The organism is Actinosynnema sp. NPDC091369, from assembly GCF_044757065.1.
GTDB lineage: Bacteria > Actinomycetota > Actinomycetes > Mycobacteriales > Pseudonocardiaceae > Actinosynnema.
In genome coordinates this window covers 96,512-152,231 of record NZ_JBIVUG010000013.1, presented here as the reverse complement: position 1 = coordinate 152,231, position 55,720 = coordinate 96,512, and the positions used below count along the sequence as shown (strand labels likewise).

Sequence of the window (55,720 nt, the reverse complement as noted above, 5' to 3'; positions counted from 1 at the left end):
CGACGCGGCGGCGCGCCGCTACGCCGAACTGGGCGTGACGCGCCTGACGCTGTACCCGCTGCCGCTGGAGAATCCGGACGACGTCGAGGAGTTCCTGCGTCGGCACGCGGGACTGCTGCGGGCGTGAACGGATGGCGGGGTGGGTCGACGCGCCTCGACCCACCCCGTCCTCTTCGCGTCGGGTGACGTCACGGGGTGGTGTACCGGACCTCCGCCAGGCCGAAGTACTCCGCCGCGATGATCGGGTCGAAGTACTCCCAGTAGGCGTGGATCTGACCGTCGTCGGTGAACTTGAAGATCGACAGGTAGTTGTTGCGGTAGTGCCGGCCGCTGTCCGTCAGCACGCAGTCCCCCTCGAACCGGGCGATGACGGTGTCGCCGTCGGCCCAGGTGTCGGTGATGGGGAACCTCCAGCTCTCGAACATGTCCGGCGTGTTCGACCACCGCGAGTAGACAGCGGTCTTGCCGACGATGTGCGCCGGGAACATCCGGGTGCCGAACGGGTAGTAGTGGTCCGCGCCCTCCGCCCACAGCTCGATCCAGCTGTCGATGTCCTTCTCCTCCAGCAGGCGGAGGAACGTGTGCACCGTCTCGACGTTGCGGGCGATCGCGTCCGGCGTTTGTGGCCTGCCAGCCATCGTTCTCCTTATGGGCAGCGGGTGGTGCGCCCGGCGGCCGCGGTCGACGTGCCGAACTCCGCACGGCGGCCACCGGGCGCTCGGGGTCACGGGCGGGCGTCGGGACCGATCACCCAGTGCTCGGCGGTCACCAGGCGGTGGACGTAGCGCGTGTTGACGAACGCCTGGTAGTCCTCCACGACCTGCTTGAACTCCGGGGAGTCCAGGGCGTCGCGCAGCGCGTCCACGTCGTCGAACCACAGCTGGTAGGCGGCGTCCAGGGTGGGCTCGCCGATGCCGTACCAGCCGTCGCGGGTGTGGCCCTGGAGGTAGCGGCGCAGGCCGGGCACCTTCAGGGTCAACTCGCCGTGCGTGCCCAGGCTGTACTCGCGGAAGTCCGCCAGCGGCATGCCCTCGCGGCGCTTGACCAGGATGATCAGCTTCACCCAGCCCTGGTCCTTGACCAGCTCGGGCCCGGCCTTCAGCTCGTGGGCGTCGGTGTCCAGCACCAGCGTCTGCCAGAAGGCGGCCCACTTCGGCTCGTCCAGGCGCGCGCCCTGGAGGAACTCCTCGGTCTGGAGCGAGGCCAACTGCTCCTCGTCGTTGTTGAGCCAGATCTCCGCGACACCGCTCCACTTCGGGTCCCCGTTGCCGAGGTCGAAGGGGATCGTCGTGTCGATCATGTACTTCTTGATCTGGGGGATCTTGCTCGCGTACCGCACCGCGTGCACGTTGAGCCAGTAGTCCTGGAACTCCTCGACGGTCATCCCGGGCTTCGGCGCGGCGAAGATCAACTGGTGGATCATCTCTACCTCGTTCTCGTGGGGGCGTCCGGGGGTGGAGGGTCAGACCTTGTAGCGCTTGATGACGTCTTCCGCGAAGCCGAGGTAATCGCGCAGGGGCCACACCTCCTCGAACTCCAGGTACTCGCGCATCGGCAGCCTGCCCAGCGCGGTGCGGTCGAGCTCCTCGGCGCTCGGGGCGTCGATGATGCCGATGACGCGCTTCTGCGCGGCGACCTTCCACAGGCCGACGGCGAACCCGGAGTCGAGCGTCTCCTGCGCGTGGACGGCCTCCTCCTGCTCGATCTCCCACAGCTCGTCGAGCGTGATGCGGCCCTCGTGGACCCACTTCATCTGGACGTAGAACAGCATCGGAACCGGCTCCTCGGTCAGCCGCGCTTCGCGCGGATCAGCTGGGTCAGGTCGTGGTCGGCACCGAACTCGTCGGTGGCCAGTGCCAGGGGGGTCTTGCCGTCGTGGCCGACCAGGTCGAGGTTCGCGCCGGCGTCGATGACGATCCGGGAGCACTCCTCGTAGCCGTGCCACAGGGCGTCGTGCAGCGGGGTGTAGCCGTTGGTGGAGCCCTGGAAGTCCAGGTCGACGCCGGGCCAGTTCGCGATCAGGCGCGTCAGCTCGACGTGGCCGTTGTAGACCGCCTTGTGCAGCGGGACCGCGCCGAACGTCGGCTCCGTGGCGTTGACGTCGGCACCGGCCTCCAGCAGCAGCCGGGCGATCTCGGTGTGGCCGTCGCGGGAGGCGACCAGCAGCGCGGTGTGGGCGTCGTTGAAGCCGTTGACGATCGGGAACCGCTCGTCGACGTCGACGCCCTCGGTGATGAGCCGCCGCACGGCCTCGACGTCGCCCGCGTTCACCGCGGCCATCAGCCGGTGGTTCTCGGCGCGGGCCCGGTCGGAGGACTCCCGCTCCTGGATGTGCCGGTGGGCCTCCAGGATCTTCTCCTTGCCCAGGGTGTTGACGTTCAGCTCGTATTCGAAGTGCTGCTGGAGCGAGAACCCGTAGTGCGTGGTCATGTTCAGGCCCGCGCCGCGGTCGAGCAGGTACTTCGCGATGTCGGGGTACTTGAACCACACGGCGTCCATCAGCGGCGTGTGCCCCGTGGTGGGCACGACGGCGTCGATGAACGCGCCCGCCTCGACCAGCGCGCGCGCGACCTCGAGGCTGCCGCCCTGGCACGCCTTGTGCAGCGCGGTCGCGCCCGCGCGGCTGTCGGTGACGAACACGTCGGCACCGGAGGCGAGCAGCAGCTCCACCATCGGGGCGTCGGCCCGGCCGGCGGCGATCAGCAGCGGCGTCAGGCCGCTGGCCGGGTCGCGGTGGTCGACGTCGGCGCCGAACCCGATGAGCTCGGCGACCTGGTCGCGGTCGCCCTCCCAGGTGGCCGCCACGAGCCGGGCCTCGCGATCGGCGTTGAACGCGGCGATCTCGCCGTTCGGGTCGAAGTAGACCTTCCAGGTGACGATCTTGCCGGAGTCGTCGACCACCAGCTTGTGGGAGTCCTCGATCTCGAACTCCTGGCCGGTGCGGGTGTGCGCGGCCCTGGTGTAGATCACCGCGAACGCGGTGTCGCCGTCGACCCGCAGCTCGCGCAGCGCGTAGTCGAGGACCTCGGTGGTCTCGCCGCGCACCTGGAACGCCCGGGTGACCGCCTCGACGCCGACGTGCCGCCCCAGGTAGGGGATGACCTCGTTCCACCGGTCCAGGGGCAGCTCGAAGTCGATGTCGTCGGACAACGCCGACAGCGCCTCCGGCAGATCACCCCGCTCCAGGTCGGTGAAGTACTTCTCCACCACCCGACGGGTCAGGTCAGTGCTCATCGCGCTTCCTCCTGGTAGTGTTCGCGCCTCGCCGCGGTGTCATGCAGAATCCGCATGGCGGTGGAATGCGACCGATCTGCGAGTGGCATCCGGTCCTCATTCAGTAGGTCATGCGGCACCATTCGGCACAAGGCGTCGAAGTGGACGGCGCAATGACTGCGTGACGTTCGCGCAGCAGCTCACGAAGTACCGGCGGCCGGTCCGTCACGCCTTGTCGACGACCCGCTGACTGGCCCAGCATTGCTTCGACGGCAGCCGGAATCGTTTCGGCGGGGGCCAACCTCGCTTTCGCGTCGAGCGCTGTCCGACCTTCGTCCGCAACCAATTCGGGAGTGTGTTGACTTTGACGGCCGATGGAACCAATTCCCGAACTGTCCGGGAAGCCGCGCTGGACGTTTTCCGGCAGCTGGGGATGACCACGATCTTCAGCAATCCGAGCCACACCGAGATGAAGCTGTTCGACGCGTGGCCCGACGACTTCCGGTTCATCATGGGCCTGCACGAGGCCACGGTCGTCGGCATGGCCGACGGGTACGCGCAGGCCACCGGCGAACCCTCGCTGGTGATCATCAACGGCGGTCCCGGCCTCGGCAACGCGATGGGCTCGATCTACACGGCGGCCAGCGCCCACACCCCGATGGTGATCATCGGCGGCATCCAGGCCCGCAAGCTGGTGCAGGGCGAGCCGTTCCTCAACGCGCCCGAGGCCACGTCCCTGCCCCGGCCCTACATCAAGTGGGCGGGTGAGGTGTCTCGCCCGCAAGACGTACCGGCGCTGATCGAAAAGGCTTACCACATCGCGAACCAGGCCCCGAAGGGTCCGGTGTACGTCGCTATCCCCGAGGACGACTGGGTCCGCCCGGCCGCCTCGACCCCGCACAAGGTGCGCACCGTGGCCCCGGCCGTGGTGCCCGACCCCGCGGTGCTGGCCACCGTCGCCGAAGCCTTGAACTCCGCCTCGCGGCCCGCGCTGGTGGCCGGCCCCGGCGTGGAGATCGGCGGCGCCCGCCGCGACCTCGTCAAGCTGGCCGAGCGGCTCAACGCCCGCGTCTACGGCAGCCCGGTGTGGCCGCGGGGCAGCTTCCCCGAGACGCACCCGCTGTTCGGAGGGGTGCTGGCGCCGATGCCCGAGCTGATCAACCAGGTGCTGGGCGAGCACGACGTCGTGGTGGTGCTGGGCAGCCCGACGTTCACGCTCTTCACCACGTTCGACCTGTTCTCCACCGCCCCCGCGCCGCTCGACGGCAGCGACGCGCCCGCGCTGCCCAGCGGGACCCGGTTCATCCAGGTGACCGACGACCCGCAGGCCGCGGCGTGGTCGATGGCGGACACCTCGTACGTGACCCCGCCCGCGCAGTTCGTGCGTGACCTGGTGCCGCTGCTGCCGCAGCGCCAGCGGGTCCCGCTGCCCGCCCTGCGCGAGCCGATCCCCACCCCGGTGGAGTCGGAGCCGCTGTCCCAGGCGTACCTGTTCCACCTGCTCGCGCAGCACCTGCCCGCGGACGCCCAGCTGTTCGAGGAGCTGCCGATCGCGCGTGCGGACTTCCACGAGCAGATCCCGCTGGGACCCGACAACGGCTACTTCGCCACCGCCAGCGGCGCGCTCGGCTTCCCGTTCGCGGGCGCCGTGGGTTACTCGCTCGCACGGCCCGACCAGCGGGTCGTGGTGGTGATGGGCGAGGGCTCGGCGCAGTACACGCTGCACGCGCTGTGGACCGCGGCGAAGCAGAACCTGCCGATCACGTTCGTCATCCCGAACAACTCCGGCTACCTGTCGCTGAAGTACTACCTGGACGAGGCGGGCCAGAACGCCTGGCGCGTGGGCTGGGACCTCAGCGACGTCGACATGGCGCAGCTGGCCCGGGGCTTCGGCGTGGCGGGTGAGCGCATCGAGACCCCCGATCAGTTGCGGGGAGCGCTCAAGAACGCCTTCGAGTCCGAGGGGCCGGTCCTGCTCGACGTCGTCGTGGCCGACCCCGGCCTGTTCCGGCTCTGAGCGGCGGGCGGTCCGGGATGGAGCAGACGGGCATCCGCGTCTTCCGCAAGGACGGTCTGCCGACGGTGCGGATCGGCGGCGAGGTGGCGGCGCACATCTTCGACGGCGGCCTGCACGGCGGACTGGGCGCCTCGGCGTTCATCGTCGACCTCGCCGACGTCGGGACCGGCCCGCCCGTCCACACCCACCCCTACGCGGAGATCTTCATCGTGCTGGAGGGTGCGGTGCGGTTGGTGGCGGGCGACCGGGCCGTCGACGCGACGCCCGACGAGGTCTGCGTCGTCGACGCCGGCGTGCCGCACTCGTTCACCAACGCCGGTCCCGGCCGGGCCCGGTTGGTGAACGTCCACGCCGCGTCGACGGTCGTGACGGAATTCGTGCGCGACACGCCGACCGATGGCTCCTACGACTACAACCACACCGGTTAGGAGGCGCGAGGCGACAACCGCTGTTACGCGTCGGCCGGCGGAGCCCCCGCAGCGCGCGCATCCCCTCGGGGACGCCCGCCGCGGGGGCTTTCGGCGCCGCAGGGGCATTCGCCCGGTTCGGTTTTCCGCCCCCTCGGGGCACGGTGCTTCGGTTTTCCGGACAGCAGATAATCACGGGTCGGGCGGTCCGCATACGACTCGACGCCGCACGTTGCCCACGGTGTAGGGTCGGCCGCCTGGGGGGCGGTGTCCGCGGCGGACGGGAATGGGGAGTCCGTGCGCGAGTGCCGTGGTGCGGGAGAGGATCCATGCGGGTGGACGGCGCCAACAGGGAGCAACTCGGCCGATTCCTGCGCAGTCGCCGCGAACGGCTCAAATCGGCGGACGCGGGGTTTCCGAGCAATCCGCGACGGCGTTCGATGGGGTTGCGCCGCGAGGAGGTCGCGGTGCTCGCGGGGCTCAGCCCAACCTGGTACACCTACCTCGAGCAAGGCCGGGACATCCGTCCCTCCCCCCAGGTCATGGACAGCCTGGCCCGCGTGCTGCTGCTCACCGAGGACGAGCGCCGCTACATCCACACGCTGGCCTACGGCCAGGTGATCGGGCCGGTGCCGCTCGAAACCGACCTCGGCGCCGACGACCTGATGCGCCAGGTCGTCGCGGCCGCGGACGCCAGCCCGTACCCGGCCTACGCGGTGAACCACTGCCGCGACCTGATCGCCTGGAACCGGGCCGCCGTCGAGTGGTACGACGACTGGAGCACGTACCCGGACGAGGAGCGCAACATCGTCCGCTGGATGCTGACCTCGCCGCAGGCCAAGGTGCGGCTGCTCAACTGGGAGCGCGACGCCCGCGACACCGTGGCCCAGTGGCGCGCCGAATCGGCGAAGTGGCCGGAGGATCAGGACCTGACCCGCCGCATCGACGAGATGATCGGGCTGAGCCCGCTGTTCGCCGAGTGGTGGGACGAACAACTGGTCCAGGAGAACCGGTCGCGGACGCGCAGGTTCCGGCAACCGCGACTGGGCGTGCAGACGCTGCGCGTGCTGCCCCTGCAATCACCGGAATTCGCGTCGGCCGGGATCGTTCTGCACCTGCCGGTGGAAACAGCTTAGCGGTTCGCGCCCTTTCCCGGACCTGCTGCCGCTTCCCGGCTTCGGCCGGGCTGCCCGGCGTGCGGTTCGCCCTCCGGCACTTCGGTCGTCCGCATCTCCACCCATTTCCGGCACGGGGCGTTCGGCCTGCCGTAGTCCCGACGCGGTCGTGCCGCGCCGGGCGGTCCGCCGAATCCCGTGCCCGCGGTGGCGTAAAGGCCCGCCGGCTGCCGGTGTTCCCTTAGCGAATAATTTTCGCATACTTCGTGCAGTCGGCCGTCTACGCATCCGAACGGCCCTCTCCGCGCCTTTCCGGGATGCGCCGTTCGTCCCAGCGGCCCGGTGTGAACAGCCGAGGCTGCCGGCTGCGGTCCGCTCCGGTGCTAGAACTGGGAATGCCACCACAAGCCCGATCTAGACAGCAGCACGCGAAACTTGGAAACCTGTTTTCAGCAGGGGCGGCGAGTTGGTGTCCTGACCACGGGCGCACCGCCGGCCCTGCTCGAAGTGAGCTTGAGCTGGGGTTCCGCGGTCGTGCCGTGACACGACCGCGGATGTGTGTTGGGCACCGTCGCTGTGCGCGTGCTGCCGTGAATCGTTCACCACTGTCGCTGGTCGGTTCACCCGTGAACACCAAGACTTGGGTAGATCATTTGTTTATCCAGGATTTCGGAGGAACCGTGGGTATGCACCGCTTCACTTCTTCGGAGGACAACTTATCGGTGTCGTCGACCTTGACGGAGTTCTGCGAAGAGGTGTTCTCCTCACTCGGCCGCTCCGACCAGAGGAAATGGGCCGAGACGTACGTGCGCGGGTTGCTGTCGGTGCCGGGTCGCAAGTCGATCAGACGCATCTCCGAGCTGGTCGTCGGCAGGGACGCCGACCAGTCCCTCCAGCAGTTCGTGAACCAGAGCCCTTGGCTGTGGGCGCCGGTCCGCCGAGCGCTCGCCGAGCGGGTCGGCCTGACCATGCGGACGACCGCGTGGGTGGTGCACGAGGTCGTCTTCCCGAAGAACGGGGACAGCTCGGTCGGCGTGGCCAGGCAGTTCGCCCCCTCGGTCGGGCGGATGCTGAACTGCCAGCGGTCCATGGGCCTGTTCCTGGCCGGCGAGGACGGCGGCAGCGCGGTGAACTGGCGCCTGGTCATGCCGCGGAGCTGGGACGACGACGCAGAACGGCGGGCCAAGGCGCGAGTGCCGGACGGGGAGCTCGCCCAACCCGCCTGGCAGTACGTGCTCGACGCGGTCGACGAGATGGTGGGGGACTGGGGGTTGACCGCCGCGCCGATCGTGGTGGACCTCAGCAGCGAGCCCGAGGGCGGGCGCCTGCTGGAGAAGCTGGAGGAGCGCGGGCTGCACTACCTGGCCCGGGTGCCCGCCGGCACGCCGGCGCTGCCCAAGAGCCTCGTCGGCGCGAACAGCCGGCCGCCGACCGTCGGCGCGCTCGTGATCGCGGCGGCGAAGCGGGGTCGGCGCGTGCTGTCGTGGCTCGACCAGGCGACGGGCACGATGGTGGCCTCGAACTTCGTGATGGCGACCGTGCCGGGCATCCCGGCGCCGGGGCTCCCCGCGGTGGACGACCCACGACGCGGACGGGTGTTCCCGCGGCTGCGCCACGTGGTGGCGGAGTGGCCGACCACGCACCCGCAGCCGCGCGCGGTGTGGCTGACCAACCTGGGCGGCACCGGGATCGCCGAGCTGGTGGGCCTGTTGAAGGTGCGCGAACGCGTGGAGTCCGACGTCGCCGAGCTGGCGGAGGGGTACGGCCTGCGGCACTTCGAGGGCCGGTCGTTCCAGGGTTGGCACCACCACGCGACGCTGTCGTCCGTGGCCCAGGCTTATGCGCTGGTCCAGCGGCTGGAACGCAGGAGAGCCGAGCTGGAGCGGCTGCGCCCGTACGCCTAGGCGGAACCTCCGCCGGTCCGCGGAACGCCGCTTGCATCACGCCTGGTCGACCGCCATTCTGTTAGGGAGCGCCCCCGTGCGGGCGGGAAATGGTGGTCGGGATGCGGCGGTCGTCCGCGCAGACGCGTGAACACGTGCTGGGGGTCGTGCACGAGCTGTTCTACTGGCAGGGCATCCGCGCCGTCGGCGTCGACCGGGTCGCGGCCGAGGCCGGCATCGCGCCGACCACCCTGTACCGGCTGTTCAGCTCGAAGGACGACATGATCGGGGCCTACGTCGAGCAGGCGGACGAGCGTTATCGGGAGTGGTTCCTCGATGCGGTCGAGTCCGGAGGGGACGACCCGCGGGCGCGGATCCTGGCGCTGTTCGACGCGTTGGCCGCGCAGGTGCGGCCGGAGCTGTGCCGGGGTTGCCCGTTCCTGATGGCGCTGGCCGAGTTCCCCGACCAGACCCTGCCCGCCCATCGCAACGCGGTGACCACCAAGAGGTGGGTCCACGACCGCCTCCGCGAGCTCGCCGACGCGTACGCGGAGACCCGGGCGGACGTGGACCCGTCCGGGTTGGCGGACGAGCTGTTCCTGGTCATGGACGGCGTCTACGGCTCGGTGATGGCGTTGGGCGCGGACGGTCCCGCCGCCCGGGCGCGCAAGCTGGTCGAACGCCTGCTCGCGTCCGACTGAGATCTTCCGCGCCACCCGGCCTGACGACCCCCGACCACGCCGACCCGACGTCCTCTCCACCTGTCGGGCCGGTGCCGGCCGTCCGAAGTGGACCGTCGCCACCCGGTGCGGGTCGGTCAACCCGTGCGCGTGATCGTTCAGCTCGGGTCTCCCGGTGCCGGGTCGGTGGGGCGGTCCCAGGAGACGGTGGTGAGCTGGGCCAGGGTGGAGCTGGTCAACTCGGTGACGTAGAGGCTGCGGGAGAGGGGGAGCAGGCGGTGGGCCTTGCAGTGCTGGGTGGGCAGCACGGTGACCTCCTCGCCCAGCACCTCGTTGTAGCCCGCGTCGAAGGTGACCCGCACGACCACGTCGTACACGTCGTCGCAGATGATCGACGAGCCCAGCAGCCAGGCGCTGGGGCGGCTGCCGCCCTCCGGCTCGAACGCGATGTGCAGCAGGCCGGCGTCGGCGACCTCTGAGGACCGGAGGCGGAACCACGTGGTGTCGCCGTTGGCGTCGATGCGGCCGAACGTGCCGGTGCCCTGCTCCTGGGTGCCCAGCAACGCGACCCAGAGCGCGGTCGGGCCGGCGATGAGACCGACCGGCGTGCCTCCGTGCTCCGGCGGGATGTCGAGCTGGCCCGCCTGCTGCGTGTGCGCGTTGATGCGCAGGATCTGGCTCGAGTCGTCCTGGCTCGCGTAGAACTCACCGGACACCGGGTGCTGCGCCACGAAGATCGGGTTCGGGTGCGCCTCGTAGAGGTGGAAGGAGGACGGGTCGGTGTGGTCGATCTCCAGCACGTGGTTGCTCTCCTTGAGACTCACCCACAGCTGGTCGCCGTACTCGCCGATGTAGTGCGGCCCCCTTCCCGGTGCCGGGACGTCGATCGTGCTCAGCACCTGGGGCGGCGAGTCGACGTCGGCGCCGTTGGGGTCGATCAGCAGGAGCCGGTTGTCGCCCTGCTGGGTCGCCCACACCAGGCCCGGGTAGCGGTGCGAGAGCGCGAGGCCGTGCAACATGGCCTGCTCGCCGCCCACCGGGTGGGCCCGGGTCGCGACGACCTGCTCGGTGGCCGGGTCGAGCCGGGCCTTGACCAGGTGGCTGTTGGACATCTGCGACACCAGGAGCAAGGACAACCCCGGTACCTTGACCAGCTCGTGCGTCTGCTCGGCCGGCGGCAGGCCGAACTCGAACACCGACCGGCGGGGCACGCCCCGCACCGGGCGGGCCTGCGCCGAACCGGCGGAGACCAGCGGCGCGGCGATCGTGGTGAACAGCAGGGATCGGTGGAAGGTGCGCCGGTCCATCGTGGCCTCCTAGTACCGGGCGTCCGGATTGGACTCACGGTAGGTACGGCCGGCGGTGGACACCGCGCGGTCAACCGGATGATGCCGCGTCGGGTGAACGGATTGCCCTTAAAGGGAACGCGGGTGGGCGCGGCCGTGACCGCCGCGCCCACCGATCGGGTCAGCCGGTTCCCCGGACGAACGCCCACGCCGTGCGGGCGGCGGTGTCCTCGACGCCGGTGAAGCCCTCGGCCGGGCTCAGCTCGTCGGTGGTGAGGTCGAGGTCCGGGTCGTCGGCCGTGCCGCCGACGCCGTCCGGGCCCACCGCGAACATCACGGCCGGGTCGCCGCCGGGGTCCATCAAGCTCGGGACGTCGTCGAGCGCGTCGGTGTGCCAACTGCCCGACATGTGGCCGACCTCGTGGCCGACGATATTGCCGACCGCGCGGCCGAGGAACGCGATCCGGTCGCTGCCCGGTCCGAGGTAGGTGTTCAGCGACCACACCGGCCCGGCCGGCGCGCTGATCTCGTCCAGCAGCACCAGCGCGGTCTCCTCGCGGCCGAAGTTGCCCGCGTCGATGGACTGGGCGATGCCGACGGTCGAGATGCCCGACTCCGCGGTGGTGCCGCCGATGACGACGCGGCTGACGTTCGGCCGGCCCCACGGATCGGCGTGGTCGCGGCTGGTGAGCACGCGCAGCGCGAACCGCGGGTTGAGGCCGTTCGCGATCATGTCCCGTTCGAGGTTCTCCCGCACGGTCGCGGTGATCGAGGTGATCAGCGCGCGTTCGTCGGCCGCGCCGAGCCCCCACCGGGGCAGGAAGGCCGACAGCGGGGAGAGGTCGCGCAGACCGCCGCCCCCGCCGTAGATCGACGTGTTCACCCGTGCGCCGTCGAAGTCGAGGAAGAGGGTGTGCACCGAGCCGCGCGGCGCGGTTTCCGTGCCGGGGCGGAACGCTTCGAGCTTGATGTCGTAGGGACCTTCGCCCGCCTCGACGCCCAGCCGGTACCGGCCGTCGGTCGGGGCGACGAAGTCGATGACGGCGTTGCCGCCGCCGGGCATCGGCGAGTCGACGGCGAAGGTGTTGGTGAGGTCCTGCGAGGAGCCGAACACCTCGCGACCGGCCGGGTCGTGGACGGCGAGCCGCGTGCCGCCGCCGGCCAGGGACGCCCCGAGCACGTCGCCGGCGCGCAGGTCGAAGGCGTAGTAGTCCAGGTCGCCGCCGTTCTTGCCGCTGGTGACGAGCAGGTCGTACGGCCCTTCGGTGCCGACGCCCGGGCCCGTGCCCGGCGTCGTGGGGTCGCGCGGGAAGGCGACCGGGTCGGAGCCCACCATCAGGTAGAAGGTCCGGTCGGGTCGGACGGTGAACGTGATGGTGGAGTCGTCCGAGCCGCCGCTGTCGCCGTTGACGGCCCACAGGCCGCCGTCGGAGTCCCACAGCGCGAGCATCGGATCGAGGTCACCGGTCGGCGTCACCGTGCGCGCGGTGAACGTCGTGCCGGAAGGGCCGCCGTCGATCCGGTAGAAGTCGAAGTCGCCGGTGCCGTCACCCGCGCTGCCGTGCTGGCCGTCGCCGATGACGCCGCTGGTGCGCAGCGCGCGGCGGGTGGTGGGGATGCCGGTGTCGCCGGCGAGGCCGGTGGCGTCGTTCGCCTCCGGGAACGGCGGCAGCGTCGGGATCGTGTCGTCGGGCCTGATGTCGCCGGTCAGCGCGATCTTCGAGGTGGCGGTGCGGCCCGTGCCGAAGCCCTCGACGTGCTCGGCGGTGGCCGGGGTGTCGTTGGCGCCGCTCGTACCGGCCGGCTCCTTCTCCTGGTACGGCGTCGCGGCTCGGGTGCTCGCGCGCTGCTGCCGCGTCCGGGCTTTCGCCTCGCGGTCGCGGACGACGGCGGACCAGTCGGTTCCCGCCGGGTTCGACGGGAACATCAGCAGCGGGTCGGGGTGGAGCCGCGCGACGGCTCGGGGTTCGGCGGTGACGGCGGTCTGGCCGCCCAGCAGCAGTGCCGCGGCGACCCCGGCCGCGAGCACGCCGAGTGAACGTTTCTCCATGGTGGTTCCCCCTGGTTCCCGGTGTTCCGGAAGGTCCAGGGAACCGCCCGGGGCGGCGGCGGGGTCGGGGTTCGGCCGAGGTTGGCCCGTTCACACCGGCGGTCCGGCGGCCGTTCGGGCAAGGCGGCCGGCCCGTTCGGGCCGTCTGGACGATGTTCGGACTCCGGAGGCGCCCGATCGGAGCATTGCTCGGCATCGGACGCCTGCGGGAGTCCCCGAAACGGTCGGCGGACCGGTCGCGACGTTCATCCGTCGAGTGGAATTCGCAGCGGGAACGTGCACGTCAAGCCGGATCTCGGGCTCGCGGAAGGCCGTACGGCCCGGACCCGGTGAACGCCGCGGGCGCTAGTCGACCTGGTGCGCGTGCCGCGTCGACGCGACCCAGGCCAGCGCCTCGTCCACGGACGGGAACACGCTCAACAGCGGCGCGATGGAGGTCAGCTGGATCGGCCTCAGCACGGCCCGGCGAGTCGCCACGACGGCCAGCACGGCGACGCGGCGGCGCGTCTCCAGCAGCAGCGACAGGCCGGCGGAGCTGAAGAACCCGACCTCCGACAGGTCGAGGACCAGGGCGGACGTCGGTTCCGACAGGCCCGCCGCGAGGGCGGCGCGGACCTCGGGCACGGTGTCCAGGTCGAGCTCGCCCGTCACACCGACGGTCAGGACATCACCCGCACGAGTGACACGGATGTCGAGGATCGGTGAGGGTTGCCCCATCGGCTCGGCCACGACGACTCCCCGGTGCACTGTGTTGTCGAACCACAGTTGTACCAGCTCGGCAGGACGCCCAGGGGCGCGGTCAGCCGCGCCCCGGTCGTCCCAACCGGCGGATCGCCGCCACGATGTCGCTGTTCGACGCGCCCTTGACCAGGTGCTCGCCCACACCGGCCGACCGGATCTCGTGGTAGGTCTCCCGGTCGGCGAACGCCGACAGCGCGAGGATGCCGGTGTTCGGCGAGCGCAGCCTGATCTCCCGCGCGGCACGGCCGCCGCCACCGCCGGGCATGCGGACGTCGAGCACGACGACGGCGGGCGAGTGGCGTTCGACCAGCTCGATCGCCTCGTCCGCGTCCCGGGCCACCGCGACGACCTCGAAGTCCGGCTCGGCGTCGAGGACCTCGCGCAGCGCGTCGCGGATCATCGGGTCGTCGTCCGAGATCACCACCCTGAGCTTGGCGTCGGTCACGGTTCACCCCCGTGCGACGTGGGGACCCAGAACCGCACCAGCGCACCACCGCTCGGGCGCTCGCTCACCGACCACCACCCGCCCGCCGTCTCCGCGCGCTCCCGCATCTCGATCATGCCGAAGTGGTCCGACGTCGGGCCGTCGGACGGTGCGCCCGCACCGGACCCGACCCCCACTCCGTCGTCCGCGATCTCGACGAGCGTGCCGCCGTCGACCGAGGTCAGCGCCACCTCCACGGCCGAAGCCCGCGCGTGCTTGCGGATGTTGGTCAGGGCTTCCTGGCAGATGCGGAAGATCGTGACGGCGGACTCGGCGGGCGGTTCCCGGTCCAGCTCGTGCCGCAGCCGGTAGGTCATGCCCGAAGTACCGGCGACGTCGCCGAGGTAGTGGTCCAGGGCCTGCATAAGGCTGTGCCGGTCGAGTTCCGGCGGGCGCAGCCGGAACACCAGGTTGCGCAACCGCCCGATGCACGCGCGCACGGCCTCGTCCAGTCGCCGCACGACCGCGGCGTCCTCCGGCGGCAGCCGGTTGGCCAGCAGTTGCAGCCGCATGCCGACCGCGACCATGGACTGGATCGAGTCGTCGTGCACGTCCCAGGCGATGCGGCGGCGTTCCAGCTCCTGCGCCTCCACCAGGTGGCCGACCAGCCTGCGCTGCTCGGCCACGGTCTGCTCGACCCGTCGGTGCTCGGTCATGTCGCGGGTGACCTTGGCGAACCCGCGCAGCTCGCCCGACTGGCCGAACAGGGCGGTGATGACGACGTTGGCCCAGAACCGGGTGCCGTCCTTGCGCAGCCGCCAGCCCTCGTCCTCGAACCGGCCCGCGTCGACGGCCACCTCCAGCTCGCGCCACGGCTTGCGCGCCACCAGGTCCTCGGGCGGGTAGAAGATCGAGAAGTGCTCGCCGAGGATGTCGTCGGCGGTGTAGCCCTTGATCCGCTCCGCGCCCGCGTTCCAGCTCACGATCCGGCCGGTCGGGTCCAGCATGAAGATGGCGTAGTCCAGCACGCTGTCCACCAGCAGGCGGTACGCGTCCTCGGTCGGGTGGTCGAAGTCGCGTTCGGCAGGGTGATCGGCCGGCATGGCGACACTGTGCACCATGGTCCGCGCGGGTGCCACGGGCCCGGTGTCAGGTCGTGCCGGGGAGCGCTTCGGCGCTCATCTCGCACCAGACGACCTTGCCGCCGAGATCGGGGTCGGCGCCCCACGCGGTGGTCAGCCGCGCGACGAGCTGAAGGCCCCACCCGCCGACGGTCGCCGACAGCCGCGGCCGCGGGAGCACCGGGCTGCCGTCCGCGACCTCGATCCGGAGCCGGCGCACGTCGCCCACCAACCGGATGACCGGGATGGTCGCGGTGTGCCGCAGCGCGTTGGACACCAGCTCGGAGACGACGAGCACGACATCGCTGTGATCGCCGAGGTAGCCCAGGTCGGCGAGGGTCTTGCGGACGAAGTCACGGGCCAGGCCGGCGGCGCCCCGGTCGATCGGCGCGCTGAACTCGGCGACCGGGCCAGACACCGAGAGGTCCACGGTCACACACTGCGGTATCCGACCGGTTCGCGCCCAGACGCACCGACACCGTCGTGACTAGTGCGCCTGCACTAGTCGCGGTGACCACGAGCGTCCACCGCCCGCCCCTGAGCGGGTCGCCTCGACATTCGTCCGAAGATCACGGAAGATCGGGCTCACTCGCCGTTGGGGGGCGCTCGTGGTCTTCGACTTCCTGGAATCCGTGTTCGACGCGCTGACGAAGTGGTCCGACGCGCCCAACCCGCCAGTGCCCGAGGGGCCGCTCGCGTCGGTCGACGAGCGGAAGGACCGGGAAGGGGAGCCCGAGGACCAGGACTGACCGCGGCCGGGTCCGGTGAACGCCCCGGCCACCCACCGCACTAGTCGAGCAGGCCGTCGCGGCGGGCGATGGCCACGGCCTCGAGCTTGGACCGGGCACCGAGCTTCTCCAGCACCCGCTGCACGTGGTTGCGCACGGTGTTGCGGGCCACGCCCATGCGCTCGCCGATCTCCTCCGTGCTCGCGCCCCCGGCCATGAGGACCAGCGTCTCGCGCTCGCGGACCGTGAGCGGCACACCACCGACCTTGGACCGCCCGGTGAGCTGGTCCAGCACGCCGCCCAGCAGACCGCCGTCGAACACGACCTCGCCGGCCGCCACCCGCAGCACCGCGTCGGTCAGCTCCTCCAGCCGGGCAGACTTGAGCACCAGGCCCGCCGCACCCGCCTCGGCGGCCCGCGCGGCGACGGACACGGTCGCCTCGCCGGTCAGCACCAGCACCCGCGCGCCCCACTCGTCGAACCGCCCGATCGCGTCCAGGCCGTCGCCGTCGGGCAGCCGGCGGTCCAGCAGCACGACGTCGGGCCGGTGCCGCCGGACCTCGGTCACGGCGGCGGCCACCGAGCCGACCGTGGCGACGACCTCGACCTCACCCGAGTCCGCCCACGCCAACCGGATCGCCTCGGCCACCATGTGGTGGTCCTCCACCAGGACCGCGCGGACGACAGGACGGGACGGGTGGGGTGGGTGCGCCATGCTGTGCAGTCCTCGTCGCTGGTCCGGGCACCCACCCTAGACCTCCGAGGCCGTCAGGACCGGTCAGCGGGCTCGAAGATCGCCGCTGCGGGGGAGGTCCAGCCCGGACAGGTCGAGCCGGCCCACCCGCTCCGGGTCGGCCAGCACGTCGATCGCGACGATCCGGCCGCCGCTGACCGTGAAGCCCATGACCGAGACGGGCACGCCGCCGGGCGCGGTGAGGATGCCCATCCCGCCGTTGACCAGGACGAGCCGGCTGACCGCCTCGGGTTGGCGGAACATCAGCGCCCGGCGGGCGACCTCCTCCGCGCCGCGCACGGCGGCCGTCAGGTCCGGGTTGAGCGCGCCGAAGTCGACGCGCAGCACGACGTCCGGGTCGAGGACGGCGAGCAGCGCCTCGAAATCGCCGTTCCGGGCGGCGGCGGTGAACGCGGTCACCACCTCGCGCTGGCGGGGCAGGTCGTCGGGGACCGGCACGTCGCCCCGGACCCGCCTGCGCGCCCGGCTGGCCAGCTGGCGCACGGCGACCGGGGTGCGGCCGACGATCGGGGCGATGTCGTCGAACGGGACGGCGAACAGGTCGTGCAGCACGAACGCCAGCCGTTCCGCGGGGGTCAACGTCTCCAGCACCACGAGCAGGGCCAGGCCGACGGAGTCCGCCAGCACCGCCTCGTGCTCGGGGTCGCCGCCGTCGTCCGGGTCCACCACCGGGTCGGGCACCCGCACGTCCAGCGGGTCCTCGCGCCGCGACGCGCGGGAGCGCAGCATGTCCAGGCACACCCGGCCGACGACGGTGGTCAGCCAGCCGGTGAGGTTGGCGACCGCGCCGGTGTCCGAGCGCTGGAGCCGCACCCACGCCTCCTGCACCGCGTCCTCGGCCTCGCTCATCGAGCCGAGCACCCGGTAGGCGACCGCCCTGAGGTGGCCGCGGTCGGCCTCGAAGCGGGCCGCGAGAAGTTCGTCGTCGATCACTGTCACATCCTCCGTGCTCGGTCCGTCAAGGGGGTGACGGACCGGACGAGCACGATGTGACAGGAACGAGGACGACCATGCGAGCACGGATGAACCACCCCGCCACGACCCTGCCCGGCACGATGGAGGCGCTGATCGCGCTGGGCGGGACGGCCCAGCAGGCCGGGTTGCCGCAGTCGCTGGTGGAGCTGGTCAACCTGCGGGCGTCGCAGATCAACGGGTGCGGCGTGTGCGTGGACATGCACGGCAAGGCGCTGCGGAAGGCAGGCGAGTCCGACGAGCGGATCGTCTCGGTCGGCGCGTGGCGGGACACCCCTTACTACACGGATGCGGAACGCGCGGCGCTGGCGCTGGCCGAAGCCGTGACGCGGCTCTCCGACCGCCCCGACCCCGTGCCGGACGCGGTGTGGCAGGACGCCGCGGAGCACTACGACGAGCGGCAGCTCTCGGCGTTGCTGGTCGCGGTCGCCACGGTCAACGTCTGGAACCGCCTCAACGCGGCCACCAAGCAGGTGGCGGGCGCCTGGGGCTGACGCGCCGGGCGGTACGGCTCTTCACACCGCACCGGAACGGGTGCACGGGCCGTCCCCTGCCGGGGTCGTGACCGCACTTGTGCGTTGCCACCGGAACCGGCGTGGGTTCTGGTGTGGTCAGCCGGGCATGACTGGCGTACCCGGGGTGCGGACGGGCGGGGCGCGGATGGACGGCGACGAGGGGCGGCCGGCGCAGTCGGCCGCGGCGTCGGATCGGTCGGTGGTGATGCAGGCCGGCCGGGACGTCACGGTTCACGGTGATGTGGTGGTCGGCGATCGCGGCTCGCCGGAGATGGAGTCGGTGTCGGCGCCGTCGGGGCTGGGCCGGGTCCACGCGTCCTCGGGGGTGTTCGTCGGCCGAAGCGGTGAGCTGGCGCGGCTCGACGCGGCGTTGACCCGCACGGGGCGGGCGGTCGTCGTGGCGGTGCACGGACTGGGCGGGGTGGGCAAGAGCACGGTGGCGGCGCGGTGCGTCGAGCGGCAGGCGGACCGGTTCCGGCCGGTGTGGTGGATCACGGCGGACTCCCCGGCCGCCATCGACACCGGCTTGGCGGAGCTGGCCGTGGCGTTGGCCCCGGAGCTGGCCGGGGCGCCGCTGGAGCAGCGGACCGAGGCGGCGGTGCGGTGGCTGGCGACCCACGACGGCTGGCTGGTCGTGCTGGACAACCTCACCGCCCCGGCCGACGCGGCGCGATTGCTGGCCCGGGTGCGGACGGGCACCGTGCTGATCACCAGCCGGCGGCGTTCCGGCTGGAACGGGGTGGCCGAGGCGGTGCCGCTGGACGTGCTGCCGGCCGAGCAGGCCGCGGACCTGCTGACCCGGCTCGTGCGCGCGGAGTGGCCGGAGGCGGATCTGACGGGCGCCGACCGGCTGTGCGCGGAGCTGGGGTGGTTGCCGCTGGCGGTCGAGCAGGCGGGCGCGTACCTCGCCCAGGCCCGCAGGACCCCGGCCGCCTACCTGGACCTGCTGGCGGAGTTCCCGGCGCGGATGTTCACCGCGACGGCGGAGGGCGGCGACCCGCAGCGCACCATGGCCCGGGTCTGGCACGTCACCCTCGACCGGCTCTCGGACACCCCGCTCGCGGGACGGGTGCTGCACCACCTGGCCTGGCACGCGCCCGAGGCCATCCCCCGAGCGCTGCTCACGAGCGTGTTCGACGAACCGGACCTGTCGGAGGCGCTGGGCCGGTTGGCCGCCTACAACATGATCACCCTGACCGGTGACACCATCGCCGTGCACCGCCTGGCGCAGGCCGTCACCCGCACCCCCGACCCGGACGACCCGCACCGCCAACCCGCCGACGTCACCCGCGCCCGCCACGCCACCACCACCGCTCTCTCCCGGGCACTGGCCGACACCGATCCCGGGCGGCCCGCGGACTGGCCGACGTTCCACGCGGTGCTGCCCCACGTGAGGGCGCTGCTGGACCACGCGGACCCCGACGTCGACACGACCCAGCTCTGCGACCTCGCCGACCACGTCGCCCTCTACTTCGACAGCCAGGGTGACACCGCCACCGCCATCGCCCTCTACACCCGCACCACCCGCAGCCGCGAGCGCCTCCACGGCCCCGACCACCCGTACACGCTGGCCTCGCGCGGCAACCTGGCCAACGCCCACTGGGCGGCCGGTGACGTCGAGCAGGCGATCCCGCTGCAGGAAGCGACACTCGTCGACTCCGAGCGGGTGCTGGGTCCCGACCACCCCAACACGCTCGCGACGCGCAACAACCTGGCCAACGCCTACTCGACGGCGGGTGACCCGGAGCAGGCGCTCTCGCTGTACGAGGCGACGTTGGCCGATCGCCGGCGGGTGTTGGGTGCCGACCACCCCGACACCCTGGTGTCGCTCGGCAACCTCGCGCACGCGTACCAGGCGGCGGGTGACAATGCGCGGGCGCTCTCGCTGTACGAAGCCACGTTGGCCGATCGGCAACGGGTGCTGGGCCCCGACCACCCCGACACCCTGACCTCGCTCGGCAACCTCGCCCACGCCTATCAGGCGGCGGGTGACCCGGAGCGGGCGATCCCGCTGCACGAGGCGGCGGTGGCCGGCACCGAACGGGTGTTCGGCCCCGACCACCCCAGGACGCTGAAGTCGCGCAACAACCTGGCACACCAGTACGCGATCGTGGGTGACCTGGCACGCGCCATCCCGTTGCTCGAAACCACGCTGGCCCGGTCCGAGCAGGTGCTGGGCCCCGACCACCCGAGAACGCTGATCTCGCTCGGCAACCTGGGCAACGCCTACGAAACGGTGCGCGACCCGGCGCGCGCCATCCCGCTGTACGAGGCGGCCTTGGCCGGGCGGCAGCGGGTGTTGGGCCCCGACCACCCCGACACGCTGGCCTCGCGCCTCGACCTGGCCCGCGCCTACCAGGCGGCGGGTGACCTGGAGCGCGCCATCCCGTTGCACGAGGCGACGCTGGCCGACGCCGAGCGCATCCTGGGTCCCGACCACCCCGACACGCTGGCGTGCCGCGACAACCTCGCCTTCACCTACGGGGCGGCGGGTCGCGTGGAGCAAGCCATCCCGCTGTACGAGGCGACATGGGCCGATCGGCGGCGAACGCTGGGGCCGGACCACCCGAAGAGGCTGGCCGCACTGCACAAACTGGCGTACGCGTACGACGCGGCCGGTGATCCGCGGGCGGTCCCGCGGTACGAGGAAGCCCTGGCCGACTCCGAGCGGCTGTGGGGGCCGGACCACCCGAAGACGCTGACCCTGCGCAACAACCTCGCCATCGCCCACCACACGACCGGTGATCCTGCGCGCGCGATCCGGCTGCTCGAGGCGACGCTGGCCGATCGGCGGCGGCTGCTGGGTCCGGACCACCCCGACACGCTGGCCTCGTGCAGCAACCTCGCCCACGCGTACGAGTCGACGGGTGACCTGGAGCGCGCCGCCCAGTTGTACGAGGAGACCCTGGCCGGCTGCGAGCGCGTCCTGGGCCCCGACCACCCCCTGACCGAGGTGACGCGCGCGAAGGTCTCGCGGGCACGGCCGTAGCGCCAGGTCGTCCGGCGGGCACTCCGTCCGGCAATTCGCCGGAAGAAAGTTCCGGCCTTGGTGTCGGATCGGGGTCGTGGTGTTCGTAGCAGTGGTGAGGCCGCCCGCACGGGGGCCGGCACCACGGGAGGAAGCGCGGACATGAAGCTGACGACCATGACCCAGGTCACGCTCGACGGGGTGATGCAAGGCAACGGTCACGTCTCGGACGACCGCAGGAACGGGTTCGAGCGCGGTGGGTGGGCGCGGGGGAAGGGCGACGACCGGACCCGCGCGTTCATCAACCGGACCTACCAGCGCGCCGACGCGTTCCTGTTCGGCCGGCGGACCTACGAGCTGTTCGCCGGCTCCTGGGGGTCCTTGGCCGAACGGGACGTCCCCGGCTGGGAGCCCGTCATGCGGGCGTTGCACGCACGGCCCAAGTACGTGGTCTCGTCCACGCTCGCGGACCCGGAGTGGTCGGGCACCACCGTGTTGTCCGGGGACGTCGTGGCCGCCGTCCGGGAGCTGAAGGGCGAGGCCGCGGGTGACCTGCAGGTGCACGGCAGCGGCGCGCTGGTCCGGTGCCTGCTGGAGCACGACCTGGTCGACGAGGTGATCCTGGTCGTCATCCCGGTGGTCCTCGGCCAGGGCACGCGGTTGTTCCCGGAGACGGGCCCGGACCTCGCGCTCGACCTGGTCGAGTCGCGGGTCGATTCGAAGGGCGTGACCATCCAGGTCCACCGCCCGGCGGGGCGTCCGCGGTACGCGGCAGCCTGAGGTCCCCGACCACCCCCGAATCGTTTTCTCGACACCACAGGAGAGGATTTCCCCATGCGGTACCTGGTTTCCGTCATCGACGACAAGGTCAACCCCGGCAGCACGGACCGGCAGCCCGCCATCAGCGAGTTCAACGAACGGCTGATCGCCGAGGGCCACTGGGTCTTCGCGGGCGGGCTCGCGGACACCGACGCGGCCACGGTGGTCGACAACCGGGGCGAGCAGGCCGTGTTCAGCGACGGTCCGTTCGTGGAGTCGAAGGAGTACCTCGCGGGCGTCTGGGTGTGGGAGGCCCCCGACCTGGACGTGGCGCTCGAGCTCGCCGCCGAGGCGTCGAAGGTCTGCGACCGCAAGATCGAGGTCCGGCCGTTCCTGTGAGCCACGCGGAGGAAGCGGTCACGCGGGCCCACCGCGAGGAGTGGGCCCGCGTGGTTGCCGCCCTGACCAGGCGCTTCGGTGACCTCGACCTCGCCGAGGAGTCGGCCGCCGAGGCGTTCGCGGTCGCCGTGGAGCGGTGGCCCGCCGACGGCGTGCCGCCCAACCCCGGCGCCTGGCTGACCACCACCGCCAACCACAAGGCCATCGACCGGATCCGGCGCGAGAGCAAGCGCGACGAGAAGCAGGAGGAGGCTCGGGTGGTGCACGACGACAGCCCGCCCGAGCCCTCCGGCGCCATCGACGACGACCGGCTCCGGCTGATCTTCACCTGCTGCCACCCGGCGCTGGCGGTGGAAGCCCGCCTCGCGCTGACGTTGCGCATGGTCGGCGGGTTGACCGTGGCGGAGATCGCCCGCGCGTTCCTGGTGGCCGAGAGCGCCGTGGGGCAGCGGATCACCCGGGCGAAGGCCAAGATCAAGGCGGCGCGCATCCCGTACCGCGTGCCGTCCGCCGAAGACCTCCCGGCCCGCGTGTCGGGGGTGCTGACCGTGCTGTTCCTCGTGTTCAACGAGGGCTACCTGGCGTCCGGACCCGACACCGATCCGGTGCGCAAGGACCTGACCGCCGAGGCGATCCGGCTCACCCGTCTCATCCGCGCCCTGCTGCCGGACGACGGCGAGGTGGCCGGCCTGCTGGCGCTGATGCTGCTCATCGAGGCGCGCCGCCCGTCCCGGGTCTCGGCCGGCGGCGAACTGGTCCCGCTGGCCGAGCAGGACCGAGGGGCGTGGGACGCGGAGTTGATCGCGGAGGGCCACCGGCTGGTCCGCGAACGCCTCGTCGCCGCCGCTGCCGGGGTCGCTCCCGGGCGCTACCAGATCCTCGCCGCGATCAACGCCGTGCACACCTCCGCCCGCGACATCCGCGACACCGACTGGTCGCAGGTCCTCGCCCTGTACGACCAGCTCGTCCGGGTGGACCCCTCCCCGATGGTCGCGCTCAACCGGGCCGTCGCGGTCGCCGAACTCGACGGCCCGGAGGTGGCGCTGGCGGCCGTGGACCGCCTCGAACCCCGGCTGTCGGGCTATCACGCCTTCCACGCCACGCGTGCCGACCTGCTGCGGCGGCTGGGCCGCAGCCGGGAGTCGCGCGCGGCGTACGACCGGGCCGTCGAGCTGGCGGGCAACACCGCCGAGACCGCCTACCTGACCCGCCGCCGCGACCAACTGGGGTAGCGGCCGGTTCCACCGGGCGCACTGGTCAGTGACGTCTAGAGGGGTTCGTACTCGTCGCCCTCGTCGTTGAGCAGGCGGTACCGGGGTGAGAGGTCGGTGAGGGCGGCGCGCAGGCGGGTCAGCAGCTCGTCGAGCGGGACGCGGTCGAGGCCCAGTGCGGCGCAGATCTCCGCTTGGTGGCGGTCGATGTCCGGCTCGTCCTCCAGCAGCTCGGCGTGGGTCGATTCCCGGGCGGCGCGCATGGCGGCCGGGTCCGGGGCGGCGGCGACCACGTCGTGCCAGGTCGGCACTCCGATGATCAGTTCGATCGCGGCGGTCGGGTCGGCGGCCAGGACCCCGGCCTGGCCTTCCGAGCTCGCGTACAGCACCGGTCCGCCGCACGCGAAGAAGGTGCCACCCGAGGCGTCGCCGGCGATCGGGCGGAGTTCGCCGTCCCACGACGGGCGCACGGGCTCGCCGTGGTCGGCGCGTTCGAGGTCGAAGTCGAAGACGGTCGCCAAAAGCTCGGCGGCGCGGGCGTTGCCCCTGATGCGATCAAGCACGGCGTCACGATACGGGGACGTGACGTGCGACTCCTCGTGAGCACGGCACCGCGTCCGGCCGGTGTGCGTTCAAGGTGGCGTGAACGCTGAGGAGCCGCAGCCGCCGCGCTGGGCGGTGTGGGTGGCGCGTGCCGTCGCCGTGGTGGTCGTGGTGCCGGTGCGGGTGGTGTGGGAGTGGGTCAAGGTCGTCGGGCGGGCGGTGCGGCGGCCGTTGGTGGCGGTCGCGCGGCGGGTCCGGGACGGCGTTCGCACGGTGGGCCGGTTCGCGTGGCGGTGGGTCTTCGCGCCGGTCGGGCGCGGCCTGCGGCGGGTGGCCGGGCTGGTCGGCGACGGGCTGCGGTGGTCCGGCGGGGTGGTGTGGCGGTACCTCGTTCGGCCCCTCGGAACGGTCGTGGGGCGCGGGTTCGGGGCGTTGGGCGCGGGGGTGCGGTGGGGGTTCCGGGCGCTGGCGCGGTTCGTGCTGCGGCCGGCGGGGCGTGGGCTGCGGTGGGTGTTCACGCCGGTCGGGCGGTGGTTGCGGGCGGTGGACGTGGTCCTCGCGGACGTCCTGCGCTGGGTGGGGCGGGCGTTGCGGCTGGTGATCGTGGAGCCGCTGGCGTGGGGTTGGCGGGCGCTCGTCGTGCTGCCGGCGCGGTGGCTGTGGCGGGAGGTGGTCGTGCGGTGCGCGCGGGCGGTCCGGTGGGTGGTGCGGCTGTTCCTCGGCGCGCTGGTCTGGGCGTTCCGGCTGGTGGGGCGCGGGTTGGCGTGGGTCGGCCTGCTGGTCCGGGACGCCCTGGTGTGGGCGTGGCGGCTGCTGTCGCGAGTGGTGCGGGCGCTGGTCGTGGGGCCGGTCCGGTGGGTGTACCGGGTGGTGCTGGCGCCGGTCGGCCGGGTGGTCGGCCGGGTGTGGCGGGCGGCCGTGGTGGCTCCGGCGCGGTGGGTGCGCGCGTCCGTGGTCGAGCCGGTGCGGGTGGCCGGTCGGCGGGTCCGGGCGCAGCTGCGCGGCGCGTTCGGACGTCGTGACTAGCGGTTCAGGACGGCGGCGGCGATCGCCTCGTGGCCTTCGGGGGTGGGGTGGACGTCGGTGTGCTCGCAGAAGTAGGTCAGGGCGCACACCTGCGCCACCGGCGTCGGGATCGGGCCGTAGGCGGGGTCCTGGGTGGTCTCCGTCAACGGCCCGTAGCCGCCGGTGGCGGCGGTGACGTCGACGAACCGCGCGCCCACCTTGTCGTACTCGGCCTTGAGGGCGGCGTTGAAGAAGTCGCGGAACAGCGACACCGACAGCCGGGCGAGGTCACGGCCGTTCGGGAACGCGGGGGAGACCCAGGCGCCGAGGAACACGTCCGGGTAGGTCAGGCCGACGATCGGCGCGTCACCGGCGGCCTCCCGCAGGGCGGGCAGGGCGGCGGCCAGGTTGGCCCGGGTGGCGGCCACGGCCTCGGAGGCGCACGTCAACGGGTCGCCGGCCCGGGCGCACGGCGCCAGGTCGTTGCCGCCGATCACCACGGTCACCAGGCCGACCCGGCCCCGGTGCTCGCGCAGGGCCTGCACGGCCGCGTCGACCTGGGTGCGCCCGGTGAGGTCGGGCGCGTCCGGGCCGCGGTCGGCGGGCGCGCAGCCGGGCTCGGTCCGCAGCTGGGCGGACGTCGCGCCGCTGCACGCCAGGTTGATCAACCTCAGGTCCGACCGCGCGGCGACGAGGTAGGCGAACCCGTCCCGACTGCCGCCCGCGGGCGCGCTCCCGGTCGCCGGTCGGTAGCCCGTCGCGTAGGAGTCGCCCAGTGACACGTAGACGCGCTCGGCGGGCGGCTCGCTCGTGGCGGACTCCGTCATCGGTGGCGCCACGCCGGGCGTCGCGGTGCACGCCGTGACCGCCGCCAGGACCGCCCCGATCAGCGCGGCTCGCCGAAGTCCCGGCACGTCGACCCCTTCCGGTGAAGCCCGTATCGATTCCCCAGGCTACCCGCCGGCGAGGGTGTCAACCTCTGGTCCACTGTGGACAGTTGACTTCGGAACGGTGGCCACCCACGCCCGGATGTCCTCCAGGTGCTCCGGGCGCAGGCCGTGACGCGGGTCGACGTGGCACAGGTTGGTCGGCACGTCCGCCCGGTGCCGGTCGAACCACGCCCGCGCCTCGCCGTGCCCCGCGGAGTGCTCGTCGTCCAGCCAGGCCAACGGCCGGCCGCCGGCGTACGCGGCCACGGCGCGCCACTTCCAGTTCCCGTCGGGCAGCCACCCCGCGCCGGGTTCGAAGTCGGTGGCCGGGAACTCGATCACCGGTAGCTCGGGCAGACCGATCGCGGGGGCGACGAGGGTGTTCGCCAGGTGCATCCACGTCGTCGCCCACACCAGTTCCAGGCCGGTGTCCTCGGCCAGGTCCCGGAGCAGCGCCCCGTGGTCCGGGTTCAGCCAGACCAGCAGCCCCTTGTGCCGCCGGGCGTCACGCCCGGAGTGCCACGTCCCGTGCCGGGTGTGCCGGAACGTGCGGTAGCCCTCGGGGCGGCGGTGGCGGTTCGCGGCGTAGGGGTTGAGCGGTCCGTCGACGGCCGGCAGCAGCAAGCCGCGCGTGGTCATGACGTGACCGGTTTGGTCAGGTGGGTGATCAGGAAGTCGGCGGTGTCGCCCAGGGCTCGGACCTCGTTCGCGCGATTGGTGAAGCCGTGGCCCTCGTCTTCGTAGACGTCGTAGCGCACGTCGACGCCGCGCTCACGCAGGGCGGCCACGATCTGGTCGCTCTCCGCCTTCACCACGCGCGGGTCGTTAGCGCCCTGGATCACGAACAGCGGCGCGGTGATGTCGTCGGCGTAGGTGATCGGGGAGCGGGCCAGCAGGAAGTCCGCCTCGGTGTCCGGGTCGCCGATCCACTCGGCCATCTCGGCGCGCCACGTCTCCGGCACCGACCGCGCCATCGTGAGCAGGTTCGACATGCCCACCATCGACACGCCCGCGGCCCACAGCGAAGGCAGCCGCGACAGGCACGACAGGGTGGCGAAACCGCCGAAGGACGCGCCCCACACGCCGATCCGGCGCGGATCGACCCAGTCCAGGCCGTGCAGGTACTTCACCGCGTGCTCCAGGTCGCCCAGCTCGTCGCCGCCGAAGTCGCGCAGGATCAGCCGCTGGTAGGTCTTGCCGTACCCGGTCGAGCCGCGCACGTTCGGCGCGAGGACCGCGACCCCCTGTGAGACCAGGTACTGGTACAGCCCGGAGTAGTTGTACTGCGGCCGTTCCTGCGCCTCCGGTCCACCGTGGACGGAGATGGCGACGGCGTGCACGCCCGCGCCGCGCGGCCGGTACAGCCACGCGGGCACCTCGCGGCCGTCGTGGGTCGGGTAGCGGACCAGCTCCGGTTCGACGAACGCGACGTCGACCGACGGCGCGCTGGACGTGAGGTGGCGCAGCTCGTTCGCGGCCAGGTCGAGCGCCACGACGTCGAACGGCCGGGTGCCGGTGGCGAGCAGGAACGTCACCACGTCGCCCACCACCGACAGCGAGGTGATCACACCGGCGGGCAGGTCGGGCACGGTCACCGGCTCCCCGTCGCGCAGCACGAACAGCCGCGACACGCCGTCCTCGTTGACCGTCCACGCCCGCACCGCGCCGGAGACCGCGACCTCCTCGACGTCCCACGGCGGCGTCACCAGGTCCGTGATCGCACCGGTCGCCAGGGAGTACGAGCCCAGCGACAGGAACTCCCCGGCCGTGTCGTGCAGCACGAGGAACCCGGAGGAGTCCGCCGCCCACGGTCCGGCGACGTGCAGCCGATGGCCCTCGTGCGCGGTCACGACCCGCGGCGGCGCGTCCGGGTCGTGCAGGTCGACCAGGCCGAGGTCGGTGTCGGAGTTGCTGCGCATGCCCGAGGTGAGCAGCCGGCGGCCGTCCGGCGACACGGACACCGCGTGCAGCACCGTGCCCTTGACCGACTCGACCCGGCGGACGGCGCCGGTCTCCAGGTTCTGGATCAGCACGTCCTGCACGGCGGCGTCACGGTCGTTGCCCGCGTAGACGACGCTGCGGCCGTCCGGCGTGAACGGCGAGGGGCTGCTCTGCCGGTAGATCGACGACCCGAGCACGTGCTGGCGGTCCGCGGTGTCGGTGAGCCGTCGCGGGGTGCCGCCGTCGGCGTCGACCAGGTACAGCTGGAACTGCTCGTCGCCCTGGAAATCGGCTGTGTAGAGCAAAGAGCGGCCGTCCGGGGACCACGCGACCTGCCGCACGGCGTTCTCGGTGTAGTCGGTGATCTTGCGCGCCGGGCCGCCCGGGACCGGGGCGACGTACAGGTTGTGCTGTCCGTCGCCGTTGGCCGCGTACGCCACGGAGCGGCCGTCCGGCGACAGCGCGACGTTGGACCGGAACCGTTGCGTGGCCGCGAAGTCGCGGTACTCGGTCATGTGCTCCCCCTGGAAGTCGTGACGGCTGTCAGTCGAGGTGGATGTCGTCGTCCGGCATCCCGAGGTGCTGGACGCGGTAGGTGAGGGTGTGCAGCGGCACGTTGCGCACGAAGAAGACCCGTGACGGGGTCCCGGCCGACGCGGTGATGCCGTCGCCGCTGAAGCAGAGCCACTCCAAGCCCAGCACGTGCCGCAGGAAGTGGTCCGACCCCTGGGGCGTGTACCGGCGTTCGTCACTCGTGCACCGGCCGTACCAGTACGACTGGTCGGGTGAGAGGTAGTCGCGCGGCGGCGAGCCGAGACGGGCCAGCTCGTCCTCGTCGGCGGTGAAGCGGGCCGCGCGCTTCGGGTCGGACAGGATCCGGAACGCGGCCTTCCAGGTCGCCGGCAGCAGGTCCAGCTTCCGCTGGTTCAGCTCGCCGAGCTCGAAGGTGAGGGCCGTCCACGGCACGTCGGAGTTCTCGACCCGCTCGAAGGCGTCGCCGATCCACAGGTTCGACAGCACCTGCCGCAACGTGCGGTGGCGCTGTTCGTCGTGGTCGCCGACGAACACGTACGCGCGCTCGGGCGGGCCGAGCAGGCCGTCGCGGTCGAAGCTCGTGCGGGGCACCAGGCGGACGGCCCGCCGGACCGGCGCGCGGTGGAGGTGGCGGGACCGGATCTCCGCCGCGGACATCGCCAGCCGCGAGCGCAGCGAGGTCTTCAGCAGCTCGGCGACGCCGGGCAGGCCACCGGCCTCGGTGACCGGGATGCCGTGCTTGAGGCGCAGCCCGTACGGCAGGTCGGCGGCACCGCCGGGGCCGTCCAGCAGGACCGGCACGACCCGGTGCGGGTCGTCCTCGCGGCGGGCCAGGTCGAGCGCCCTGGCGATCTCCTCGCGCTGGTAGTACGCGGCGTCCGTGCGCGACGAGATCAGCACCAGCGTGACCGCCGCCCCGTCCTGCGCGGCGGACAGCCGGCGGGTCCAGTCGTCGCCCGGCAGCAGGCTGCGCCGGTCGAGGAAGACCCGGAACAGCGGGTTGAGCAGGTCGTGCAGGGTTTCCGCGGCTTCCCGGTCGGGGGCTCGCGTACGCGATGAAGAAGTCCCACCGGTCCTCGGCCACCCGATCAACCTACCGCCGCCGGGTTTGTCCGGTCAGGGTCACGGCCAGGGCTGGACGAGCGGGGGAGTCGTGCGCGAGAGTCGGTGCGGTGATCGGGCACCCGGATCACCTGACAACGTTGTCACCCAGAGAGGGCCCCTTGCCGATGCCGCTCAGACGAGGCACCACGCTCCTGCTGGCCGCCGCGCTCGCCCTGGTGGGCACGCCGGCGGTGGCCGCGCCCGGAGCGTCCGACGCGGTGGACCCGACCACGCTGGTCAACCCGTTCGTCGGCACCCAGAACTTCGGCAACACGTTCCCCGGCGTGAGCATGCCGTTCGGCATGGTGCAGGTCAGCCCGGACACCGGCGGCCAGGGCGGGTACGACTACCAGCAGCGGGAGATCCACGGCTTCAGCCAGACGCACCTGTCCGGCGTCGGCTGCGGCGTGGCGGGCGAGCTTCCGGTCATGCCGACCACCGGACCGGTGGACAACGTTGACACCTCCGGGTACCGGTCCCAGTACTCGCACGCGGACGAGGAGGCGCGACCGGGTTACTACCGCGTCGGGCTGTCCCGCTACGGGGTGAACGCCGAGCTGACCGCCACGCAGCGCACCGGCTGGCAGCGGCACACGTTCCCGGCGGGCGCGCAGGCCAACGTCCTGTTCAACACCGGCAAGGCGAACCAGCAGGTGCTCGACTCCGAGGTGCACGTCGTCGGCGACCGGACCGTGGAGGGCCGGGTCAAGGCCGGGCGGTTCTGCGCCGGTCACGACGAGCACACGGTGTACTTCACCGCCACGTTCGACCGGCCGTTCGCGAGCTTCGGCACGTGGCGCGGCACGACCCGGTCACCGGGTGTGCCGGACGCGGCGGGCGAGGGCGGCAACGGCGCGTGGGTGACGTTCGACGCCGGCGCGGATCGGGACGTCGTGCTCAAGGTCGGCCTGTCCTACACGGGCATGGAGGGCGCGCGGAAGAACCTCGCGGCCGAGACCGGCGACTCGTTCGACTTCGAGGCCACCAGGGCCGGGGCGCACCGGGCGTGGGTCGAGCGGCTGAACTCGATCCGGATCGACGGCGGCACGCCCGAGCGGCGGACCGCGTTCTACACCGCGCTCTACCACTCGCTGCTGCACCCGAACCTGGCCGGCGACGTGGACGGCCGGTACACGGGCTTCGACGGCCGGACGCACGTCGCGGAGGGCTTCACGCCCTACCAGAACCTGTCGCTGTGGGACACCTACCGGCCGCAGAACCAGCTGCTGGAGCTGCTCGAACCGCAGGTCGCCCGGGACGTGGCCCTGTCGGTGGTGGCGAGCGGCCGCGACGGGGGGTGGCTGCCGCGCTGGGCGCTGGCCAACAGCGAGACCAACATCATGACCGGCGACCCGGTGACGCCGTTCCTGGTCGAAGCCTGGTCCAAGGGCCTGCTCGCCGGGCACGAGGACGAGGCGTACGAGCTGCTCAAGCGCAACGCCACCACCGTGCCGCCGGCCGACTCGCCGTACAACGGGCGCTCCGGGGTCGAGTTCTACCGCGACCGCGGCTACATCCCGTCCGGCCTGGAACTCGGCGTGGACTGCGCCCACAAGGGCGGTGACAACGACTGCGTGCACCCCGCGTCGGCCACGCTGGAGTACGCGGCGGCGGACGCGGCACTCGCCGTGATGGCCCGCGGCCTGGGCGAGGACGAGGACGCGCGCCTGTTCGCGGAGCGCGGGCAGTGGTACCGCAACCTGTGGGACGCCTCGACCGGCCACTTCCGGCCCCGCACGGTCGAGGGCACGTGGGTGACGCCGTACAACCCGGTCGACGCGGGCCACCAGTTCCACGAGGGCGGCGCGTTCCAGTACCAGTGGCTGGTGCCGCAGGACCCGAACGGCCTGGTCGAGCTGATGGGCGGGCGACGGGCGACCGAGCAGCGGCTCGACGCGTTCTTCGCCTACGACAAGCTGCTCGCCGACCCGGCCCGCACCGTGCGCGAGGACTGGATCACCCAGCCCTACGACTACTACGGCAAGCCCACCTACAACCCGAACAACGAACCCGACCTGCTCGCGCCGTACTTCTACCTGTCCACCGGCACGCCCGCGAAGACGGCGACCGTGGTGCGCGCGGCGATGACGTTGTTCACCACCGGCCCGGACGGCATGACCGGCAACGACGACCTGGGCACCATGTCGGCCTGGTACGTGTTCTCGTCGCTGGGCCTGTACCCGACGATGAGCGGCGGGGACTTCCTGGCGCTGTCCAGCCCCCAGTTCCCGGGCGCGGTCGTCCGGACGGGGCAGAAGACGCTGACCATCACCGCGCCGGGCGCGAGCGACGAGAACCGGTACGTCCAGCAGGTGTCGTTCAACGGCCGGGACGTGCGCCGGACGTGGCTGGACTGGGACGCCGTCGCGGGCGGCGGCACGTTGGCGCACCGGCTGGGCACCACGCCGTCTGCCTGGGGTACCGGGCCGGGGGCCGAGCCGCCGTCGATCAACCGGGGTCGGGGTGACGACCGGCGGCACGTCGACGCGTCGCTGCGGCAGGCGTCGGCGGTCGTGCCCACGGCGGACGTGCCGCAGACCGTGCCGCTCACCCTCGACGTGCTCGCCCAGGCCCCCGGCGCGGTGCCGGTGGGCGTGACGGCGAGCGCGCCGGACGGCTGGTCGGTGACGACCACGCGTCAGTTGCTGATCCGGTCCGGACGGCTGCCGACCCAGCAGACCGTGCAGGTGGTGGTGGGGGTGCCGGCGGGCACGGCGATCGGCAGCTACCCGGTGAAGGTGACCGTGACCGGCCCGGACACCGTCGTGCGGGAGGCCGTGGTGGAGGTCCGGCAGGCGGCGACGTGCGCGGTCGCGGGCGAGCAGTGCGCGGTCGACCTGGCCGGTGAGCTCAACCACGACGGCACGGCCACCGTCGCCGCGTCCGACCAGGGCAACTTCGACGGCCAGGGCTGGAGCTACGACGCCGCGCTGCTGCCCGCCGCGGGACCGGTGGTGTTCGGTGGCGTGACGTACCAGGCGCCTGACGCGTCCGGGACGGCGGCGAACTTCGTGGAGGCACGCGGTCAGGCGATGCTGCTGCCGGGCGGCCGGCACGGCGCGCTGCGGCTGGTGGCGGCGTCGCACAACGGCCCGGTCACCACGGCCGTGACCGTCCGCTACGCCGACGGCAGCACCGCCGAGGTGCCGATGGCGGTGGGCGACTGGGCGGGCTCCGGCGGCACGGTGGTGCTGGAGATGCCGCACCGGATCAAGGCCGGGCAGGGCGTGGACGGTCCGCCGGTGCGCCTGTTCGGCCTGTCGCTGCCGCTCGACCCGGCCAAGGTCGTGCACTCCGTGACGCTGCCGGACGACCCGCGGGTGGAGGTGTACGCGATCACGCTCGCCTGAGCCGTCGGGGGACGGACCGGGACGGGCGCGCGGCGACGACCGCGCGCCCGTCTTTCGTGTCGCGGTGGAGGTTTGCCGGTCGACGAAGCAGGGAACCGGTACGTGACCGGCGACCGCCGGTGATCTTCGGTGCTGGGCACCGCCGTGATGGGCGAGGGGCGGAATGAGTCTGCATATTGCCGGTGACGACGTGGTCGTGTCGCTCAAGCGGCTGGGGTCGACCTCGGTGCTGGTGGTGCGGGGCTGTGTCGATGCCGGGACGGCCCGGGTGCTGCGGGAGCAGGTGGACCTGGCGTCGGTAGGCCCCGGTGGGGTGGTGGTCGACCTGACCGACGTCTCCTTCTTCTCGGCGGCCGGCGCGGCGGCGCTGGCGTCGGCGGGCCACCGGGTCCGGCTGCACGTGGTCGCGACCCCGGTGGTCCGGGAGGTGTTGCGCGCGGCGGGCGTGGCCGACGCGTTCGAGCTGCACGACTTCCCGGCGGAGGCGGAGGAGGCGGCTACGGCGTCCCCGCTGCTGCTGGTCGGCTGAACGACCCGGGCCCTGCCGTCCCGCGCGGCAGGGCCACGGGCTTGCCCTGACGTCGGCGTCAACGCCTACGGTCACCGATCATGGAGTTCGCCGTCAGCTACAGCACGCCCTACTTCGGCGTGGACCCCGACCGGATGGTGGCCTACGCCCGGCACGCCGAGGAGTGCGGCTTCGGGGCGTTCTACCTGCCCGAGCACATCGCGGTGCACCCCGGCGCGACGGTCGGGACGCACGAGATCCCGCCCGCGCTGCCCTACGCCGACCCGCTGGACTGCCTGGCGTTCGTCGCCGCGGCCACGAGCCGGATCGTCCTGGGCACCGCGGTGCTGTTGCTGCCCTACCACCACCCGGTGGTCCTGGCGAAGCGGTTGGCCACGGTCGACGTGCTGTCGAAGGGGCGGATGCGGCTGCTGACCGTGGGCCTGGGCACGTTGCCGGTGGAGGCCAGGGCGGTCGGGGTGGACTTCGGCACGCGCGGTCGTCGTGCGGACGAGGCGATCGACGTGCTGCGGTTGCTGTGGGAGGGCGGCGAGGACGGGGTGGGCTTCGCCGGGGAGTTCTTCGCCTTCGAGGACCTGTGCAGCTTCCCGAAGCCGCACGGCGCGACCCACCTGCCGATCCACGTCGGCGGCTCCAGCCGTGCCGCCGCCCGCCGCGCCGGTCGCCGCGGCGACGGCTGGTTCCCCGGCGGCATGCTGATGCCGGACGAACGCGCCCTCCAGTGGGACCTGGTTCGCTCTTCCGCCACCGAGGCCGGCCGTGATCCCGACGCGCTGGAGCACACGCGGTGGGGCTCGATCGACATGACCGAGGACGTGGTGGAGGCGTTGGCCGACCAGGGCGTGACCCGCGTCGTCGTGAGCGCGACCAGCGCCGACCCCGTCGAGCAGCGGGACCAGCTGTCGGCGTTCGCGCAGCGGTTCGGCCTGGCCTGACGGGCCTGGGCGGCGGCGTGGGTGCCGCTGCCGAGGCCCGTCGGGCGGTCAGACCGCGGCGGCGAACTGGGCCGCGTACAGCCGGTGGTACGCGCCCTCGGCGGCCATCAGCTCGTCGTGGCTGCCCTGCTCCACGATCCGGCCGTTCTCCATCACCAGGATCACGTCGGCGTCGCGGATGGTGGACAGGCGGTGGGCGATGACGAAGCTCGTCCGGGACGACCGCAGGGCCGCCATGGCGTGCTGCACCAACGACTCCGTGCGGGTGTCGACCGAGCTGGTCGCCTCGTCCAGGATCAGCAGCGACGGGTTGGCCAGGAACGCCCGCGCGATGGTCAGCAGCTGCTTCTCGCCCGCGCTGACGTTGGTCGCCTCCTCGTCGATGACGGTGTCGTAGCCGTCCGGCAGGGTGCGCACGAACCGGTCCACGTACGTGGCGCGGGCCGCGGCGATGATCTCCTCCTCGGTGGCCGAGGAGTTGCCGTAGGCGATGTTGTCGCGGATCGTGCCGCCGAACAGCCAGGTGTCCTGGAGCACCATGCCGGTCTGCGACCGCAGGTCCTCGCGCTTCAGCGCGGTGATGTCCACGCCGTCGAGCGTGATGCGGCCCGCGTCGAGCTCGTAGAACCGCATGATCAGGTTCACCAGGGTGGTCTTGCCCGCGCCGGTCGGGCCGACGATCGCCACGGTCTGCCCCGGCTCGGCCACCAGCGACAGGTCCTCGATCAGCGGCTGCTCGGGCCGGTAGGAGAAGCTGACGTGCTCGAACTCCACCCGGCCGCGCCGCTCGGCGGGCAGCGCCGCCTCCGCCGGGTCCGGCTCCTGCTCCTCGGCGTCGAGCAGCTCGAACACCCGCTCGGCCGAGGCCACACCGGACTGCATCAGGTTCGCCATCGACGCCACCTGCGTCAGCGGCTGGGTGAACTGGCGCGAGTACTGGATGAACGCCTGCACCTCGCCCAGCGTCATCGCGCCCGATGTGATCCGCAGACCGCCGACCACCGCGACCGCGACGTAGCTGACGTTCGACAGGAACATCATCATCGGCATGATCAGGCCGGACACGAACTGCGCGCCCATCGCCGAGCCCAGCAGCTCGTCGTTGCGGCGCTGGAACTCCGCCTCCGACTCGCGCTGCCGGCCGAAGACCTTGACGAGCTGGTGGCCGGTGAACGACTCCTCGATGTGCGCGTTCAACGCGCCGGTGTGCTTCCACTGCGCCACGAACAACGCCTGCGACCGCTTGCGGATCCGCCCGGTCGCCACGAACGAGATCGGGATCAGCAGCAGGGCGATCAGCGTCAGCAGCGGCGAGATCGTCAGCATCATCACCAGCACGCCGACGACGGTCAGCAACGACGTGAGCAGCTGGCTCAGCGTCTGCTGCAACGTGGTCGCCACGTTGTCGATGTCGTTGGTGACGCGGGACAGCAGCTCGCCGCGCGGCTGGCCGTCGAAGTAGCGCAGCGGCAGCCGGTGGATCTTGTCCTCGACGTCGGAGCGCAGGCGGAACACGAACCGCTGCACCACGCCGTTGAGCACGCGGCCCTGCCACCAGCCGAACGCCGAGGACACGAGGTACAGGCCCAGCACCCACATCAGCACGGTGGCCAGCGCGTCGAAGTCGATGCCCGCGCCGGGCGTGCCGCGCATGCGGCCCAGCACGCCCTCGAAGATGATGTCGGTGGCGTGGCCCAGGATCTTCGGGCCGGCCACGGAGAACGCCACGCTGATGACGCCCAGCGCGACCACGATCAGCAGGGCCGCCCGCTCGCGGCGCATGCGCTGCACGAGCCGGCGGGCGGACGGGCCGAAGTTCTCCGCCTTGCCCATCGGCATGCCCATGCCGGGCATGCCGCCGCCCATGCGGGGCGGGGGAGCGGATCGGGACGGGGTGGTGGTGGTCATGCCGCCTGCTCCGAGGTCAGCTGCGACTCCACGATCTCCACGTAGGTGGGGCAGGAGTCCAGCAGTTCGTGGTGGGTGCCGATGCCGACGACGGCCCCGTCGTCGAGCACCACGATCCGGTCGGCGTCCAGGATCGTGGAGACGCGCTGGGCGACGACGATCACGACGGCGTCGCGCGTGTGCGGTCGCAGCGCGGCGCGCAGCCGCGCGTCGGTGGCCAGGTCGAGCGCCGAGAACGCGTCGTCGAACAGGTAGATGTCCGGTCGGCGCACCAGCGCGCGGGCGATAGAGAGCCGTTGCCGCTGGCCGCCGGAGACGTTCGTGCCGCCCTGGGCGATCTCGGCGTCGAGCCCACCGGGCATGGCCTCCACGAAGTCGCGGGCCTGCGCGATCTCCAGCGCCTCCCACAACTCGTCGTCGGTGGCCTCCGGCCTGCCGTAGCGCAGGTTCGACGCGACCGTGCCGGTGAACAGGTACGGCCGCTGCGGCACCAGGCCGATGCGCGCGCACAGCGTGTCCGGGTCGATCTCCCGGACGTCCGCGCCGTTGACCAGCACCTCGCCGCCGGTCACGTCGATCAGCCGCGGCACGAGGTTGAGCAGGGTGGTCTTGCCGGTGCCCGTGCTGCCGATGATCGCGGTCCGCTGACCGGCCTCGGCGCGGAAGGCGATGTCGCGCAGCACCGGCTCGTCCGCGCCGGGGTAGCGGAACTCCGCGGCGCGGAACTCCACCGACGTCTGCCGGGGCAGCTCGCGCAGCGGGGAGGCGGGTGGGACGACGGACGACTCGGTGTCCAGCACCTCGTTGATCCGCTCGGCGCTCACCGCGGCGCGCGGGATCATCATCGAGATGAAGGTCGCGAACATCACCGCCATGAGGATCTGCATCAGGTAGCTCAGGAACGCCGTGAGCGCGCCGATCTGCATCTCGCCGGTGTCCACGCGGTGCGCGCCGAACCACAGCACGGCCACGCTGGAGGCGTTGAGCAGCAGCATCACCACCGGGAAGATCAACGCCTGGAGCCGGCCGACCCGCAGCGCCGTGTCGGTCAGGGCGCCGTTGACCTCGGCGAAGCGCTCGGTCTCGGCGCGCTCCCGGACGAACGCCCGCACCACGCGGATGCCCGCCAACTGCTCGCGCAGCACGCGGTTGACCGCGTCGATGCGCTCCTGCATCAACCGGAACTGCGGGACCATGCGGATGACGATCAGGCCGACCGCGATGCCCAGCGCGGGCACGCAGACCACGAGCAGCCAGGACAGGCCGACGTCCTCGCGCAGCGCCATCACGATGCCCGCCACGCACATGATCGGCGCGTTGACCAGCATCGTGCAGCCCATGACCACGAGCAGTTGGACCTGCTGCACGTCGTTGGTCGTGCGGGTGATCAGCGACGACGGGCCGAGTGCGGCGACCTCGCGCGCGGAGAACGCGCCGACGCGGTGGAAGACGGCCGCGCGGACGTCGCGGCCGAAGCTCATCGCGACGCGGGCGCTGTAGTAGACCGCGCCCACGGACGACAGGATCTGGACGACGGACACGGCGACCATCCAGCCGCCGGTGGACAGGATGTAGCCGGTGTCACCGGCGGCGATGCCGAAGTCGATGATGTCGGCGTTCAGGCTCGGCAGGTACAGCGAGGCGACGGTCCCCACCAGCTGTAGCGCGAGCACGATCGCCAGTTCGCGTCTGTACGGCCGCAGGTGGGCACGCAGCAAGCGGCTGAGCAACGGTGTTCCCCCATAAGAAACGGATCGTGTCTAACATGTGCAAGGTAGACCCGTGCGATAAGAAACGCAAAGTATCTAAAGGGTCGGTAAAGGTGCACAGGTTGGGTGAGGGGCAGGGTGACGGGACCGAAGTCGCGCCGACGGGGCGCGCAGCTCGAGCAGGCCATCCTGGACGCGGCCTGGGACGAGCTGCGCGAAGTCGGCTACGCCCGGCTCACCATAGAGGCAGTGGCCGCCCGGGCGGGAACGAGTAAATCGGTCCTCTACCGCCGCTGGGGTGGTCGGGCGGAGCTGGTGCTGGCCGCGTGGGCGCGCAAGCTGCCGGCCGAGCCCGAGGTGCCCGACACCGGCAGCCTGCGCGGCGACCTGCGCACGTTGTTCTCCCGCATCGCCCGCCGAGCCGACTCGATGATGAACGAGATGGTCGCGGGCGTGATGGGGGAGGCGTTCCGGCACCCCGAGGTGGCGGCGCTGCTGGGCGAGCGCCTGGCCAACCCGTCACCGCTGACCGACTCCGTGCGGATGATCGTGGACAAGGCCGTGGCGCGCGCCGAGCTGCCGCCGGTCGAGGTGCCGCACCGGGTGCAGCGGCTGCCGCTCGACCTGGTCCGCAACGAGGCGATGACCTGCGGCGCGCCGGTGACCGACGAGGTCGTGACGTCGTTGGTGGACGACGTCTACGTGCCGCTGCTGCACGGGTTGGCCGCGGTGCGGGACCCCGGCGCGGTGCGGGACCACGTCGTGACGCGGGAGGCCACGGCCTGATCAGCGGCGCGGCACGCGGGCGAGGGCGCCGGTCTCCAAGGCGATCCACAGCGCGCCGTCCGGGCCGACGGTGATGCCGTGCGGCTCGTGGTGGGGCTCGGGCAGCGGGTGCGTGTCGACGACGCCGTCCGCCGTGATCACGCCGACCCGGTTGGCGCCCCACTCGGTGAACCACAGGTCGCCGCGGTCGTCGGCGACGATCGCGTGCGGCCGGGCGGCGCGGTCGGGCAGCGGGAACTCGGTGACCTCGCCGTCGGTGGTGATGCGGCCGATCTGACCCGCGGCGATCTCGACGAACCAGAGCGCGCCGTCGCCACCCGCGCAGATGCCGACCGGTCCGGCCGCGTCCGTGGGCAGCGGGTGCACGGTGACGTCGCCGGTCGTGGTGATCCGGCCGATCGCGTCGGCCTGGTTCAGGGTGAACCACAGGGCTCCGTCCGGGCCCGCGGTGATGGCCGAGGGGAACGCGCCGGTCAGCGGCAGCGGGAACTCGGTGATGTCGCCGTCGGTGGTGATGCGGCCGATGCGGTCGGCGTTGATCTCGGTGAACCAGAGCGCCCCGTCGGGGCCGACCGCCAGGCCGTACGGGCCGCACTCGGCGGTGGGCGGGGTGAACTCGCGGACCTCGCCGGTCGTGGTGATGCGCCCGATGCGGTGGCCCTGGTACTCGGTGAACCACAGCGCGCTGTCCGGGCCGGTGACGATGACCGTCGGTCCGCGGTCGGGCGCCAGTTCGTGGCTGGTCGGCGGGTCGCCGGGCACGAGCCGGCCGATCCGGCTGCTGCGCACCAGGGTGTACCAGAGCGCGCCGTCCGGCCCGGTGGTGACGGCGTACGGGCCGCTGTCGGGGTCGGCCACGAGGTGGGTCTCGATGGGCAGTGGCATGGCGGTGGATTCGTCTCCTGGTGATCAGTCGTGCGTCATGCGTGTACGACTCGGCCGGCCGGGGTAGTCAGGGCTCGCCGTGTGCACGCGTGTCTGCACGGTAGGCCGGCTCCGGCTGGCTGGGTCAGACTGGCGCGGAAGGTTGAGCAAACCAGCCTCCGCGCCGGTCTGACCTCCTCCTCACCCCCTGACCGGTACCCGGCTCAGCCGGAGGCGCAGGTCAGGTCCGGGGCGGGGACACCGGGGCCGTTCGCGGTGAAGCCGAACGTGGTGGAGCCGTCCACCGGGAGCTTGCCGTTGTGCGCCAGGTTGGTGACGGTCACCGACGCGTCGTCCATGGCCACCGTGCCGTTCCACAGGTTGCTGATCGAGTGGCCGTCCGGGCGGGGCCAGGTGACGGTCCAGCCGCCGAGCGGGCCCGCGCTGGTGTTGCGCACGGTCACGTGGGCTTGGTAGCCGCCCGGCCAGGAGTTCGTGATGGCGAAGCGCGCGCTGCACGCCGGTGGTGGTGCGGCGGCGGGGTCGGTGGTGGCGGCACGGGTCGTCGTCGTGGTCGTCGTCGTGTCCGCGGTGGTGGCTGCCGTGGTCGTGGAGGCCGTGCTGGTGGGGCTCGCGGCGGTGGTGGTGGGAGTGGTCGTGGTCGAGGTGGGTGCGGGCTCGGCGGTGCCGGCCGGGTCCTTGCGGGCGAGCGAGTTGCCGATCACGATCCCGGTCGCGACCAGGACCACGGCGCCGGCGATCAGGGCGATCCGGCGCCACGGCACGCGGCGCTGCGCGGGCAGCGGGCGGGTGTCGCCGTCCTGGGGCGGCGGTGGCGTGCTGCCGGGCAGCGGCCGGCCTTCGACCACCGCGCCGAGCAGGGCGTGCATCTCCGCCATCGTGGGCCGTTCGGCCGGGTCCCGGCGGAGCACGAGGTGCAGCACGTCGCCCAGCGGCCCGGAGAACCGCATGGGCTCCACGTCGCCGTCGGCCACCCGGCGGAGCAGCGCGTACGGGTTGTCGGTCGTGCCGAACGGCGGGTGGCCCTCCAGCGCCGCGTACAGCGTCGCGCCCAGCGAGTAGACGTCGGAGGCGAACACGGCGTCCTGGCCGGCGGCCACCTCGGGCGCGAGGAACGCGGGCGTGCCGACCACGACCCGGGCGTCGGTCACGGTGTTCTCGCCGATGGCGCGCGCGATGCCGAAGTCGGCGATCTTCGCGGTGCCGTCCTCGCCCAGCAGGATGTTGAACGTCGTCACGTCCCGGTGCACGATCCCGTCGGCGTGGGCGGCGGCGAGCGCGGACGCGACCTGCCAGCCGACGCCCGCCACCAGCTCCTCCGGCAGCGGACCGCGTTCGTCGACCAGCTCGGCCAGCGTCTTCGACGGCAGGTACTCCATCACCAGGCACGGCTTGCCGCCGTGCTCGACGACGTCGTGCACGGTGACGGCGTGCGGGTGCCGCAGGCGGGCGGCGACCCGTCCTTCCCGCACGATCCGCTCCACCGCGCTCGGCGAATCGGTCGCGTTGAGGAGCTTGACCGCCACGGACCGCCCCAGGCGCTCGTCACGCGCCCGCCAGACGACCCCGGCCGCACCGCGCCCGACCAACTCCACCAGCCGATACCGCCCGGCGATGACCTCGTCCCGTTCCGACACAGCCAGAAGCTACTTGGCCGGCCGGCCACCCGGCCACCTCCGGTTCGTCGGCGGCGTCGTGTCGACGCCATCCGGGACGGTCACGCGGTCGGGGCCACCGCGCGGTCGAGGTGGGCGATGACCTCGGGGACGGCCTGGCTCTCCATGCGCCCGATCAGCTCCAACGCCGGTCGCAGGAGGTCGCCGGGCCGGGCGATCAGGCAGGCGAGCACGGCGGTGCGGACGTCGAGCAGGTCGGTGGTCACCTCCTGGCCGGCGAGCACGAGGGCGTTGTGCCAGGCATCCTCGCGGGACCGGCGGATGCCGAAGTCGAGCACGTGCTCGTCGCCGCGCCCGCCGAGCCGGTCCAGCAGGCCCAGGTACGGCGACACCGCGTCCACCGAGCGCTGCACCGCCGGCACCACCCGCTCCAGGATGTCGTTGATCAGCAGGAAGTCGCGCCGCAGCCCGTGGATGGCGGCTCCGAGCGGTCGCGCCGCCAGGCGTCGTGCGCGTCGAAGTACCGGTTGCCGAACAGCGTGTCGAACCGGTCCGTCCGCGGGCCGTCGTCGAACAGCCCGTCGTGGATCGCCGCGCGGACCTCCACGGTCACCTGCCGGTACAGGGCCGCGAAGTAGCCGACCCGGTCACCGGCACGCCGGGCGTTCCGCACGATCGCGACCAGCCCGTCCACCACGTCGTCGATGTCGTCCGCCGCCATACTCGACTCCCGGTGCGGTGGGACACTCCGGGACCACGGTCCCGAGCGACCGCCCGGAGGGGTCCGCAAGACTGCGCCGGCGTCCGGTCCCGGCCGGATCGTCGTGGTGGCGGCGGGGAACGAGGGCGAAGACGGCGTCAGCGGGAGGCGTGCTCGTGCCCGGTCAGGACCTGGTCATCCCGGTCAGGACAGGCGCGCGGGAGCCGGTCACCCGTGCCGCGTCGAGGCACGGGTGACCGGGGCCGGGTCAGCTGCCCGCGATGCTCAAGTGGCTCTGGCGGGCCTCCAGCGCGGTGACCTCGTGGACGTCACCGAACGGCAGCCAGCGGCCGTCCGAGAGCCGGATCGTGTGCAGCAGCCTGTACTCGCTGGTGATGATCGCGACGTGCAGCGCGCCGCCCGACGCGGTGATCGAGAGCTCGTCGACGGTCCCACCCGGCGCGCCCGTCTGCGACGCGACCTCGTGGAAGGTGGTCCAGCCGGTCGAGCGGAGGGCGGCGTGGTAGAGGCCGCCGTCGCTGCCGACCACGACGGCGTGCAGTTCCGCGCCGACCTGCGCGATGTCGACCGCGGTGGCCGTCGCACCCGATGACGGTGCGAACGGCACGTCCGCGCCCTGCGCCCACGTTCCGTCGCTCTGCCGGACGAACGACGACAACACGCCGTTCACCGGCGGGTTGAGGGTCAGCAGGCGCAGGTCGGTGCCGACGCCCGCGATGGCGAAATCGCTGTCGTGGTCGACCTGGGCCGGGATGGCGGTCCAGGGTGTCCAGGTGCCGTCGGCGTGCCGGACCCGGTGGGTCAGGGCGGTGCCGGTGTCGCCGCCCCGCTGCACGCGGTGCAGCTCGCCCGCGACGGCGGCGAGGTCGACATCGCTGGTCGGCCCGTCGGCGACGGGGGTCTGTTCGGTCCAGGACCCGTCGGCGTGCCGGATGACGTACCGGTATGCCTGGTAGTACGGCCCCACCCCGTAGTACCAGTTGTGCATCACGTGCTCTTCGTCGCCGACGATGGCCGACACCAGGTTGTTCGAGTAGTGCGCGCGGGGCGCGTCCGGGATGGTCCCGAACGGGTACCAGGACCCGTCGCCACGTCGGATCGTGTGCGCCACTTCGCCGCCCGTGAGCGTGGTGACCAGGTGGACGTCCCCCGGGACGTGTGTCGTGGCCGGTTCGGCCTGGGCGGGTGCGGTGGCGGACAGCGACGCCACCACGAGCGCCGCCACGGCCGGTATTCTCAGCACGGTTCTTCTGCTCGACATCACATCTCCCCCTTGCGGTCCACGCCGTTGCGGCGTGCGTCACATGCCTAGCACTGTGGGGGAGAAGTGGTGGTGCGAACGGCCCGATTCACGTCGTGACCAGCAGGCCCTGCTCGAACAGCCACTTCGCGGTCGCCTCGGCCTGGCGGGCGGGCAGGTGGGCGGACCAGGCCCGGAGCAGGTCGGCGAGGGAGCGGGCGCGGTCCAGGTAGTCGAGCAGGGGCGCCAGTTCGGCGTCGGCGACGTGGGCGACCGGCGCGGGCAGGGAGGGGTGGGTGAGCGCCCGGCGCAGGGTGACGACGTCTCCGACCGGGCACGGGGTCGGCACCACGGCGGCGTCGGCGGACAGCCGCACCGGGCGGTGCAGGTCGGCGGGGGTCAGCGGCCGTGGGGCCCGGGCGTCGGGTGGGCGTGCGGCTCGGCGACGCCAGAACGGTCGGTCGCGGTGGGGCTGGTGGCGGTCGTAGTGGGCGGCGGTCCAGGTGGCGTGGCGGGCGACGGTCCGGTCCCGGCTGTCGCGGTAGAAGGCGAGGGCGGCGGCGCGGTCGCCGTCCGACAGGAGCGTGTGGACGGTGACGGCGGCGGCCATGGCGCTGTGCACCGCGCTGTCCACACCGGACGACGTCAACGGGTCGAGCGTGAACGCCGCCTCGCCGACCTTCACGCAGTCGTCGGTGACGGGCGTGTCGTCGCGGTAGGCGGTGGCGTCGCACACCGCCACGTCGAGCACGCGCGGGCGGTCGGCGAACAGGCCCGTGGCGTCGAGCAGGTGGTGGTAGAGCCTCGCCACGTCGAACGCGTGCCGGCGCAGCAGGTCCGGGTCGACGAACGCCATCGCGCGGAACGCGCCGCCCGGCAGGGGCGCGCCCCAGCACCAGGTCTGCGGTCCCGTGCCGATCCGGGTCGGCCCGGCGCCCGGCCAGGCGGCGTGCAGGGCGAGGGTCCGGGCGCCGGTGGCCGTGGTCGTGCCGCCGCAGACCCGGTGCCGGCCGCCGGCGTCCACCAGGAACCTCGCCCGCAGCACCTCGTGGCGCAGCGGCACCTCCCAGCCGTCCGGGCCGCGGCGGGGTCGTCCGGCGCGGGTGGGTTGCCGCACCGGCACACCGGCGGCGCGTGCGGCGGCGAGCAGGGCGTGGTCGAACCGTCCCCGGTCGACGGTGACCGCGCGGGGGTCGGGCGCGACCAGCCGGGTGGTCGTGTCCTCCCAGCGGACCAGGACGCCCTGGGACGGCAGGGAACCGTCCAGGGCGTGTGAGAGCCCGAGGACGTCGAGCAGCGGCCGGACGCCGGGCGACAACGCCTCGCCCACGTGCGGGCGCGGGAACGGGCGGCGTTCCAGCAGCACGACCCGGTGGCCGAGCCGGGCCAGGCGCAACGCGCACACCGAGCCCGCCGGCCCGCCGCCGAGCACGCAGACGTCCCAGGTGGTCATCCGGCGAAGTAATCGGGGCGCGCCGCGAGCAGCCGGCTGTAGACCGACAGGCAGTGGTGCAGCCAACCGCGGATGTACTCGCACGCCGGCCTGCCGCGGCGGATCACCTCGTGGTGGCAGCCGCCGCCGCACAGGTAGCGGGCCCAGCAGCCGGAGCACGGCTCCTGCCGGTGCACGTGGCGGTCGGTCAGCCAGCGGGCGCGCTTGGCGTCGTCCGGGCCGGTGGCCAGGTCGCCCATCGCGCCGTCGGGGTCGCCGACGAACCGGTGGCACGCCGACAGGTCACCGTCGGCCGACACACCCAGGTAGCCCGCGCCCGCCCCGCACGGGTACGGCCGGTGCGTGCCGCGGTGGATCTCGCGCAGCGCCGTGACGAGGTTCGTGAACGGGTAGCGCCGCCCGGCCACGACCCGGCGGAGGAACTCCTCGCCGCACGCGGTCATCTGCTCCAGCATCACCGCCAGGTCCGGCAGCGCCATCTCGCCCTGCCCGGTGGGCGAGCTGAGCATGGGGGAGAAGCCGACGCCGTGGAACCCGGCGGCGGTGAACTCGTCCAGCGTGCGCGGCAGGTCGAGGTTGAGCGGGGTGACCGTGACACGGGCCGAGACCTGCATCCGGCGCTGCATCGCCAGCAGGGGCGCGACCCGGTCCATGACGCGCCGGTAGCTGCCGCGGCCGTCGCGGTGCGGGCGCAGCAGGTCGTGCCGCGCGCCGACGCCGTCCAGGCTGACCGTGACCGCGAAGCCGTGCGCCTCGAAGAACTCGCCGTCCTCGGGGGTGAGCAGGGTGCCGTTGGTGGTGATGGAGAACGTGACCGGGATGCCGGTCCGCCGCGACACCGTGACCGCGTAATCGGTGGCGGCCCGCACGACCGGCCGGTTGATCATCGGTTCGCCGCCGAGGAACGCGAGGTTGACCCGTTCGCCGGGGGCGGCGTCGCGGAACAGGGTGTCCACAGCGGCGAACGCGGTCTCCTGCGGCATGTTCTTGGCCGGCCCGCCGAAGTCGCCCTGCTGGGCGTAGCAGTACGTGCAGCCGAGGTTGCACTTCTGCGCCACGGCCAGCGACAGCGCCCGCACCGGCGGCGGGTCGGGCGCGAGGTCGTCGACCTGCCGCGGCGCGGCCAGACCGAGGTCGGCGAGCAGCGCGTCCAACGCCCGGGGATCGGGGTCGCGGCGGGCCGCGTCGATCCGGTCGTAGAGCGCTTGGCCGACGCCGAACAGGCGGCTGCCGTCGGCGAGCAGCACGCGCGGCCCGGCGTCGGTGTCGAGCAGGTGCACGTCGGGGTGGACGGGGGTGGACGCCTCGAACAGCCGGCCCGCGGTCATCGGCCCTCCGCCTCGGCGTCGAGGTGCTCGGGCGCGTCGTCGCCGCCCACGATGAACCGCAGCCTGCCCTGCCAGTCCTGGAACAGGTCGTCGTAGCTGACCAGCCGGGAGTCGTAGCGGTCGTCCAGCACGTACACGCGCGGCTCGCGGTCCTTGGCGAACCAGTGGTTGCCGGTGGTGGTGCCCGCGGCGGTGTCCTCGACGTTGACGTAGTCCGGCCGGCTGGCGGCCCAGTAGTAGCAGGCGCACTCGCGGTAGTCGTTCTGCCAGGGCGAGCACAGACCGCGGGTCAGGTCGCCCGGCCCGGCCATCTCCTCGGCGATCACGGCCAGCGGGTCGCCGGTCTCCGCGCTCGTCGCGAACAGCGGCCGGACCTCCAGCTCCACCACCTCGAAACCCGGGTCGGGCAGCCGCGCGGGCTTGCCGACCGGGTTCGGCGCGGGACCGCTGGTGAACAGGCACGGCACCGGCTGCCCGACGTGCCGGGCCAGCACGTCGGCCAGCGAGTTGGACCACTCCAGCATGGTCACGCCGTCCGGGTTGGTCGGCGTGGTCAGCGGCCCGGACCCGGCGCCGGGGCGGGTCGGGCCGACCAGGCCGCCGATGACGTCGTGGTCGGCGACGGTCAGCAGGCGGCGGCCGACGAGCCGTTCGTGCTCGGCGTCGGCGCCCACGACGTAGTTGTCCGACTCGTGCAGCTCGACGCCGACCAGCAGCCGCCGCCAGATGTTGCGGATGTCGAACTCCAGGCCGGGGTAGGCGTTGGAGATCGCCGACTCGGGCAACGTGCTCGGCGGGTTGCCGGCGGCGTTGTAGTGCAGCTGCGCGGTGAGGTTCATCGGGTCGATGCGGTCGTCGCTCATCGCGGCACCTCGGGCTCGTCGGTGTCCTGCCGGAAGATCGCCTGCCGGGCGGCCAGGCGCACGAGGTCCACCTGGCGGCGGGTCAGGGCCAGCGACCGGCCGTCCGCGCCGCGCATGAGCGCCGGCATCTTGCGCCTGCCCTTGGCGGTGAGGTCGCCCACCTCGTCGTGGTCGCGCAGCACGTCGGCGAACCACGGCGCGGTGCCGCTGCGCAGGGCCGCGAGCACGTTCTGGTGCAGGGCGAGGACGGCGGCGGAGTCCACCAGGGACGGTGCCATGATCGGCTCGAACAGCCGGCCGGTGTCGGCGGTGTCCTGCCGCACCATCGTGCTGGCCGCGTCGACCCGGCCGGCCACCGTGTTGCCGTTCATCACCTCGGTGTTCATCAGCCGCACCGTCTCCGTGGCCCGGCGCAGCACCTCCTCGGCCACGGCGCGGGCCTGCTCCAGCGTGTCGCCGGCGGTGACGCCCGGCCCGAACAACGCCTGGTCGAGCTCGTCGGCGACGGTCCGGATCGGGATGGAGTCCGGCGCGTAGGCGGGCGGGCCCGCGCCGATGCGGCCGAACGCGGTCAGCTCCCGGCCCGAGACCTCGAGCGCGACGTGCACCAGGCCGTCGCACTCGTCGTCCAGGTAGCCGCGGCTGACCCAGGTGTCGTTCGGCCCGTCGTCGCCCGCGTAGATCTGGGCCGGGATGGTCAGCCGCGGGTCACCCGCCTGATCGGCGTGACCGCGCCACGTGCCCTTGGTGGCGTCGTAGAGGAAGTCGACGACGTTCGGATCCGGGTCGGTCGGGCGGTCGGTGTACGCCGAGCCGTAGACGTGACCGCCGGCGGGGGTGAAGCGCAGGCGGATGCCGGGGAACTCCGGCGTGGGCTTGAGGTAGCGCGCGTGGCCCAGCGGCAGGGACCGGTCCTGGAGGAAGTGGGGGCACAGACCGGTCAGCTCGTGCGGGTCGTGGTCGTGGAACCACCCGGTGTCGGCGTCGATCTTGTCGTTCTCGTCGTAGGTGCGGCGTTGGACCTTGTGGTTGCCGACCCGCACCCGCCACCGCACGTCGTCCGGCGTCAGGTCGTTGAGCCGCAGCAGTTCGAGGGTGAGCGGTCGCAGCACGCCGTCGTCGGTCAGCGCCCAGACCTCCAGGAACGGCGCGACGGGGCGGACCTTGCCGTGCCCGTCGGTGAACCGCAGCTCCTCCGGGGTGTCGGCGGCGGTGATCGCGCCGGAGGTGGGATCGACGCGGAACGTCGGCGCGGGCCGCAGCCGCCGCGGCGCGAGCGGCTGGTCCGGGTCGACCTCGGCGGTGTAGTTGTCCATCGGTTCGACGGCGGCCCCGAGCCGCCCCACGGCGAGCGGGGGCAGGATGCGCAGGTCCCGGATCGTCGTCATCGCGTGCACCCCTTGCGGCTCAGGACGTGCTCGATCTGCTCCAGCGCCCGCTGGTCGGACTCCCGCAGTGCGATCAGGTAGGGGTCGCCGGCGCAGGACGGGTCGGTGCTCAGCAGTTGCCCGACGAGCAGCTGGGACGCCTGCACGAGGTCGCGTTGCAGCAGCCAGCGGTCGTGGTCGTGGTGGGGCAGTTCGAGGCTGTAGGGCATCTCGAACGGCGGCCCGGCCCGCAGGCCGTCCGGCACGTCCTGTTGCAGCGGCAGGTCCACCAGCCGCCCGGCGAGCGCGCGCAGGTTGTACATCTCGGCGAACGCCCGGTGCACCAGCGCGCCGCGCCCGGTGAGCACGCCGCCGTTGTCGACCGGGCTCGCCAACCGGAACGCGTGGGAGATGTCGGTGAGCAGCATCCGGTAGCGCAGGTTGAACAGGTGGCCCCACAGCGCCGTCACCGGGTCGGTGATCGGGCTGGTCGTCACCTCCGCGACGCCGAGCGCCGCCACCTCAGACTCGTTGAGCCGGTGCTCGGTCACCGGGTTCTCCGCCACGGGCCGGGCCACCAGCGCCTGGTGGGCCTCGGGCCACGACGTCAGCTCCTCGTAGATGCCCAGGAACCGGTTGAAGTGGGACGTCTCATCCTCGAGGTCCGCGTCCGGGGCCTCGCCCTGCTCGCCGATCTCGTGCAGCGCCTTGCGCGCCGAGTCGCGGGAGAACACGCCGAACACCAGCAGTTCCGGGGACTTGACGGTCGGCACGTTGCCGGAGTCCTGCCCCCGCTGCCCGCGCGCGTAGCCGCGACCCCACTCGTCCCAGGACGCCTGGTACGGCAGCGTGTCGGCGTGGAACAGCTCGTCGGGCAGGAAGTCCTTGTTCCCCAGGATCGCGTCGACCCGGCTGTAGAGCGCGCCGACCCGGTTGACGTACTGCCCGGTGGACTCGAAGGCCACCCGCTTGATCTCGTCGGCCGTCGGGCCGGACCACGTCTCGGGGCTCTCCGCGACCACGTAGGCGGCCAGCGACTTGGCGCTGAACGGGCGCAGCGTGAACGGGAACGGGTAGAAGTCCGAGCCCCAGGGGTAGTCCTCGCGGTCGAGGTTGATCGGCGCGCCGAGCGCGGTGAGCAGGTTCTGCACCGTGACGAGGTGGCCCATCTCCTCCTTCGCGATGCCGAGGACGATCTCCTGCCACCGGCGCACGTCGTCCCGCCGCGCCGCGGGCACCTGCGGCCCGCCCATCGAGTAGGCGGCGAACAGGTACTGCACCATCAGCGAGTGCTCGATCTCGGCCGCGACGTGCAGCAGCATCACGGTGTAGTCGCGCCAGTTGAACTCCGGCGGCAGCACCGGGCGCCTCTCCCGCGCGTCCAGCGACCCGGCCACCGCGAGGGCCGCCATGGCCGGCGGCTGGTCCGCGAAGAGCTCCGGCACGACCGACGCGAGATGCCTGTGCACCCTCGACCGCATGGCCTACCCCCGATCCCGCCCGACTGTGGGGCCCACGGGCGAGCGTGCCGGAGTCCGCCGTGCCGCGGCCTGATCGCCGCGAACACCAGTCGGGCCGGTGAACCTCCTCATCCGGCCGGGGTGTCCGTGCTGACGGACCGTTGTCGGGGGTGCCGTGCTCCGCCACGGTCGGGTGATCGCGTCACCGGCCGTCGCGCGGTACCGGTGGCGCCGGTGGCGGATCGGTTCGCCACCGGCGCCCGGACCCGGTCAGTCCAGGATCTGCGGGGGGTCCATGACCGGCCGGTCGCAGGCCATCAGCCAGCGACCGTCGTCCCCGCGCCGCAGCACGTCGGTGCAGCGGCCCGTGATGCGGACCTTCTTGCCCTCCTCGTTGGTGGTGTCGATGATGAACGTGACACCGATCAGCGAGACGTCACCCGCCACGTAGGCGTGCGTGAGCGTCGCCTCCAGGTGCGGCTTCGGCGCCAGGAACTCGATGAACCACTTCTTGCGCGGTTCACCGGTCAGCTGCGCGCCGGAGAAGTTGGAGATCGCGTCCGGCCGGTAGAGCTTGTCGAACAGCTCACCGTCACCGGAATTGAAGACGTCGATGAAGATGTCGTTCTGGGCGTCGATGTCATCGGTGAGGTCTGGGAAATCGGGGTCGACCCGGATTGCGGTGGACATCTTTACGTCCTGCTTCCTTCTGGGCGGAGCGGGTCCGCAGGTCCAGCGGGCGAGTTCCGTCGTCTCGCTACCGGCAAAATAACGCGACGACTTTCACGGCTCGCTCACACACCGGTAACCGGGCCGGGTCGACCGGGTGGTTACCGCTTTATGAGAACGGCTTCCGCGGGCGCCGCTAACGTTCCGACCGACCCCCGCCGACAGTCGACCGAAGGGCCAGATGCCATGCAGGAAACCGAGAAGGACGGTCGCGCGGTCGTCGACGCCGTCCGCGACCTGGTGCCGCGGCTGCGCGCCAACGGCCAGGAAGCAGAGGACCGGCGGTGGCTGCCGGACGAGAACATCAAGCTGCTGGAGGAGGCGGGCGTCTTCCAGGCCGCCGTGCCGGGCAAGTTCGGCGGCCACGACCTGCCCGTCGCCGACCAGGTCGCCATCGTCGAAGAGGTCGCCCGCGGCTGCGGGTCGACGGCGTGGGCGGTCAACGCCTGGATGACCAGCACCGGCGTCATCGCCGCCTACCCGGACCAGGCGCAGGAAGAGGTCTTCGCGGGTGGCTCGGTGCGCGTCTCCGGCGGCTTCACGCCGACCGGCACCCTCGTGCCGACCGAGGGCGGCTACGTGCTCGACGGCGCGTGGCGGTTCAACACCGGCATCCGCGGCGCGGACTGGAACATCGTCGCGGCGATGGTGCTGCGCGACGGCCAGACCGAGTCGCACGAAGAGGTGTACGCGGTCGTGCCGCAGTCGAAGTTCACCATCGCCGACGACTGGCACGTCTCGTCCGCCGCCGGCACCGGGAGCTCGACCAGCTCCGTGAAGGAGCTCTTCGTCCCCGCCCACCGCGTGGTCGACGCCGCCGCGCTCACCGAGGGCACCACCGGCGACCGCTGGAACGCCGGGCTGCACGGCCGCGACTACGGCCTGATCCCGTACGTCATGGTGCCGTCGCTGGCGGTCTACATCGGGCTGGCGAAGCAGGCGCTGGAGCTGTTCGTGGCACGCGCGCCCGGCCGCGGGATCGCCTACACGAACTGGACCGAGCAGTCCGAGCACCCGCACGTGCAGATCCAGCTCGCCACCGCCGCGAACAAGATCACCGCGGCCGAAGGGCTGCGCGACCGCGTCACCGGCCTGATGCAGGACCGCGCCGACCGCGCCGTCGAGGTCACCACCGAGGAGAAGGCCGCGATCCGCGGGCGGATCGGCTACGGCATCCAGCTCGCCAAGGAGGCCGTCGAGACGATCTACAGCCTCTCGGGCGCCTCGGTCATCCAGAAGGCCGTCCCGATCCAGCGGGTCTACCGCGACACGGTGGGCCTGGCGCTGCACGGCCTGATGGCGCCGGCCACGAACCTCGAGGTGCACGGTCGCGTGCTGCTCGGGCTCGACCCGGACACGTACTTCCTCTGACCCGCCCGACCGCCCCACGTCCACGCAAGGAATGGAGCCAGACCGATGTCCGCGAGCATTACGACGATCCAGCCGACAGAGGACCTCGACAAGCACCTGGAGCACTACGTCCAGGCGTTCAACTCCAACGACCCCGAGGTCCTGGAGCAGTTCTACACCGAGGAGGCCATCGCGGTCTGGGAGCCGCACACCCCGTTGCAGGGCGAGGCCCGCCGCGAGGCCGCCCGCGAGTTCCTGTCCCGCAAGCCCACGATGACCGCCGTGGAGCGCGAGCGGTACGTCACCGGCGACACCATCCTGTTCATCGTCGACTGGCAGATCGACATGACCGGCGAGGACGGCAAGCCCGAGCACCTCGAGGGCGTCGGCGTGGACGTGGTCCGCAAGGGCCACGACGGCAAGTGGCGGTACGCGGTCGACGACGCCTACGGCGGCAACGACCCCGCCTGAGCCGGCCCGGGCGCGCCCCGCGCGCCGCACCGTCGCACCGGGCCTGCTCGTCTCCGACGGGCAGGCCCGGTCGCGCTCCTCACCGGTTGGCCAGGGCCGCCTGCTCGGCCTCGCGCCGGTCGTAAGCCTCGCGGGCCGCGGCGATCGCGTCCTGGTGGCTCTCGGTCCAGTCGACCAGCGCCTGGATCGTGTCGTGCAGCGTCACGCCCATCGAAGTCAGCTCGTAGTCCACTCGCGGCGGGACGACGGGGTAGACGGTCCGCTTCACCAACCCGTCACGCTCCAGTTGCCGCAACGTGATCGTCAGCATCCGCTGGCTGATGCCGTCGATGAGGCGGCTGAGCTCCGAGAACCGCAGCACCCGGCGGTCGAGCAGGGCGATGACCAGCAGGGACCACTTGTCGGCGATGCGGTCCAGGATCTGCCGGACCTCGCAGTCGGCCCGGGTGTCCCACTGCCGGGCACCGTAGTCCTCAGTATCACCGCAGAGACTCAGTGACTTCAAAGTGCCTTCTTCCATAGGTCTGCATGGTGACTGATCATTCGGTCACGTACAAGAGGGAACTGACGTGCCAAACGGTAACCGCCCCGGCGGGTTCGGGGCACTACTCCCTCAGGTCCCCCTACAAGGAGCTGACTGAAGTGTCCGCGACACCCCAGAGTCCATCGGTCGACGATGGCCCCGTTCGCATGAGCGCGCGAGACCGCGCTCTGCTCTTCGTGCTGTGCGGTTCCATCTTCCTCGAAGGTGTCGACATCTCCATGCTGGGTGTCGCCCTTCCCGCCATCAAGGCGGAGCTGGGGATGAACCCCGGCGAGCTGCAGTGGGTCGTCAGCGCGTACGTCCTGGCCTACGGCGGCTTCATGCTGCTCGGCGGTCGCGCGGCCGACCTGCTCGGACGCCGCAAGATGTTCGTGTTCTGGTTGGGCGTGTTCGTGCTGTTCTCCGGCCTGGGCGGCCTGGCCACCGAGGGCTGGATGCTCATCGCGTCCCGCGCGGTGACCGGCCTGGCCGCGGCGTTCATGACGCCCGCGGGCCTGTCCCTGATCACGACGAGCTTCGCCGAGGGCCCGAAGCGCAACCGCGCCCTGCTCTGGTACGCGGGCACGGCCGCCGGCGGCTTCTCGCTCGGCCTCGTCGTCGGCGGTCTGCTGACCGCTCTGGGCTGGCGCTGGGTGTTCTTCGCCCCGGTCATCCTCGCCGCCGCCATCCTGGTGCTGGCGATCAGCCTGATCGAGCGCGACCAGGCGCCCGAGCGCAAGCCCGGCCAGAAGTACGACGCGTTCGGCGCGATCACCATGACCCTCGGCGCCGTCGGCGCCGTCTACACCGTGGTGATGGCACCGGAGGTCCCGGTCGGCGAGACCGTGCTGACCGCCGTGATCAGCGTCGTGCTGCTGGCGGCGTTCGTGATCGCCGAGGTCCGCTCGAAGGAGCCGCTGGTCCGCCTCGGCATCTTCCGCAGCGCGTCCCTCGTGCGCGCGAACATCGCCACGGTGCTGTTCGCCGGCTCGTTCTTCGCCTTCCAGTTCATCGCCGTGCTCTACATGCAGGACCTGCGGGGGTGGAGCGCGCTCCAGACCGGCGTCGCCCTGCTGATCATCGGCATGGACTCGATCCTCGCGCCGACCCTGACGCCGAAGCTGGTGGACAAGTTCGGCAACCACAAGGTCATGTTCGCGGGCTTCGTCGCCGCCCTGGCCGCGTACGCGCTGTTCCTCAACATCCCGGCCGACGCGAACTACTGGACGTCGATGTTCCCGACCATGGTGCTGCTCGGCGTGGCGTTCACCCTGGTCTACGGTCCGCTGACGATCGTCGCGGTCGAGGGCATCGCCGACGAGGAGCAGGGTCTCGCGGGCGGCATCTGGAACACCTCGTTCCAGTTCGGCGCCGCGCTCGGCCTGGCCGTGGCCGCGTCGCTGAACGTGGCGGCCGGTGAGGAGGGCCTGATCGAGGGCTTCCACGACGCGCTCGTGGTGCCGGTCGTCGCCACCGTCGTCGCCGTCATCATCGTGGCCACCGGCCTGGGTTCGAAGAAGACGGCCGCCGCGTCCGCCGACGAGGCCGCCTCGCAGCCCGCGGTGAGCTGATCGCGCCGACCTCCCGGGTCCGACCGCCACACCGGCGGTCGGACCCGGGATCGTTCGGCCACCCGGTCATCGCGAACAATTACCGCCTGATGACCGCGACAACCGCGCGATTACCGGAGAAAAAACGGGTGCACCTCTCACACGGCTAGGCTCGACTTCGTTGCCGGGTCGTTCGGACATTCCCGCCCGGTTCATCTCGTAGTCAGTGTCGCTGAGGAGGCAGGAATGACGACGACCGACCTCAAAGTCGACGTCTCCACGATTTTGGACGCAGTCGCGGAAATCGCACCCAAGCTTCGTGAGAACGGCCGGCAAGCCGAGCGGGAACGCCACGTCCCCGCGGAGAGCATCAACCTGCTGGAGCAGGCCGGGGTCTTCCGGCTCACCACGCCCCGGCGTTTCGGCGGCCTGGAGCTGTCGCTCGCGGACCAGGCGAAGGTCTTCGAGGCGGTCGCCAAGGCCGACAGCGCCACCGGCTGGGCCGCGATGATCCTCCAGGCCAGCGCGTGGATCCACACCACGCTGTCCGAGCAGGCCCAGCAGGAGATCTTCAGCAAGCCCGACCACCGGGTGTCCACCGGCTTCACGCCCACCGGCACCATCGAGCCCGCCGAGGGCGGCTGGACCGTCAACGGCACCTGGAAGTGGCTGTCCGGCCTGCACGCCGCCGACTGGGTGACGCTGGCCGCCGTGCACGTGACGCCCGAGGGCGGGCTGCCGTACGTGGTCGTCGTCCCCGTCTCGGAGATCGAGATCGTCGACGACTGGGACACCTCGTCGGCCGAGGGCACCGGCTCGGCGTCGGCGAAGGTCGAGAACGTGTTCGTGCCGCAGCACCGGTCGCTGTTCCTGCCGGAACTGCTCGGCGCGGGCGCCGCGGACCGCGCCAACAGCGGCGCGACCGGCACCAACTACGCGTTCCTGCCCTACATCGTGGCCGGCGCGGTCGCGTCGTACCTCGGGATCGCCAAGGGCGCGTACGAGACGTTCCTTGAGCGGCTGCCCGGACGCGGCATCACCTACACGCCGTGGACGAACCAGTCCGAGTCCCCGCTGACCCACATCCAGGTCGCCACGGCCAAGAACCGCATCGCCGCGGCGGAGGCGCTGACCAACAAGATCATCGCCTTCCTCCAGGCGCACGCGGACGCGGGCACGTACCCGTCGACCGAGGAGCGCGCCGAGGTGCGCGGCGAGGCGGGCATGGCCATCCAGCTCGCCAAGGAGGCCGTGGTGACGCTGCACGACGCCGCGGGCGCCTCGTCCATCTCGCGCGACGTGCCGTTCCAGCGGTTCCACCGCGACATGCTGGGCCTGTCGATCCACGCCCTGTTCCTCTTCAACACCAACATGGAGCTGCACGGACGGGTGATCCTGGGCCTCTCGCCCGACACCCCGTTCCTCTAGGGATCCCCGAATCCCGCTCCCGGCATGGCGCGGCGTCCACCACCCCAGGGTGTCCGCCGCGCCCCGTGCCTGCCCTCCCCCAGGCAGGCGTCGAGCGCCGCGGGGCCCCCCCCCCCCCCGGCCCGCGGCGCCCCGCGGGGGTGGTCAGCCCGGGAAGGGGGGCGCGGCAGGCCGAGAAGTCCACGCCCCACCACCTGGGCAGCGCGCCAGGCCAAGCCGG

Annotated in this window: 52 protein-coding genes (1 of these 52 only partly in view); 21 read left to right on the top strand and 31 right to left on the bottom strand. The window is 72.2% G+C overall.

Annotated features, from left to right (window positions below):
- On the top strand, window positions 1-127 hold the final stretch of the coding sequence (locus ACIQMJ_RS34140) for an LLM class F420-dependent oxidoreductase (protein WP_499765116.1). 764 nt of this gene lie to the left of the window's left edge; 127 of the gene's 891 nt are visible here — the last part of the coding sequence; its start codon lies off the left edge, out of view; the stop codon is at window positions 125-127.
- A gap of 61 nt (window positions 128-188) precedes the next feature.
- Here ACIQMJ_RS34140 and ACIQMJ_RS34135 read toward each other — a convergent pair whose 3' ends face one another.
- The 4 genes from ACIQMJ_RS34135 to ACIQMJ_RS34120 all read right to left on the bottom strand — a co-directional run bounded on the left by ACIQMJ_RS34135 (window position 189) and on the right by ACIQMJ_RS34120 (window position 3,234).
- Window positions 189-638 carry a nuclear transport factor 2 family protein gene (locus ACIQMJ_RS34135; RefSeq protein WP_499765115.1) on the bottom strand — a complete coding sequence of 150 codons (450 nt, stop codon included), beginning with the start codon at window positions 636-638 and terminating at the stop codon, window positions 189-191.
- A gap of 86 nt (window positions 639-724) precedes the next feature.
- Window positions 725-1,423, bottom strand: a complete 699-nt coding sequence (locus ACIQMJ_RS34130; RefSeq protein WP_499765114.1) for an EthD domain-containing protein — start codon at window positions 1,421-1,423, stop codon at window positions 725-727.
- A gap of 39 nt (window positions 1,424-1,462) precedes the next feature.
- Window positions 1,463-1,771, bottom strand: coding sequence for a muconolactone Delta-isomerase family protein (locus tag ACIQMJ_RS34125; RefSeq protein ID WP_499765113.1), 309 nt, complete (start codon window positions 1,769-1,771; stop codon window positions 1,463-1,465).
- Between the two features lie 17 nt (window positions 1,772-1,788).
- Window positions 1,789-3,234, bottom strand: a complete 1,446-nt coding sequence (locus ACIQMJ_RS34120) for an ankyrin repeat domain-containing protein (RefSeq protein ID WP_499765112.1) — start codon at window positions 3,232-3,234, stop codon at window positions 1,789-1,791.
- Between the two features lie 334 nt (window positions 3,235-3,568).
- Here ACIQMJ_RS34120 and mdlC point away from each other — a divergent pair, with 334 nt between their 5' ends.
- The 5 genes from mdlC to ACIQMJ_RS34095 all read left to right on the top strand — a co-directional run bounded on the left by mdlC (window position 3,569) and on the right by ACIQMJ_RS34095 (window position 9,336).
- Window positions 3,569-5,230, top strand: coding sequence for a benzoylformate decarboxylase (gene mdlC, locus ACIQMJ_RS34115; RefSeq protein WP_499765111.1), 1,662 nt, complete (start codon window positions 3,569-3,571; stop codon window positions 5,228-5,230).
- Between the two features lie 17 nt (window positions 5,231-5,247).
- Window positions 5,248-5,658, top strand: coding sequence for a cupin domain-containing protein (locus ACIQMJ_RS34110; protein ID WP_499765110.1), 411 nt, complete (start codon window positions 5,248-5,250; stop codon window positions 5,656-5,658).
- A 308-nt stretch (window positions 5,659-5,966) separates the two neighbouring features.
- A complete protein-coding gene (locus ACIQMJ_RS34105) occupies window positions 5,967-6,773 on the top strand; it encodes a helix-turn-helix transcriptional regulator (protein ID WP_499765109.1) in 807 nt (268 codons plus the stop codon).
- 665 nt (window positions 6,774-7,438) lie between these two features.
- Entirely contained in the window at window positions 7,439-8,656 is a 1,218-nt protein-coding gene (locus ACIQMJ_RS34100) for an IS701 family transposase (RefSeq protein ID WP_499765168.1), read from the top strand.
- Window positions 8,657-8,757: 101 nt separating this feature from the next.
- The gene (locus ACIQMJ_RS34095) at window positions 8,758-9,336 is read left to right on the top strand and encodes a TetR/AcrR family transcriptional regulator (RefSeq protein ID WP_499765108.1); all 579 of its coding nucleotides are present in this window, start codon (window positions 8,758-8,760) and stop codon (window positions 9,334-9,336) included.
- A 137-nt stretch (window positions 9,337-9,473) separates the two neighbouring features.
- On the opposite strand, the gene ACIQMJ_RS34090 is transcribed toward ACIQMJ_RS34095, so the two are convergent.
- The 6 genes from ACIQMJ_RS34090 to ACIQMJ_RS34065 form a co-directional block, all read right to left on the bottom strand.
- A complete protein-coding gene (locus ACIQMJ_RS34090; protein ID WP_499765107.1) occupies window positions 9,474-10,622 on the bottom strand; it encodes an NHL repeat-containing protein in 1,149 nt (382 codons plus the stop codon).
- A 160-nt stretch (window positions 10,623-10,782) separates the two neighbouring features.
- Window positions 10,783-12,651: a PPC domain-containing protein gene (locus ACIQMJ_RS34085; protein ID WP_499765106.1), complete on the bottom strand. Its 1,869-nt coding sequence runs from the start codon at window positions 12,649-12,651 to the stop codon at window positions 10,783-10,785.
- Between the two features lie 345 nt (window positions 12,652-12,996).
- Window positions 12,997-13,380, bottom strand: coding sequence for an STAS domain-containing protein (locus ACIQMJ_RS34080; RefSeq protein ID WP_499765105.1), 384 nt, complete (start codon window positions 13,378-13,380; stop codon window positions 12,997-12,999).
- Between the two features lie 70 nt (window positions 13,381-13,450).
- Window positions 13,451-13,837 (bottom strand): response regulator, encoded by a 387-nt coding sequence (locus ACIQMJ_RS34075; protein ID WP_499765104.1) that lies wholly within the window; start codon window positions 13,835-13,837, stop codon window positions 13,451-13,453.
- Window positions 13,834-14,919, bottom strand: a complete 1,086-nt coding sequence (locus tag ACIQMJ_RS34070) for a PAS domain-containing sensor histidine kinase (RefSeq protein WP_499765103.1) — start codon at window positions 14,917-14,919, stop codon at window positions 13,834-13,836. Before ACIQMJ_RS34070 ends, ACIQMJ_RS34075 begins: the two co-directional genes overlap by 4 nt.
- 46 nt (window positions 14,920-14,965) lie before the next feature.
- Complete coding sequence (locus ACIQMJ_RS34065; protein ID WP_499765102.1) at window positions 14,966-15,355, bottom strand: ATP-binding protein; 390 nt, start codon at window positions 15,353-15,355, stop codon at window positions 14,966-14,968.
- Between the two features lie 190 nt (window positions 15,356-15,545).
- Here ACIQMJ_RS34065 and ACIQMJ_RS34060 point away from each other — a divergent pair, with 190 nt between their 5' ends.
- Window positions 15,546-15,686, top strand: coding sequence for a hypothetical protein (locus ACIQMJ_RS34060; protein ID WP_499765101.1), 141 nt, complete (start codon window positions 15,546-15,548; stop codon window positions 15,684-15,686).
- Window positions 15,687-15,726: 40 nt separating this feature from the next.
- Here the strand turns inward: ACIQMJ_RS34060 and ACIQMJ_RS34055 are convergent, their stop codons facing one another.
- Window positions 15,727-16,380: a response regulator gene (locus tag ACIQMJ_RS34055; protein WP_499765100.1), complete on the bottom strand. Its 654-nt coding sequence runs from the start codon at window positions 16,378-16,380 to the stop codon at window positions 15,727-15,729.
- A gap of 63 nt (window positions 16,381-16,443) precedes the next feature.
- Complete coding sequence (locus tag ACIQMJ_RS34050) at window positions 16,444-17,349, bottom strand: sigma-70 family RNA polymerase sigma factor (protein ID WP_499765167.1); 906 nt, start codon at window positions 17,347-17,349, stop codon at window positions 16,444-16,446.
- An 80-nt stretch (window positions 17,350-17,429) separates the two neighbouring features.
- Here ACIQMJ_RS34050 and ACIQMJ_RS34045 point away from each other — a divergent pair, with 80 nt between their 5' ends.
- The 5 genes from ACIQMJ_RS34045 to ACIQMJ_RS34025 all read left to right on the top strand — a co-directional run bounded on the left by ACIQMJ_RS34045 (window position 17,430) and on the right by ACIQMJ_RS34025 (window position 23,264).
- Window positions 17,430-17,885, top strand: a complete 456-nt coding sequence (locus ACIQMJ_RS34045) for a carboxymuconolactone decarboxylase family protein (RefSeq protein WP_499765099.1) — start codon at window positions 17,430-17,432, stop codon at window positions 17,883-17,885.
- A 127-nt stretch (window positions 17,886-18,012) separates the two neighbouring features.
- Entirely contained in the window at window positions 18,013-20,895 is a 2,883-nt protein-coding gene (locus ACIQMJ_RS34040; protein ID WP_499765098.1) for a tetratricopeptide repeat protein, read from the top strand.
- Window positions 20,896-21,036: 141 nt separating this feature from the next.
- Complete coding sequence (locus ACIQMJ_RS34035) at window positions 21,037-21,654, top strand: dihydrofolate reductase family protein (RefSeq protein ID WP_499765097.1); 618 nt, start codon at window positions 21,037-21,039, stop codon at window positions 21,652-21,654.
- Between the two features lie 54 nt (window positions 21,655-21,708).
- Window positions 21,709-22,032, top strand: coding sequence for a YciI family protein (locus ACIQMJ_RS34030; RefSeq protein ID WP_499765096.1), 324 nt, complete (start codon window positions 21,709-21,711; stop codon window positions 22,030-22,032).
- Window positions 22,029-23,264 carry an RNA polymerase sigma factor gene (locus ACIQMJ_RS34025; RefSeq protein ID WP_499765095.1) on the top strand — a complete coding sequence of 412 codons (1,236 nt, stop codon included), beginning with the start codon at window positions 22,029-22,031 and terminating at the stop codon, window positions 23,262-23,264. Before ACIQMJ_RS34030 ends, ACIQMJ_RS34025 begins: the two co-directional genes overlap by 4 nt.
- 35 nt (window positions 23,265-23,299) lie before the next feature.
- On the opposite strand, the gene ACIQMJ_RS34020 is transcribed toward ACIQMJ_RS34025, so the two are convergent.
- Window positions 23,300-23,806, bottom strand: a complete 507-nt coding sequence (locus tag ACIQMJ_RS34020; RefSeq protein WP_499765094.1) for a hypothetical protein — start codon at window positions 23,804-23,806, stop codon at window positions 23,300-23,302.
- Between the two features lie 79 nt (window positions 23,807-23,885).
- Here ACIQMJ_RS34020 and ACIQMJ_RS34015 point away from each other — a divergent pair, with 79 nt between their 5' ends.
- Window positions 23,886-24,812 carry a hypothetical protein gene (locus tag ACIQMJ_RS34015; protein WP_499765093.1) on the top strand — a complete coding sequence of 309 codons (927 nt, stop codon included), beginning with the start codon at window positions 23,886-23,888 and terminating at the stop codon, window positions 24,810-24,812.
- Here the strand turns inward: ACIQMJ_RS34015 and ACIQMJ_RS34010 are convergent.
- The 4 genes from ACIQMJ_RS34010 to ACIQMJ_RS33995 are packed head-to-tail and all read right to left on the bottom strand — an operon-like array spanning window position 24,809 to window position 29,287.
- Complete coding sequence (locus ACIQMJ_RS34010) at window positions 24,809-25,705, bottom strand: GDSL-type esterase/lipase family protein (RefSeq protein WP_499765092.1); 897 nt, start codon at window positions 25,703-25,705, stop codon at window positions 24,809-24,811. The genes ACIQMJ_RS34015 and ACIQMJ_RS34010 overlap by 4 nt on opposite strands.
- 39 nt (window positions 25,706-25,744) lie before the next feature.
- Complete coding sequence (locus ACIQMJ_RS34005) at window positions 25,745-26,359, bottom strand: HAD domain-containing protein (protein WP_499765091.1); 615 nt, start codon at window positions 26,357-26,359, stop codon at window positions 25,745-25,747.
- Window positions 26,356-28,176 carry a S9 family peptidase gene (locus tag ACIQMJ_RS34000; RefSeq protein ID WP_499765090.1) on the bottom strand — a complete coding sequence of 607 codons (1,821 nt, stop codon included), beginning with the start codon at window positions 28,174-28,176 and terminating at the stop codon, window positions 26,356-26,358. The genes ACIQMJ_RS34005 and ACIQMJ_RS34000 overlap by 4 nt, the downstream gene beginning before the upstream one ends.
- Before the next feature lie 28 nt (window positions 28,177-28,204).
- The gene (locus ACIQMJ_RS33995; RefSeq protein ID WP_499765089.1) at window positions 28,205-29,287 is read right to left on the bottom strand and encodes a toll/interleukin-1 receptor domain-containing protein; all 1,083 of its coding nucleotides are present in this window, start codon (window positions 29,285-29,287) and stop codon (window positions 28,205-28,207) included.
- A 137-nt stretch (window positions 29,288-29,424) separates the two neighbouring features.
- On the opposite strand from ACIQMJ_RS33995, the gene ACIQMJ_RS33990 reads away from it, so the two are divergent.
- The 3 genes from ACIQMJ_RS33990 to ACIQMJ_RS33980 all read left to right on the top strand — a co-directional run bounded on the left by ACIQMJ_RS33990 (window position 29,425) and on the right by ACIQMJ_RS33980 (window position 34,113).
- Window positions 29,425-32,649: a GH92 family glycosyl hydrolase gene (locus tag ACIQMJ_RS33990; protein ID WP_499765088.1), complete on the top strand. Its 3,225-nt coding sequence runs from the start codon at window positions 29,425-29,427 to the stop codon at window positions 32,647-32,649.
- Between the two features lie 163 nt (window positions 32,650-32,812).
- On the top strand, window positions 32,813-33,178 hold the full coding sequence (locus ACIQMJ_RS33985) for an STAS domain-containing protein (protein ID WP_499765087.1): 366 nt from the start codon (window positions 32,813-32,815) through the stop codon (window positions 33,176-33,178).
- An 80-nt stretch (window positions 33,179-33,258) separates the two neighbouring features.
- Window positions 33,259-34,113, top strand: a complete 855-nt coding sequence (locus tag ACIQMJ_RS33980; protein ID WP_499765086.1) for a TIGR03619 family F420-dependent LLM class oxidoreductase — start codon at window positions 33,259-33,261, stop codon at window positions 34,111-34,113.
- A gap of 48 nt (window positions 34,114-34,161) precedes the next feature.
- Here ACIQMJ_RS33980 and ACIQMJ_RS33975 read toward each other — a convergent pair whose 3' ends face one another.
- Entirely contained in the window at window positions 34,162-35,979 is a 1,818-nt protein-coding gene (locus ACIQMJ_RS33975; RefSeq protein ID WP_499765166.1) for an ABC transporter ATP-binding protein, read from the bottom strand.
- Between the two features lie 38 nt (window positions 35,980-36,017).
- Window positions 36,018-37,751, bottom strand: a complete 1,734-nt coding sequence (locus ACIQMJ_RS33970) for an ABC transporter ATP-binding protein (protein WP_499765085.1) — start codon at window positions 37,749-37,751, stop codon at window positions 36,018-36,020.
- Between the two features lie 117 nt (window positions 37,752-37,868).
- Between ACIQMJ_RS33970 and ACIQMJ_RS33965 the strand changes: the two genes are divergently transcribed.
- On the top strand, window positions 37,869-38,516 hold the full coding sequence (locus ACIQMJ_RS33965) for a TetR/AcrR family transcriptional regulator (protein ID WP_499765084.1): 648 nt from the start codon (window positions 37,869-37,871) through the stop codon (window positions 38,514-38,516).
- Here ACIQMJ_RS33965 and ACIQMJ_RS33960 read toward each other — a convergent pair whose 3' ends face one another.
- From ACIQMJ_RS33960 to ACIQMJ_RS33910, 11 genes are all read right to left on the bottom strand, one after another.
- A complete protein-coding gene (locus ACIQMJ_RS33960) occupies window positions 38,517-39,401 on the bottom strand; it encodes a Vgb family protein (protein WP_499765083.1) in 885 nt (294 codons plus the stop codon). It abuts the gene before it with no gap.
- A 203-nt stretch (window positions 39,402-39,604) separates the two neighbouring features.
- Complete coding sequence (locus ACIQMJ_RS33955; RefSeq protein ID WP_499765082.1) at window positions 39,605-41,038, bottom strand: protein kinase domain-containing protein; 1,434 nt, start codon at window positions 41,036-41,038, stop codon at window positions 39,605-39,607.
- An 80-nt stretch (window positions 41,039-41,118) separates the two neighbouring features.
- Complete coding sequence (locus ACIQMJ_RS33950) at window positions 41,119-41,442, bottom strand: DUF5995 family protein (RefSeq protein ID WP_499765081.1); 324 nt, start codon at window positions 41,440-41,442, stop codon at window positions 41,119-41,121.
- 20 nt (window positions 41,443-41,462) lie between these two features.
- Window positions 41,463-41,738, bottom strand: a complete 276-nt coding sequence (locus ACIQMJ_RS33945) for a DUF5995 family protein (RefSeq protein ID WP_499765080.1) — start codon at window positions 41,736-41,738, stop codon at window positions 41,463-41,465.
- A gap of 247 nt (window positions 41,739-41,985) precedes the next feature.
- Window positions 41,986-42,999 (bottom strand): hypothetical protein, encoded by a 1,014-nt coding sequence (locus tag ACIQMJ_RS33940; RefSeq protein WP_499765079.1) that lies wholly within the window; start codon window positions 42,997-42,999, stop codon window positions 41,986-41,988.
- 88 nt (window positions 43,000-43,087) lie between these two features.
- On the bottom strand, window positions 43,088-44,431 hold the full coding sequence (gene qhpG / locus ACIQMJ_RS33935; RefSeq protein ID WP_499765078.1) for a flavin-dependent monooxygenase QhpG: 1,344 nt from the start codon (window positions 44,429-44,431) through the stop codon (window positions 43,088-43,090).
- Window positions 44,428-45,759 (bottom strand): radical SAM protein, encoded by a 1,332-nt coding sequence (locus ACIQMJ_RS33930; RefSeq protein ID WP_499765077.1) that lies wholly within the window; start codon window positions 45,757-45,759, stop codon window positions 44,428-44,430. The genes qhpG and ACIQMJ_RS33930 overlap by 4 nt, the downstream gene beginning before the upstream one ends.
- Window positions 45,756-46,622: a hypothetical protein gene (locus ACIQMJ_RS33925; protein WP_499765076.1), complete on the bottom strand. Its 867-nt coding sequence runs from the start codon at window positions 46,620-46,622 to the stop codon at window positions 45,756-45,758. Before ACIQMJ_RS33925 ends, ACIQMJ_RS33930 begins: the two co-directional genes overlap by 4 nt.
- Window positions 46,619-48,010 carry a hypothetical protein gene (locus ACIQMJ_RS33920; RefSeq protein WP_499765075.1) on the bottom strand — a complete coding sequence of 464 codons (1,392 nt, stop codon included), beginning with the start codon at window positions 48,008-48,010 and terminating at the stop codon, window positions 46,619-46,621. The genes ACIQMJ_RS33925 and ACIQMJ_RS33920 overlap by 4 nt, the downstream gene beginning before the upstream one ends.
- Window positions 48,007-49,458 carry a ferritin-like domain-containing protein gene (locus ACIQMJ_RS33915; RefSeq protein ID WP_499765074.1) on the bottom strand — a complete coding sequence of 484 codons (1,452 nt, stop codon included), beginning with the start codon at window positions 49,456-49,458 and terminating at the stop codon, window positions 48,007-48,009. Before ACIQMJ_RS33915 ends, ACIQMJ_RS33920 begins: the two co-directional genes overlap by 4 nt.
- Window positions 49,459-49,719: 261 nt before the next feature.
- The gene (locus ACIQMJ_RS33910) at window positions 49,720-50,139 is read right to left on the bottom strand and encodes a YybH family protein (protein ID WP_499765073.1); all 420 of its coding nucleotides are present in this window, start codon (window positions 50,137-50,139) and stop codon (window positions 49,720-49,722) included.
- A 225-nt stretch (window positions 50,140-50,364) separates the two neighbouring features.
- On the opposite strand from ACIQMJ_RS33910, the gene ACIQMJ_RS33905 reads away from it, so the two are divergent.
- Both ACIQMJ_RS33905 and ACIQMJ_RS33900 read left to right on the top strand, forming a co-directional pair.
- Window positions 50,365-51,549 carry an acyl-CoA dehydrogenase family protein gene (locus ACIQMJ_RS33905; RefSeq protein WP_499765072.1) on the top strand — a complete coding sequence of 395 codons (1,185 nt, stop codon included), beginning with the start codon at window positions 50,365-50,367 and terminating at the stop codon, window positions 51,547-51,549.
- A 45-nt stretch (window positions 51,550-51,594) separates the two neighbouring features.
- A complete protein-coding gene (locus ACIQMJ_RS33900; RefSeq protein WP_499765071.1) occupies window positions 51,595-51,999 on the top strand; it encodes a YybH family protein in 405 nt (134 codons plus the stop codon).
- A gap of 79 nt (window positions 52,000-52,078) precedes the next feature.
- Here ACIQMJ_RS33900 and ACIQMJ_RS33895 read toward each other — a convergent pair whose 3' ends face one another.
- Entirely contained in the window at window positions 52,079-52,519 is a 441-nt protein-coding gene (locus ACIQMJ_RS33895; protein WP_499765070.1) for a winged helix-turn-helix transcriptional regulator, read from the bottom strand.
- Between the two features lie 170 nt (window positions 52,520-52,689).
- On the opposite strand from ACIQMJ_RS33895, the gene ACIQMJ_RS33890 reads away from it, so the two are divergent.
- Window positions 52,690-54,093: an MFS transporter gene (locus ACIQMJ_RS33890; RefSeq protein ID WP_499765069.1), complete on the top strand. Its 1,404-nt coding sequence runs from the start codon at window positions 52,690-52,692 to the stop codon at window positions 54,091-54,093.
- Window positions 54,094-54,318: 225 nt separating this feature from the next.
- Window positions 54,319-55,500 carry an acyl-CoA dehydrogenase family protein gene (locus ACIQMJ_RS33885; protein WP_499765068.1) on the top strand — a complete coding sequence of 394 codons (1,182 nt, stop codon included), beginning with the start codon at window positions 54,319-54,321 and terminating at the stop codon, window positions 55,498-55,500.
- Window positions 55,501-55,720 lie beyond the last annotated feature (220 nt).

Bases quoted from the DNA above. Each gene is read 5' to 3' on its own strand.
- ACIQMJ_RS34130 (WP_499765114.1), bottom strand. From the start codon at position 1,423: ATGATCCACCAGTTGATCTTCGCCGCGCCGAAGCCCGGGATGACCGTC.
- ACIQMJ_RS34045 (WP_499765099.1), top strand. From the start codon at position 17,430: ATGCGAGCACGGATGAACCACCCCGCCACGACCCTGCCCGGCACGATG.
- ACIQMJ_RS34030 (WP_499765096.1), top strand. From the start codon at position 21,709: ATGCGGTACCTGGTTTCCGTCATCGACGACAAGGTCAACCCCGGCAGC.
- ACIQMJ_RS33900 (WP_499765071.1), top strand. From the start codon at position 51,595: ATGTCCGCGAGCATTACGACGATCCAGCCGACAGAGGACCTCGACAAG.
- ACIQMJ_RS34055 (WP_499765100.1), bottom strand. From the start codon at position 16,380: ATGGCGCACCCACCCCACCCGTCCCGTCCTGTCGTCCGCGCGGTCCTG.
- ACIQMJ_RS33920 (WP_499765075.1), bottom strand. From the start codon at position 48,010: ATGACGACGATCCGGGACCTGCGCATCCTGCCCCCGCTCGCCGTGGGG.
- qhpG (WP_499765078.1), bottom strand. From the start codon at position 44,431: ATGACCACCTGGGACGTCTGCGTGCTCGGCGGCGGGCCGGCGGGCTCG.
- ACIQMJ_RS34035 (WP_499765097.1), top strand. From the start codon at position 21,037: ATGAAGCTGACGACCATGACCCAGGTCACGCTCGACGGGGTGATGCAA.
- ACIQMJ_RS33895 (WP_499765070.1), bottom strand. From the start codon at position 52,519: ATGGAAGAAGGCACTTTGAAGTCACTGAGTCTCTGCGGTGATACTGAG.
- ACIQMJ_RS33930 (WP_499765077.1), bottom strand. From the start codon at position 45,759: ATGACCGCGGGCCGGCTGTTCGAGGCGTCCACCCCCGTCCACCCCGAC.
- ACIQMJ_RS34070 (WP_499765103.1), bottom strand. From the start codon at position 14,919: ATGCCGGCCGATCACCCTGCCGAACGCGACTTCGACCACCCGACCGAG.
- ACIQMJ_RS34105 (WP_499765109.1), top strand. From the start codon at position 5,967: ATGCGGGTGGACGGCGCCAACAGGGAGCAACTCGGCCGATTCCTGCGC.
- ACIQMJ_RS34100 (WP_499765168.1), top strand. From the start codon at position 7,439: ATGCACCGCTTCACTTCTTCGGAGGACAACTTATCGGTGTCGTCGACC.
- ACIQMJ_RS33980 (WP_499765086.1), top strand. From the start codon at position 33,259: ATGGAGTTCGCCGTCAGCTACAGCACGCCCTACTTCGGCGTGGACCCC.
- ACIQMJ_RS33985 (WP_499765087.1), top strand. From the start codon at position 32,813: ATGAGTCTGCATATTGCCGGTGACGACGTGGTCGTGTCGCTCAAGCGG.
- ACIQMJ_RS33890 (WP_499765069.1), top strand. From the start codon at position 52,690: ATGAGCGCGCGAGACCGCGCTCTGCTCTTCGTGCTGTGCGGTTCCATC.
- ACIQMJ_RS34040 (WP_499765098.1), top strand. From the start codon at position 18,013: ATGACTGGCGTACCCGGGGTGCGGACGGGCGGGGCGCGGATGGACGGC.
- ACIQMJ_RS33940 (WP_499765079.1), bottom strand. From the start codon at position 42,999: ATGTCGAGCAGAAGAACCGTGCTGAGAATACCGGCCGTGGCGGCGCTC.
- ACIQMJ_RS34095 (WP_499765108.1), top strand. From the start codon at position 8,758: ATGCGGCGGTCGTCCGCGCAGACGCGTGAACACGTGCTGGGGGTCGTG.
- ACIQMJ_RS33905 (WP_499765072.1), top strand. From the start codon at position 50,365: ATGCAGGAAACCGAGAAGGACGGTCGCGCGGTCGTCGACGCCGTCCGC.
- ACIQMJ_RS33925 (WP_499765076.1), bottom strand. From the start codon at position 46,622: ATGAGCGACGACCGCATCGACCCGATGAACCTCACCGCGCAGCTGCAC.
- ACIQMJ_RS33885 (WP_499765068.1), top strand. From the start codon at position 54,319: ATGACGACGACCGACCTCAAAGTCGACGTCTCCACGATTTTGGACGCA.
- ACIQMJ_RS33945 (WP_499765080.1), bottom strand. From the start codon at position 41,738: ATGGCGGCGGACGACATCGACGACGTGGTGGACGGGCTGGTCGCGATC.
- ACIQMJ_RS33990 (WP_499765088.1), top strand. From the start codon at position 29,425: ATGCCGCTCAGACGAGGCACCACGCTCCTGCTGGCCGCCGCGCTCGCC.
- ACIQMJ_RS34090 (WP_499765107.1), bottom strand. From the start codon at position 10,622: ATGGACCGGCGCACCTTCCACCGATCCCTGCTGTTCACCACGATCGCC.
- ACIQMJ_RS33975 (WP_499765166.1), bottom strand. From the start codon at position 35,979: ATGGGCGGCGGCATGCCCGGCATGGGCATGCCGATGGGCAAGGCGGAG.
- ACIQMJ_RS34000 (WP_499765090.1), bottom strand. From the start codon at position 28,176: ATGACCGAGTACCGCGACTTCGCGGCCACGCAACGGTTCCGGTCCAAC.
- ACIQMJ_RS33910 (WP_499765073.1), bottom strand. From the start codon at position 50,139: ATGTCCACCGCAATCCGGGTCGACCCCGATTTCCCAGACCTCACCGAT.
- ACIQMJ_RS34135 (WP_499765115.1), bottom strand. From the start codon at position 638: ATGGCTGGCAGGCCACAAACGCCGGACGCGATCGCCCGCAACGTCGAG.
- ACIQMJ_RS34005 (WP_499765091.1), bottom strand. From the start codon at position 26,359: ATGACCACGCGCGGCTTGCTGCTGCCGGCCGTCGACGGACCGCTCAAC.
- ACIQMJ_RS34125 (WP_499765113.1), bottom strand. From the start codon at position 1,771: ATGCTGTTCTACGTCCAGATGAAGTGGGTCCACGAGGGCCGCATCACG.
- ACIQMJ_RS34085 (WP_499765106.1), bottom strand. From the start codon at position 12,651: ATGGAGAAACGTTCACTCGGCGTGCTCGCGGCCGGGGTCGCCGCGGCA.
- ACIQMJ_RS34120 (WP_499765112.1), bottom strand. From the start codon at position 3,234: ATGAGCACTGACCTGACCCGTCGGGTGGTGGAGAAGTACTTCACCGAC.
- ACIQMJ_RS34110 (WP_499765110.1), top strand. From the start codon at position 5,248: ATGGAGCAGACGGGCATCCGCGTCTTCCGCAAGGACGGTCTGCCGACG.
- ACIQMJ_RS33960 (WP_499765083.1), bottom strand. From the start codon at position 39,401: ATGCCACTGCCCATCGAGACCCACCTCGTGGCCGACCCCGACAGCGGC.